Raw genomic sequence first — 54,729 nt, 5'->3', positions numbered from 1 at the left:
GACGTCCTCGATCACGCGCTGGACATCCTGGTCGCGCCTGATCGCAGTTGGTCGCTGAAGGACGAGGACGAGCTGGACGAGCGGATCGGTCATCCGGCGTACTGGACAGCAGCTGAGGCGGACGGCATCCGCGCGGCCGGCGAGCGCATCACCGGCGACATCGAGGCTGGCCGCTTCCCGTTCGACGGCGCGTACACGGATTTCCGTCCCGAACCGTCGTGGGGACCGGCTGACCTGCCCCCGTACTGGGACGCCGAGGTGGCGTTCCGCTGATCGTTGAGGGCTAGGTGCTGGTGTCTAGCAGTGCGGCTAGTGGGGATCTGATGTCGGCGGGGTAGAGGCCCAGGCTGTCGAACTCGGTGGGGTCGGCCCACAGGAGTTCGGAGATGTTGTTGGGGGTTTGGGACTCTGCTTCGTCGCCGGACAGGGCTGGGGTGCCGGCGACTTCGGTCATGAGGAAGTAGGAGGCGGGTCGGCCGTTGTGTTTACCGGTCCAGAGCAGGCGGTCGATCTTGGCGGTGAGGGTGGTTTCCTCGTTCAGTTCGCGTAGGGCTGCTGTTTCTGGGGTTTCGCCTTCCTCGACGTGGCCGCCGGGGAGTACGGCGTAGTGGTGGCCGGGGCAGTTTGGGCTGCTCCACTCGGCGGCCCCGCACATGACGCAGGTGCTGGCTGAGTCGTGGCGCAGGTAGCGCTTGATCACTAGGGCCCGAGGGCCCTCGACGACTACAGCGGCGGCTCTTGGGATCGGCATGGCGAGCAGACTGCCAGGGCGATCCGACAGAATCGCGATCGGCCGACGGACAGGACGTTTAGGTGTGCTGCACGCCGTCGTCAGGCTGAGCGGTGGCCTGCCGGGGGCCCGGTGGAGGTATACCTCCTGTCGTTCGGGGGATCCGGACCAGGAACGGTCGCGTGGAAAGTGCTTGGCTGGAGCGAGGGGAACGCGACTACCGTCGGGCGGGTGATCGTCCGGTCTGTTCGGGAGAGCGATGTCGAGAGCCTTCATGCTGGGCGGCTGTGTGGGGTGACGCTCGACGAGACTGCTGGGTTGGTGAGGTCGGCGGTCGAGGAGGAAGGCGGGGGTGAGTATCGCTTTCTGGTTGCGGTCGAGGAGGGCGGGGCCGTGGCGGGGATGACCACGGTGCGCCGGCTGGACCATCGGATGTGCCGGCACCGGGCGGAGCTGGGTGGGTTTGTGATTCTTCCTGCGGCCCGGGGGACGGGGCTTGCTCGGAGGATCGTGGGTGCGGCGGGCGATTGGGCTCGGCAGTGGGGGTGCTCCGTGCTTGAGGTGAGTTGCCGGGGTGGCACTCGGGCTGAGGCGGCGTACGTGGGGCTTGGGTTTCAGGTGTGGGGGCGGCTGCCTGGTGGGTTCCACGATCGCGGTGGTGTGGTTTTCGATGAGGTTCGGTTGTGGATGGCGCTTTCGGCGGAGGGTCTCTAGTGCTGGCTGGGTATGAGGGGTTGTTGGGAGAGCTGGTTGCTGAGGCTCAGCGGGATGACGAGGTTGTGGGGGTGTTGCTGACGGGGTCGCTGGCTCGGGGGGATGCGTTGCCGGGGACTGATGTTGATCTGCGGGTGATTCTTGGTGATGGGATGAGTCGGCCGGCATTGCATGAGGTGCGGGGTGGGGTGCCGGTTGAGTGGGGGTACGCCGACGAGCGGAGTGCTCGGGATGCGTTGAAGAAGGCGCCGATGCACGTCTATGCCTACTTGGACGGGCGGATTCTGCATGACCCGGAAGGGGTCCTCGCGCGGTTGCGGCAGCATGCGCAGGAGCGGTTTGAGGGGTACCGAGTCTCGGACGCGGAGCGGGCTGAGTTGGCGGCGAATCTTCGGTATCCGGCGGAGAAGATCCGGATCGCCATGGCGGGCGGCGATCTGTTGAAGGCCGCGTTTGTTACTGCGACTACCTCTTGGTACTTGATGGAAGGGCTCTGGGCGGCGAGCGATCGGCCGTTGCCGCCCAACAGTTCGGTGCGGCCACATCTTGGGGATCTGGCAGGGCCGCCGGAGGTGGAGAAGCTGTACGGCGAGTTGTTCGTGGCGGACGTGGAGCGGCGGGTTGAGGTCGCGCTCTCCTTATATGACTGGGTTCTTGGCGAGCTCGGGGAGGGACGGCCAGCGGGTGGAAGCCCAGGCTGACCAGGTGAGGTGGTCTGGTGGGGCGGGGTCTAGGTGGGTGCCTTCTAGTTCTGCTTGGTCCGGAGCTTCGAAGACGGTTCGCCACTCGGCCAGTTCGGCGTCGCTGATGGAGAAGGTCTGGTCGGGGGTGGTGGCGAAGCGGTGGGTGATTCGTCGATGTTGCTCTTCAGGGGTGATGGGCAGGTAGACAACTTTGCTGAGGGCGCCGACGGCGGTGGCGATCCAGCGGAGGGCTGAGCGTTCGGCCTTGCTCCAGAAGCCGAAGTCGAAGATGACGTTCGTACCGAGCTGCGCGGCCCGCATCCCGATCTCGATCAGCTTGCCTTCGACTAGGTCGCGCTTGTCATCCGGGTTCTCGTAGTCGAACAACACGATCTGCCACTCGTCCGGAGTCAGGCGGAGGGCCGGCGCCTCGAGCTCCAACTGCTTGGCGTGCGTGGTTTTACCCGCACCGGGCAGCCCGACGATCAGGTAGACAGTGGCGCGCATCGAAGCCTCCGGTTCACTCGTCGTCGAGTGGGTGCAGGTCGGTGGGGGTGAGAACCCAGTGGAAGCCGTACTTCGGGCTCGCGGAGCGGTCGATGCGGTCCGGCGCGAAGTACTCGGCGATCAGGTCCTGCAGACGCTGATTGAACTCGACCACCCGTGCATACGGCACCCGGCCGCCATGTTCGCCGGAGGCCTGGACAAAGGTGGCACCGAACATGCCGGCGCGTGAGTCCGCGAAGGCCTGCTGATAGTCGTACGTCGTACGTCCGGGGAGCACGGTGATGTCATCGGTCGCCGGCTGCGGCGTACCGAGGTAGTCGGCGCCCAGCGACGTCCGCACCCACAACTCGTCCGACTGCGCGACAAGACCGGCGTCCGCCAACTTCGTGAGGTACCAAAGCACCCGCGCATCTGTGACATGCAGTTCGTCGGCGAGCTCGCGCAATGACCGCGGCGACGAGAGTCGACGGACGAGATCCCGCGGGAGCGCAGAGTCCAGCGCACCGGCAGCAGGTAGCGGGAGCAGTTGCTTGCGGAGCAGGGTGATGGTGGTTTCGTAGCGCTCGGTGGTCCCGTCGGTGGTGGTGATGTCCCACGCGCCGAGTTCGCTGCCACTGACGGTGTAGCCGAGGCGTTCGTACAGGGCTTGCGGGCGAGGGCTGGCATCGTCGATGCCGAGCTCGGCGAAGGGGATGTCTCGGGCCCGGATGTGCTGCTCGAGCGCCCGGATGAGGATCGTGCCGATACCGCAGGACTGGAACGCTTCCAGCACCGTCAGTTGGTAGATCGTCGCTCCCCCGGGCGGCTTCGTGTAGTCGACGGCTCCGTAGCCCAGGGGCTGGCCCGAGGGTGCGCAGACGGCGAGATAGTCGACCTCGCCTTGCTGGGCGCGGGTCAGCTCTTCGACCATCGAGGTGAGCTTGGCGGGAGACTCTCCCAGGGTCGGCAGATCCTCGATGGTCAGGTCGCGAACGGTCACTGGAACGACAACTTCGGACATGCGCTGCACGCTATGGGTTGCCGCTCGTCCTTGCCACGCGATTTCCTGGGGCGATACTGGCCGGGTGACTTCAGGGATGCTGGTGCCGCGCCGACGGCGTGGCGGTCTTGGCGGTACGGCGGCCGTTCCGGGGTCGACGGCGACGACCGGAGTGCTCGACTGGGTATCGCCGCCAATCTCGGAGCTCGTCGCCGAGATTCCAGCAGCGAGTGAGCGGGAGTGGCTTCGCTCGGCGCATGGGGTGATCCGGAGCCGGATTCGGCCGGTCTACGCGTTGAACGATCTGCAGCCGGCCTCGACGTCGGTACGGCGGGGCCGTGGTTCGTGCAGTCAGCGGCTGGCCGTTCTGGAGGCGGTGGCTCGCGGCCGTGGAATTCGGACCCGGGTCGAGGGGCTCGCGGTCGACGGGCGGTTCTGGTACCCCCGGTTCGGGCGGCTGCGTCCCCTGGTGCCGGCGCGGGTGATCTTGGCTTGGCCGGAGTTTCGGGTGGAGGGCCGGTGGCTCGCGGTCGGTGAGCTGTTCGAGACGGCAGCGCCGGGTGCGTTCACCAATGCCGGCGCGGAGACGCTGTTCGACGCGATCGGGCGGACTGGGGTGGCTTGGGGTGGGGATTGTGCGGACGGGGTGTGTGACTTGTCCGGGTGGGTGGTCGAGCGGTTGGGGTACTTCGACCATCGGGACGAGTTGTTCGCGCAGCAAGGACAGACGTTGTGCTGGACGGCGCGGACGATCGGCGAGCCGGTGCTGAGCTACCGGTCGGCCTGAATCCAGCGGTGGTGGTCGGGCGGGTTCACGTTGCTGCCGCAGATGATGGTGACGACTCGGCGGCCTGCGAAGCGGGCGCGGTTCTCGAGGAGGGCAGCCAGGCCTAGGGCGGCGGAGGGTTCGGCGACGAGGCCGGCCTGCGTGTGGAGCAGCCGGACACCGGCGACGATCGACGATTCCTCGACGAGTACGGCGTCATCGGCCACCTGCAGGAGATCGGTCAGTACTTCGGGGATCGGGCGCCGGCCTGCGACGCCGTCCGCAATGGTGTCGGCGGACTCGGTGGTGACGACGCGCTGCTGTTGCCAGGACAGTGTCATCGCCGGTGCGCCCGCCGGCTGGACGCAGACGACCTCGACACCGGGTGCCAGGTCCTTCAATACGTGACCGATGCCGGTGGCCATCGCACCGCCGCCCAATGCGATGAGGACGGTGTCGAAAGGTGTGCCGACCAGTTCCAGCCCGATCGTGGCTGCGCCCTCACAGGTCTCGAGGTCGAGGCTGTCCTCGACGAGCCGGATGCCGGTGGAACGGGCGATCTCGGCGGCGCGGTCGCGGGCCAGTTCATGATCGCCGTCGACCAGTTCCAGGGTCGCGCCGAGGGCGCGGATGCGGTCGAGCTTGGCGGGGGTCGCGAACCGGGAGGCGACGACGGTGACGTCGAGACCACGCTTGCGACCGGACCAGGCGAGCGCCTGACCGAGGTTGCCGGCGCTGGCGCAGACCGCGGCGCTGCCGGTGAGTTGGCTGGCGACGAGTTCGGTACCGCGGCCCTTGAAGCTGCGCACCGGGTTCGCGGTCTCGAGTTTGATGCTGACCGAGCAGCCGAGCTCCGGCTCCAGCGCTTCGCATTCGTAGAGAGGGGTGTCGAGGAAGACCGGGTCGATGACCTCGCGGGCGGCACGGATCCGGGCGGTGTCCAAGCGGGTCGGCACCGGGTCAGAATCTCACGGGAAAGTCCCGGATGATTGCGGAAGTAAGTCCGCCGCAATTGTTCCTACCGTTGGGGACATGACGACAAACACGGAGATCCAGCCCTTCACCATCGAGGTTCCCCAGGCCGAGGTCGACGAGCTGCGGGCGCGGTTGCGCTCGGCGCGCTGGCCGGTGACGCCGGCGGTCGACGACTGGAGCCGCGGGGTTCCGGTCGGCTACCTGCGGGAGCTGGCGGCGTACTGGGCTGATGGCTATGACTGGCAGGCGGCCGAGGCCGGACTGAACGCGATCCCGCAGTTCGTGACCGAGATCGCCGGTCAGCGGATCCACTTCTTCCACCAGAAGTCGGCCGAGCCGAACGCGCTGCCGCTGATCCTGACCCACGGCTGGCCGGGGTCGCCGGTGGAGTTCCAGGCGATGATCGGGCGGCTGACCGACCCGGTCGCGTACGGCGGTGACCCGGGCGACGCGTTCGATGTCGTCGTACCGTCGCTGCCCGGGTACGGGTACTCGACCCCGCTCGGACCGGCCGGGTTCAACCTGTTCGCGGTCGCGCAGATGTGGGCCGAGCTGATGAGCCGGCTCGGCTACGACCGGTACGCCGCTCATGGCACCGATGCCGGCTCCGGAGTGACCGGGATGCTGACGATGATCGACGCCGCGCACGTGGTCGGGGCGCACCTGGCCGGCGTCACCGCGTCGGCGCCGTTCGCCGGCCCCGTGTCCACCGAGGGCCTGTCGGCCTCCGACACGGCTCGGGCGGAGACGTTCAACCGGTACCTCGAGGACGGCCTCGGCTACCTGACCCTGCAGTCGACCCGGCCGCAGACCCTGGCGTACGGGCTGAACGATTCGCCGATCGGACAGCTCGCCTGGATCGTGGAGAAGTTCGCCGGATGGACCGACCCAGCCCACAAGCTTCCGCACGAGGCGGTCGACCGCGACCAGCTACTCACCAACGTGAGCCTGTACTGGTTCACCGGCTCCGGCGCCTCCTCAGCCCACGCCGTGTACGACGGCATGCAGGCATGGAAGGCAATGCTCGCCCAACAGTCCAACGGCAGCGACTGGGGCTCCGACGACGCGGGCGCCGCCTGGGGGCCGGCGACTCCGCCCCCGACCGGAGTCGCGGTCTTCGGCGCCGAGACCGCGATCAAAAGCCTCGTCGACCCCGCCGGCGCCATGACCCACTGGACCGAATACGAACGCGGCGGCCACTTCGCCGCCATGGAAGTCCCCGACCTCCTCACCACCGACCTCCAAACCTTCTTCCGCCCACTACGCACAATCGCCGGATGACCTTCGTGCGCCACCAGAGCCAGGGCGGGGAGGCCGGTTGGGTGGGGAAGGTGGGGTGGATTGGATCTGGGCGGGGAGGGTTTGTGGGGGGAAGGTGGGGTGTCGGTCGAGGGTGGGAGTTCGGATGTATGTGCCTGCGCATTTTGCTGCTGGGGATGACGAGGTTGAGGAGTTGCTGTCTCGTCATGGCGCGGCTGATTTGGTGACGATGACGGAGGGTGGGTTGCTGGCGACGATGGTGCCGTTCGTTTACGACGCGGAGCGGAGGGTGCTTCGGGGGCATCTGGCTCGGAACAACGAGCAGTGGCAGCGGCCTGTGCTTGGTGAGGCGTTGGTGATCATGCATGGGGTGGACTCGTATGTGTCGCCCAGTTGGTACGCCGCCAAGCGGGAGCACGGGCGAGTCGTGCCGACCTGGAACTACGTGACCGCGCACGTGTACGGCGTACTGACCGTGCACGACGATCCGGTCTGGGTGGGAGAGCTGGTACGGCGGTTGACGGATCTGCACGAGGGGACGCGGGCTGAGCCGTGGTCGGTGGATGATGCACCGGAGAAGTTCGTGAACGGGCAGCTGCGGGCGATCGTCGGTGTCGAGCTCGCGATCACGCGGATCGAGGCGAAGGTGAAGTTGTCGCAGAACCGGTCGGCCGCGGATGTGGACGGGGTGATCGCGGGGCTGCGGGCGGATGGGGACGAGCAAGCGGCGTCCGCGGTCGAGGAGCATCGGACGTAACGTCGGGCGCCGCTCGGGCCAAGTACTTCCGACTGCGACGGAAGGACTGACGTGACTCAGATTGCCGAGATCGGGCGGGATCCGGACGCGTTCGAGGCGTTCTACACCGAGCACATCGAGCGGATCCAGCGGTTCGTGGCCCGGCGGGTGGACGATCCGTACCTGGCTGCGGATCTGACCGCGGATGTGTTCCTGGCCGCGATCGGCGCGGCGGCCGGGTACCGGGCGAATCTCGGGACGCCGATCGGGTGGCTCTACGGGATCGCCCGGAACGTGGTGTCCGCGGAGAAGCGCCGGCACGCTCGCGAGCTGCGGGCGAACCAGCGGATCTCGGGCCGGCGGCTGCTCACGGCGGACGACGTCACCCGGCTGGAGGAGCGGATCGACGCCGAGGCGTCGGCGCGGGCGTTGCTGCAGGCAATGGCCGAGCTGCCGGACGGCGAACGCGCCGCCCTGGAGCTGGTCGCGCTCGACGGCCTGTCCCCCACCGACGCCGCCCACGTGCTCGGCATCCGGCTCACCGCGTTCCGCGTGCGCTTGCACCGGGCCCGCGGGCGGCTCAGGTCGCAGTCACTCCACCTGGCACCGACTCCCACGGAGATGACCTCATGAACACCTTCGAAGACAAACTGCTCGCCGAACTCCGCACGGTCGTCGCCGAACGGCCGGTCGACATCCGGCGCAAAAGGCCGAAGCGGTTGCTGGTCGGAATCGCCGCCTGTCTGACACTGGCAGCCGGTACGGCGGTCGCCGTACCGATGCTCGGCGGTGAGCAGGCGACGTCGCCGGCCTACGCGGTGACGACGGAGGCGGACGGCAAGGTGCGGGTACGGATCTACAACTTCACCGATGCGGCTGGGCTCGAGAAGCGGATCCGAGCCGCTGGTGTCCGGGCGGAGGTGACGGTCCTACCACCGGGCAAGAAGTGTCGCAGGACTCCGGCACCCGTCATCCATGAGGTGCGAGGCGCGGTGCTGAACACGGCCGAGTTCATGACGTCCACGCGTGACAACCCCCGCCTGGGCCTGCTCCTCGATCCGGCGAAGTTTCGTGGGCACACGCTGCTGCTCGAGCTGATCGACGACGGCAAGTTCAGCGGTGCCGGCGGGCTGGACCGCGCGCAGACCGGAAGCTTCGGTCCGTGTGTGGTGGTCGACCGCTAGAGCAGGCCGCGGCGGAAGGCTTCGGCGACGGCGGAGGCTCGGTCGGGGACGCCTAGTTTGGCGTAGATGTTGATCAGGTGGGTCTTCACGGTGGCCTCGCTGATGAACAGGCGGCCGGCCGTATCGCGGTTGGTGTTGCCGGCGGCCACCAGGTGCAGGACCTCGACCTCGCGGGGCGTGAGGAGGTCGGGGGTGTGCTGGGCGAGGACGTCGGCGACGGCGGGGGCGAGGGTGGAGCGGCCGGCCGCGGCGGCGCGGACGGCGCGGAGAAGGTCGGCGCGGGGCGCGTCCTTGAGCAGGTAGCCGGTGGCGCCGGCTTCGAGGGCGGGTACGACGTGGGTGTCGGTGGCGTAGGTGGTGAGCACGAGCACGCGGGCCGCGCTCCCGCGGTCGGCGAGCTGCCGGATGGCGTCGAGTCCGCCGACGCCGGGCATCTGGAGGTCCATCAGGACCACGTCCGGCCGGAACACCTCGGCCAGCTGGATCGCCTCGGCACCATCGCCCGCCTCGCCGACCACCTCGAACTCCGGGTCGGCGGCGAACATGCCGCGCAGCCCGTCGCGGACGACCGGATGGTCATCGACGATCAGCAACCGGATCACGAGGCGGCTCCACGGGTCGGGACGATGACGGCGACGGTGGTCCCACGCCCCGGCTCGCTCTCGAGCGAGAGCTCGCCGTCAAGCGCCTCGACCCGTTGCCGCATCGCGATCAGCCCGAAGCCGCTGGTGGTGGGATCAGGAGTGAAGCCGGTGCCGTTGTCGTGCAGGTCGAGGGCTACGTGGGAATCCAGGTAGGAGAGCGTGACGCCGACCCGGGTTGCCTGAGCATGCTTGATCACGTTGGCGAGCCCCTCCTGGGCGGCTCGGAGCAGGGTGGACTCGACGGGCTCGGTCAGCGTGACAGGGTTGCCGGTCACGCTGAAGGCGGCCGGGGTCGCGTTGAGCGCGGACCAGCGGCGCGTGAGGTCGTCGAGGGCATCGGGCAGTGCGGCGGCTTGTAGTGCCTCGGGCCGGAGGGCGTTGACCGAGCGGCGGGCTTCGGTGAGGCTCTCGCGCGCCAGGTTCATCGCGGCGTCCAGATGGCGTTGGCGGTCGTCGGCATGTTCGGCCGCCTGGAGTTGGGTGATGATGCCGGTCAGGCCCTGGGCGAGGGTGTCGTGGATCTCGCGCGCCAGCCGCTCGCGCTCGTCGCGAACACCCAGCTGACGCTGCAGGGTGGCGCGCTGCCAGTCCAGCCACGCGGCCAGGCACATCGCCAGGACGTTCACCGCGACCACAGCGGCATACGTCAGCCATCCGTACCAGGAGTCCTTCGGTACGCCGTACGCCTGGGCGGTCGCCGCGACCACCCCGACCGCGGTGATCCCGGCCAGTCGCCACGGCCACGGCAGCAACCCGAACGCGTAGAAGTACCCGGCCGGCGTCAGGAATCCGAACCAGGGGTCGCGCAGCACCAGCCAGCCCATCAGTACGACGAACCCCGCCAGGAACACGCTCATCGCGGCCGGCCGCTCCCGCCACGCAGGACGCAGGGTGAACCCGAACAGCATCCACACCGCGATCGCCGTACAGAGAACGAGGTCGGTGCCGAACGGTCGTCCGTCGGATTGCCTGATCAGCACCGTGACGGCGGTCAGTACGGCGAGCAGGACGTACGGCACCACCGTCAGCCGGACCGGCCAGACCCGCTCGCTCATGTGCGCCTCCTCAGGCTCCAGTGAACACCGAGCGCAGGTGCTTGCCGTTGACGAGCAGCACGACACCGAGCAGCAGCAGGCCACAGATCGCCTGCTCGACCTTCATCCACAGCGGGAAGGTGCCGGGCAGTACGTCGATGACCACGATCGCGACGAGCATGATCGCGGTGACGAGCCGCAGCCGCAGGAAGGCTCGCGCCGAACCACGAGCGGCGCGGCGGACGAACGACAGCGTCAGTACGGCGCTCGCGACCACGACCGTGCCGCGGATCCAGACCGCGTCGTTCACCGCAGCGGTGTTGTTGCGCAAGGCGATGATGCCCGCCAGCGTCAGGACGCTGACGGCGAGATAAGCGGTGATCAGCAGCGTGACGCTACGCCAGGTACTGCTGGTCCGGGACGCAGTGGGATTGATCGACATGTCTCCACTCTCGGCGCGCGGCCGGTCCGCCGCCTCCACCGATCGGTTGATCCGCAACGCAAAAGATCGTTGCCCTCGGCACCTTCATGGCGTGACAGTTTGTGCTCGGATTGTCACGGGTTGTTTGCGGGTGCGTGCAGATGTCCGGACAAGGGTGGCGGGTGGTGCCTGCGACGGCAGATTGTCGAGGGGAGGAAGAGATCGAGACAGGCGGTCGACCACGGGAGGGTCCGGCGAGTGCTCGAGACTTATCGCGGCATCCCACATCTACTGGATACCTGGCTCGTGCTGAGCGGCATGGCACTGCCGGTCGCACTCTCGTCGCTGCGGCGGCCGGGGGCACTGCCCCCTCGCCTCGCAGCGTTCGGGATGCCGGCGGCGTTCGCGCTGGTGCTGGCGGCGACGCTCAGCCCGACGCCGCACCGGTTCAGCACGGTGGTCGGCCAGTGCGGTACCCACCTCGCCACGACCGGTGGACTGACCTCGGTCCAGGGTCTGCTCAACGTCCTGCTGTTCGTGCCGGCGGCCGGTGCGCTGGCGCTGGCGAGTGGCCGGCCGGGTGACGGGATCGCCGCCGGGATCGGGCTGTCGGCCTCGGTCGAGGCGATCCAGGCGCTGATCCCCCAGCTCGGACGGTCCTGTCAGCTGCACGATCTGATCGCGAACACGGCCGGTGCGTTCTGTGGGGTCGGGCTGGTGGCTGGAGTACAGTCCATCGCGCGACGACAGCAGCTGGTCACCGGCCCGTACGTCGTCGAGCACGCGGCCATGATCGTCGTACGGCCTCGTCCGCCGGCGCGGCATCGGCGGCGGGAGCACGGCACGCTCCGCCCGGTCCCGGTGGTCGCCAAACCGTCGAACGGGCTCCGGCCGATGGTCCGAACGCGCTGAGCGATCGCTGCCCGAGCAGAAAGTTATCCGGAAGGTTATCCACAGGTTGTGGGTAACCCGGGGGATGACGGCTCAGCTACGTAAAGTTATCCACAGGCTAGGGCCGGACATCCAGCCCGAGCGCGGTCGCCAGGACGATCGCCTGGGTTAAATCGATCCGCGCGTCCCGGAGCCCGACGGTGAGCGGGTCGAGGGTCGACAGGTCCGAACCGCGCAGGTCGGCCGCGGTGAAATCGGCCCGCTGCAGGGATGCACCCGACAGATCGACATCCCGTACGACGGCCTTCGCCGCCCGGACCCCGGTCAGATCGGCCTCGCGCAGCTTCACGCCGTTGAACTCCGCCCCGCGCAGGTCCGCACCCGGCAGCCCGGTGAACGACCAGTCGCCGCCGGAGACCTTGAGCAGGTTGTACGTGCAGTCGTCGAAGAAGCTGCCGACCAGCTTGCACCCGGTGAACGTGGCGTCGAACAGCGAGCACCGGACGAAGGTGCAGTTCACGAAGGCGGCATCGGTGTGGGTCGACGCGTTGAACCGCACCCCGCGGAACGTGCACTCCTCGAACACCCCGCCGCGGTTCTCCACCTCGGTCAGGTCGGTGTCGATGAACAGCACCCGCCGCTGCGTCTGCCCGGACAGCTCGGGATCGTCCCACTCCCGAACCGTCGACTCCGTCGGTATCGCCTGGTGCCTGGTTGCCATCCCCCCACCCTGCCACCCGCAACCGACAGACAGTTGTGATGCTTACGCGTCAGGTTGTGATGATGCCTTCAGCGGACCGACAACTACGGGCCGCACGATGGAGGGGTGAGCGGATCAGAGCGGGTGATGGTGTTCGGCGCGAGTGGATTCCTCGGTGGCCGGATCTGTGCGCTGCTCGCCGATCGGGGCGTCGAGTACCGCGGACTGAGCCGGAACCGGGGTGAACCACACCTGCGCTGCGACCTGGCATCGATGCATTCGTACGCACTGGAGACCCAGATCGGCCTGTACAAGCCGACGGTGGTGATCAATGCGGTCGGCGCGACCTCCGGTGATCCGGCTGACCTGGTCGCAGCGAACGTCACCGCGGTCGAGGCGCTGCTGGCCGCGACCCGTGACAGTGCCGGGCACGCCCGGTTCGTCCAGCTCGGAGCGGCGGCCGAGTACGGCGGTGGTCCGCACGGCGCGAGTCAGTCGGAGGGATCCGCGCTGCGGCCGGCCGGTCCGTACGGGCTGACCAAGCTGGCCGGCTCCGAGCTGACCGTCCGCGCCCAGCGCAACGGCGCCGATGCCGTCGTGCTGCGGATCTTCGATGTGGTCGGGCCCGGGGCTCCGGTGACGACGGTGACCGGCCGGGTGATCGCGGGCCTGCGCGACCGGCAGCAGATCGACGTCGGATCGCTCGATGTCTGGCGCGACTTCGTGGACGTCCGGGATGTCGCCGAGGCGGTGGTCGCGGTCGCTCTGACCGACACCAAGCTGCCCGCGGTACTGAACGTCGGCAGCGGCCGGGCGACGCTGGCCCGCGATGTGGCCGGTCAGTTGTTCGAGCTGAGCGGCCAGCCGGCCCGGATCGTCGACGACCCGGCGCAGGACGGCACGCTGGGTGATCCGTGGCAGCAGGCCGACATCGGACTGATCGGTGAGCGGATCGGCTGGTCGCCCAAGATCGCCCTGGAGCAGTCACTCGCCGACAGTTGGGCCGCTCCGCGGGCAGACTGACCAGGTGGAGATTCGCTCGAGCAGTCAGCCCGCACCGGATCGTCAACCGCCCGCAGTGAACGAAGACCTCGTGCTGACCGGCCCTGACTTCGCAGTGGTGCTCGACGGTGCCACTCCGTTCCAGGGCATCGACTCCGGCTGCCGCCACACAGTGGCCTGGCTGGTCGGTCGCATCGCCCGGTACGCCGCACCTCCCCTGCTGACCGCATCCACGGCGCCACTGGCCGACGTACTGGCTGAGGCGATCGCTGCGGTCTGTGCGGAGCACGCGGACAGCTGTGACCTCACCAATCGGGACAGTCCGTCGTCCACAGTCGCCATGGTGCGCGTCCGGCCGGACCACGTCGAGCATCTGGTGCTGGCTGACTCACCAGTCGTCTACCGCGCACCCGACCAAGCCGTGACTGTCCACAGCGACGATCGGCTCGAGCAGTTGCCCGAGCGAACAGTGGAGAGCGTCCGCCGCCTCCGCAACGCACCCGACGGCTTCTGGGTGGCGAGCACCGACCCGGCAGCGGCGTACCAGGCAGTCACCGGTACGACGGACCGCGCGCAGGTCGCGGCGATCGGCGTACTGAGTGATGGCGCCTCCCGGTACGCCGAGCACTACGGGCGGAGCTGGGACGACCTGATGACCGTGCTGACGAGCGAGGGACCCGCAGCGCTCATCCGGCGGGTCCGCGCGTACGACGACGCCGCGGCCACGATCCGGTGGAAACGGTACGACGACGCGACCGCCGTGGTGCTCTACGACAGCGGGCGGTAGGACGGGAAGCTGGGCGGCCGGTAGTCCTGCACGGGGGCGATCGGCGGTGCTGTGACTCGCTGCTGCTGCCACTGGTTGACCTGGAGCATGAGCAGCGTCATCGACACCGTGGCGACGATCAGCAGCAGTGCGGCGACCGAGAAGCCGATGTCCACCCAGAGAGCGACCCGGACCATGACGTCCTGGAATTCGTAGAACTGGGTGGTCCGGCCGGCGTTGTCGGCGGACTCGACCACCTGGATGAAGAAGGCGAAAAAGCCGATGGTCGCGGCGAGCAGACCGGCGACGATGATCACCCAGTAGCCGACCCACGTCGCCCACCAGCTGTAGAGCAGCGCGCGGATCTGCTGGCTCTTGGCCGCTCCCGGCTGCTCCAGGGGTTCGCTGGCGACGACGATGTCCCGGACGAGCTGCAGTGGGTACCAGAACTGGACGACCGGGCAGAACCACGCTCCGATCACCCAGCCCGCGCTCCGCCGGTGCAGCCCCTGGCCGGGCGGTAGGGGGTTCGCGGGTGGTCGCGGCGCCAAGGCGGAGTTCAGGAAGTCACTGTTCTCGCGGGCGTACCAGAGCCAGAGCAGGTAAGCGATGGCCGTCCCGAACAGCAGGTAGCCGAGGATGTTGACCAGCCAGCCGCTGCCGACGATGGCGTTCGTGGCGTTCTCGAACTCCTCCTCGGTGAGGTTCAGGAAGATGAAGTTCTTCACCTCGTCGTAGGAGCGCCACATCAGCACCGACTGGAGTGTGGTGATGAGAGCGGTCAGTCCCATCAGCACGATGGCGACCAGCGCAAACGTGCGCAGCGGCCGGTAGCGCGGCGGCAGCACCGCATACGGCCCGTGCCGCGGCACCGGATAGTACGGCTGAGTCATCGTGATCCTCCCCGCAACAACGGTATCTCGGAGAGGGAGCGCTCAGACCGCGGCGAACGCCTCCCGGACCGCAGGTAGTGCCAGCTCGCGGTCGGCGGCGGACAGGCCGATCCGGGTCCGCCGGTCGAGTACGTCGTCCTCGTCGAGCGCACCCTCGTGCCGGACTGCGAACAGCAGCTCCGCGTACGTCGTCTTGAGCCCGGCCGCGACCGGGTCGAGGGTGGCGCCGGCCGCCGAGATCACCTGGGGCGCCTCGACGCCGTACCGGTGGACGAACCGCGCCGGAGCGGCTACTGACGCCAACCGGACCCGGTCGGCCGCACCGACCAGTGGGATCCGGTGCGTCATGCAGGGGCGGCGGGTGCTGAGTGTGGACTGTGCGAGCGCGGTGTCGAGTGCGTCCTGCGCCATCCGCCGGTAGGTGGTCAGCTTGCCGCCGACGATGGTCACCAGCCCGTCCGGCCCGGTGATCACCGCGTGCCGCCGCGAGATGTCGGCTGTCTTGTTGCCATGGCCGGTGTCGAGTAGCGGGCGCAGTCCGGCGTACGTGCCGAGCAGGTCGGCCCGGGTGAGCGGCGTCTGCACCGCACGGTTGATGGTGTCGAGGAGGAAGTCGATCTCTCCGTCCGTCGCGCGCGGTACGTCGCTCACCGGACCAGGCGCGTCCTCATCGGTCAGTCCGACGTACACGCGATCGTCCGGCGCAGGGATCGCCATCACCACCCGGCGCAGCTCCCCCGGCACGCCCACGGTCAGCACCGCGGACAGTCCACCGAAGGCAGTCTGTGGGAAGACCAGATGAGTGCCGCGGCTGGGCCTGAGCTTGATGCCGTCGGTGATCTGGCCGGCCCAGATCCCGGCTGCGTTGATCACGACCGTCGCATCCACGGTGATCCGGTCCCCGGTCAGCTGGTCGACCAGTACGGCGCCATGGCCGGTCACCTCGGTGGCTGCGACGCGGGTCAGCACGCGAGCGCCGTACTGCGCGGCCGTGCGAGCGATCGCGATCACCAGCCGGGCGTCGTCGTACAGCTGGCCGTCCCAGGTCAGGAAGCCGCCGCGTAGACCCTCGGGTCGCAGGGTCGGTGCATAGCGCATGACCTCGGCCGAGCTGACCCGGCGGGAGTGCGGCAGATAGTCGTCGCTGGTCCGTGCGAACGTGCGCAGGATGTCGCCACCGAGGAACGCGCCGCGCAGCAGCGCCGCCTGTGAAGCCTTTGCCTGCGGCATCCATGGCGCGAGCTGCGGAACCGGATGGACGAGGTGCGGCGCGGTCGTTTTCATCAGGATCCCGCGCTCGACCGCGCTCTCATAGGCGATGCCCACGTGCCCGGAGGCCAGGTAGCGCAGACCGCCGTGCACGAGCTTCGAGCTCCAGCGGCTGGTCCCGAAGGCCAGATCGTGCTTCTCCACCAGGGCAACGGTCAGACCGCGAGCGGCCGCATCCAGTGCGACGCCGGCGCCGGTCACGCCACCGCCGATCACCAGTACGTCGACCTTGCCGGTCGTCGCCAGCCAGTCGAGCTCACGAGCCCGGCGAGCCGCGTTCAGACTGGCGTTGCCGATGGAGGCGATCATGGCGTCAGGTATTTGGTGAGCATGTCGCGGAGTTGCTCGTCGAGCTTCGGGTACTCCTCCTTCGAGGCCATCACCGGACCGGACACGGCCGAGGCGAGCGCGACCAGAATGATCTGCCGGGCCAGCCAGACCGGATCGCTGTCCTGGATCGAACCGTCCGCCTGCCCGGCCTTGATGCCCTCCTCCACCAGCGCAAGGTGTGCGACCGTGCTGCTGCCGCGGCGCTCGAGCAGGTACGGCGTGAGGAACTCGGGATCGAGCTCGATGATCTTGCGCATCAGCGGGTGCACGCGGGTGTGCGCGACGACCTCGACCACGCCCTCGACCAGGCGCGTGCGGCCGTCGGCGGCGTCCGGCTGGAAGGCCGACATGAGCGCGGTCGTCCACTCCCGGGTCATCAGGGCGGCGACCACAGCCTGCACATTCGGCCAGCGGCGGTAGAGGGTGGCGCGGGAGACCTCGGCGTGCCGGGCGATATCGGCCATCGTCATCCGGCGCATCCCGATCGCCAGTAACAGCTCGTACGCCGCGTCCAGGATCCGCTCCTCGCCGATTGCGTTGGCGGGAGTGGGACGACTGCTGGTCTCGGACCCTGATTCGCTGCTACGCTGAGACATCACACGTCAGAGTGTATCAGCGACTCCGACGTCCGGGAACCGTCGTGGGCAGGTGTGATCAGGGGTTTCATCTGCCCACGACGCTACCCCGGCGAAGCAGTGATGGGGAGCTCGAAATGACCGAATCCGACTTGCCGGTGGTGCAACTCACGCCGGGCCGCTGGGGTGATCCGGAGGTCTCGGTCGAGGTGCCGGCTCCGGCACTCGCCGCGCTGCACCACCTCGGCGTACGGCGTCCTGAGTCCGGCCCGGTCGATCCGGCGGACCGCCCGGGGCTCTCGCCTGAGCAGGTGGCCGTCCTGGCCGAGGTGGTCGGAGCGGAGCACGTGACGACCGATCTGACCGCGCGCTGGGCGCACACCCGCGGGTACTCGACACCTGACCTGCTGCGGCATCGTGCCGGTGACACCTCGGACATGCCCGACGCGGTCGTCTTCCCGGCCACCCATGACGAGGTCCTGGCGTTGCTGGCCGCCTGCGCCGAGCATGACCTGGCAGTGGTGCCCTACTCGGGCGGTACGTCGGTGGTCGGCGGGCTCGCGGCGTCCCGGCGGTTCGTGACCGTGGACCTGCGTCGGCTGGATCAACTGCTCGAGGTCGACGACATTTCGCGGACCGCGACGCTGCAGGCCGGCGTGCGTGGTCCGGCGGCCGAGGCGCTGCTCGCGAAACACGGCTACACGCTCGGGCACTTCCCGCAGTCCTACGAAGGCGCGAGCATCGGTGGGTACGCCGCCGCCCGGTCCAGCGGGCAGTCGTCCGCGGGGTACGGGCGGTTCGACCAGATGGTGGTCGGGCTGACGCTGGCGACTCCGCGCGGCACGGTCGAGCTCGGCCGCGCGCCGATGTCGGCAGCCGGTCCGGATCTGCGCCAGCTGGTGCTCGGATCCGAAGGTGCCTTCGGCATCATCACCTCGGTCGTCGTCCGGATCCGCCCGCGGCCGGAGGAGCGGCATTTCGAGGGGTGGCGGTTCGACACCTTCGAGGCCGGACTGACCGCCGTACGGCGATTGGCGCAGGACGGGCCGTTGCCGACTGTGCTGCGGTTGTCGGACGAGGCCGAGACCGCGGTCAACCATCCGGACGGGCCAGGCGGCGTACTGGCGATTGTCGGCTTCGACGGTCCGTACAAATCGGCGACTGGTGACGTGCTGACCGCAGCAGGTGGTCAGAACCTCGGTGCGGAGGCAGGTGAGGCTTGGCGGGTCGGGCGGTACAAGGCGCCGTACCTGCGGGATCCGTTGCTTGACGAAGGCGCACTGGTCGAAACACTCGAGACTGCAGGGTTCTGGTCGCGCATCCCCGCACTGAAGGCTGCTGTGACCGATGCGCTGGTCAAGGCGCTCAGTGATCAAGGCACTCCGCCGCTGGTGCTCTGTCATGTGTCACATGTGTACGAGACCGGCGCATCGCTCTACTTCACCGTCATCTGCGCGCAGACCACTGAGCCGATCGACCAGTGGCGACAGGCGAAACTCGCTGCGAACACTGCGATCGCTGAAGCGGGCGGGACGATCAGCCACCACCATGGCGTCGGGACGGATCACCGTGAGGCCTACGCCGCGGAGATCGGTCCGCTGGCCGCGGAGGCGTTGCGTGCGGTCAAGGGTGTGCTCGACCCGGAAGGCGTGCTCAATCCAGGGATCCTCTTGACCTCAAGTTAACTTGAAGTTGGACAGTCGTGGGCATGACTCCTGAACCCGCGAACCGTCCTGTCGCTCTCATCACCGGTGCTTCGGCCGGCCTCGGCCTCGCGCTGGCCCACGGGCTGGCCGATCGGGGCTGGGCGCTGGTGATCGATGCCCGCGGTGCCGACGCACTCAAGGATGCCGCCGATGCGCTGGCCGACCGTACCGACGTCGTACCGCTGGCCGGCGATGTGACCGATCCGCAGCACCGCGCCGATCTGGCCGATGTCATCGGTGAGCTCGGCCGTCTCGACCTGTTGATCAACAACGCGAGCTACCTCGGGCCCAGTCCGCTGCAGGCGTTGGGCTCTGCGGACCTCGACGAGCTCCGTCGCGTCTACGAGGTCAACGTGGTCGCACCACTCGCCCTGACGCAGGCTCTGCTCCCAGCACTCACGACGGCGACCGGTGTGATCGTCAACGTCAGCTCCGATGCCGCAGTCGAGCCCTACGAGACCTGGGGTGGCTACGGTTCGGCCAAGGCGGCACTCGACCACGCGTCTCGAGTGCTCGGGGCAGAGCACCCGTCGCTGGCGGTGTACGCCGTTGACCCAGGTGATCTGCGGACCGCGATGCACCAGGCTGCCTTCCCCGGTGAGGACATCTCGGATCGCCCGGAGCCCGCGACCGTCGTACCGGCGTTTCTGGCGTTGCTGGACCAGCGGCCGGCGAGTGGTCGCTACCGGGCTGCGGAGTTCGCGCCGGCGGTGACATCGTGACTGTCCATCCACACACGAGATTCGTTCTGCCGGACTCGCTCAACGCCACTGAACCGCCAGAGGCCAGAGGGCTGTCGCGGGATCAGGTGAAGCTGCTGGTCGCGGAGGGGTCGGCCGTCACGCACACCCGCTTCGATCGGATCGGTGATCACCTCCGGCCCGGCGATCTCCTGCTGGTGAACACGTCCGGGACGCTGCCGGCCGCAGTCGACGGCACCTGGATCACAGGTGCGGGAGTGGCCCCAGTGGTCGTGCACTTCTCCACTGCGCTCGACGACGGCAACTGGGTGGTCGAGTTGCGCAACGGCGGCGCACCGATGTTCGGCGGTACGGCGGGTGACCAGGTGGAGCTGCCACGCGGGATCCTGACCCTGCTGGCTCCACACCAGCGGGACTCGAACCGCCTGTGGCGGGCCAAGCCGCCGGTGACGGACATGATCAGTTACTTGCATCGGCACGGGCGTCCCATCACCTATAGCTACGTGAACAAGCGGTGGCCGATCGCGTCGTACCAGACTGTGTTCGCCCGGGACCCGGGTAGCGCGGAGATGCCGAGTGCGGCCCGGCCGTTCAGCTTCGAGCTGGTGAGCCGGCTGGCCGCGCAGGGGGTGCTGATCGCGCCGATCACGCTGCACTGCGGCGTCTCCTCACTGGAGAGCCACGAACCGCCGTTGCCCGAGCGGTACGACGTACCCGAGCACACCGCACGGTTGGTGAACTGGGTGAAGGGCAACGGCGGTCGCATCGTGGCAGTGGGAACCACTGCGGTCCGGGCGATCGAGTCGGCGGTCGCGGCCGACGGATCAGTCGTCGCTGCGCACGGGTGGACCGACCTCGTCCTCGGTCCCGACCACCCCGCTGCCGTCGTCGACGGCCTCGTCACCGGAATGCACGCCCCCGAGGCCTCGCACCTGCTCCTCCTTGAGGCTGTTGCGGGAGGTGGCACCGTGCAACAGGCCTACGACGCGGCTCTGCATGAGCGATACCTCTGGCACGAGTTCGGGGACAGCTGCCTGATCCTCCGCTGACCCGGAGCCCGGCTCGTTACCGGGCCGGGCGCGTTTGTCCACTGCTCGTGGGCTCATCGAACCGTCCTAACCGCCTGGGTCCCCCGTCGGGACGTGCCTCGATTAGACGCGCCCCAGCCGGAAGGTGTCACGGCTCTTTATCCAACCGAGCGTCAATTGTGGCCTAGCCCGTATACCGGCTTCGTGGTAAGCAGTGACCGGATACTCACCGTGGAGGTTGTATGTCCAGTCGCCGCCTGGCCTCGTCGTTCCAGCACGCCGGCGTGGCCGCGGCGTACGCGCACCGCCCGCCGTACCCCGCCGAGCTGTTCGACATGCTGGAAAAGCTGATCGTCGACGAACCCCGGGCGGTGCTCGACATCGGGGCCGGCGACGGCGCGCTGGCTCGGCCGCTGGCCGAGCGGGTCGACCGGGTCGACGCGGTGGAAATCTCCGCGGCGATGGTGGCTGCCGGACGTCGCCGCCCCGGCGGGCAACGGAGCAACCTGGTGTGGCTCGTGGAGCCGGCCGAGCAGATGACCGTGCGAGGGCCATACGGTCTGGTCACCGCCGGCGCCAGCCTGCACTGGATGGACCCGACCACCACTCTGGCCCGGATCGAACGGCTCCTCGCGCCGAACGCCGTGCTGGCCATCGTTGACCAGCGATATCACCAACTTCCGTGGCAGGACGCGCTGGTCGAGGTGATCGTCGCGCACACCCGCAACTCGGCGTACGACCCGGGTTTCTCACTGCCGGACGCGCTGGCCGAGCAAGGCCTGTTCGACATCCATGGTCGGCGGGAGACCGGCGCCGTGGTCTTCACCCAACCGACGCGCGACTACATCGAACAGTTTCATTCGACCGCATCCCTGGCCCGGGAGTTGATGCCGGCCGACGAGGCCGCCCGCTTCGACGACAAGGTGGCCGCGGTGGTCCGAGAGTACGAGCGGGACGGCTGGCTCAGCCTCCCGATCACCGCGTCGGTGGTCTGGGGACGGCCTCACTGAACCTCAGTTGGTGTTTCGGCGGCCGTCGATCCGGTCGGGGTCGAGCATGGCTTCGGTGATGAAGTCCTGCGGGAAGCCGACGGCGAAGTCGGTGGCGGCCTCTAGTCGCTGTACGGCGTCGTGCGGCAGATCGAGGTCGAGCGCGCCGAGGTTGTCGGTGAGCTGGTCGGGTGAGCTCGCGCCGACGAGTGGATGGACCGCGCGCGAATGGGTCCTGGTCCAGGCGAGGGCGACTTGGGCGGGGGTGGCATTGAGCTCGGCCGCGACCTTGTGGACGGTGCTGACCACGGAGTCGTCGGCCGCGGGTTTCGTGAGTCGGCCGTGCGCCAGCGGGGCCCAGGCAGCGACCGTCATGCCGAACGCCTCTGCCATCGGCAGCAGTTCGCGCTCGATGTCACGCTGCAGCAGGCTGTACGGAACCTGCAGACCCGCGAACGGCGACCAGTCCCGCCACTCGGCCAAGGTGTTGCCGCGGGCGACGAGCCAGGCCGGTGCGTCCGAGATCCCGGCGTACAGGATCTTCCCGGCGCGGACGGCGTCGTCGAGGGCACGCAGGGTCTCCTCGATCGGGGTGTGCCGCTCCCAGTAGTGCACCCAGTAGATGTCGAGGTAGTCGGTGCCGAGCCGGCGCAGGCTGGAGTCGAGCGCGAGCCGGAGGTTCTTCCGATGGTTGCCGGTGGCATTGACATCGTGCGGGTCCCGCGGCAGCGAGTACTTCGAGGCGAGCACGAACTGGTCCCGGCGTCCGGTGAGGACCTCGCCGACGATGTCTTCGCTCGGACCGTAGGCGTCGGCGGTGTCGATCACGTTGCCACCGGAGTCGGCGTACAGGTCGATGATCGGGCGGGCCTGCTCGGCCGAGGTGAAGCGCATAGCGCCCAGGAAGAGCTCGGAGACGCGGAGTCCAGTGCGACCGAACAAGCGGTAGCGCATCAGCCGGCGTACCCATAGAGGAAGGCGTGCACCCCGGTGGTGACGGTGTCGGCAAGATCGGGCATGGGTCCTCCACGGTAGGACGGGTTGGAGCCGGAGATGAGTTGCGAGAAGTGCAGCGCCGCACGCAGTGGGTCGTCGATCCGGAGCAGACCGTCGGCGGCGAAGGCCGCGAACCGGTCGGCGATTGCCCGCCGTACGGCGAGTGGTCCGGCCTCCTGCCAGGCGTTGATGGCGTCCTCGGGGATGTGACCGGCCTCGGCGTTGATCTGCCGGACCAGAGCCGAGTGCTCGGCGAAGTCCGGGACCGGCGTCCGCCAGGCGATGCCGAACGCGACCAGGTCGGACTCCAGGTCGGTGATCTCGGTCAGGTGACTCTCGACGATGGCCAGCTGCGCAGCGGCTACCCGAGTCGCGCTCTCCTGGATGACCGCCTGGAACAGCCCGGCCTTGTCGCCGAAGTGGTTGTAGAGCGTCCGTGTCGAGACGCCGGCCTCGGCCGCGATCACGTCGATACTCGCCCGCGCGTAACCGTCCCGCGCGAACACGGTCAACGCACCGCCCAGCACATCCTGCCGCTTGCTACTTCGGACCACCGGATCCCCCTGGCATCAGTACAACGCGCGTTGTACTTTGAGTGTATGGCATTCACCGAGGAAGAACTCAACTACCTGAAGACCCAGCCGCTCGCCCGGCTGGCAACGGTCGGCGCGGACGGACAGCCGGACGTCGTGCCGGTGGGGTTCGAGTACGACGGGACGTACTTCTACATCGGCGGGGCGATGGAGCCGGCCCGGACCCGCAAACTGCGGAATGTCGCGGCGGGGCAGGAGCAGGTGGCGTTCGTGATCGACGACCTGGTCTCGGTCGATCCGTGGTCACCGCGGTTCCTGCGGGTGTACGGGACGGCCGAGGTGGTGACGCGCGCGGGGCGGTTCGGTGCCGGGCCGTACCTGCGGATCACGCCGACGACGAGCTGGAGCTGGCACCTTGACGGGCAGGCGCTCGACCACGACGACCTGTTCGGGCCGCGTCGTACGGAACACGCCGTGGGCTAAAGGCGGGCTTTGCTGCGGCGGCGTTTGGTGTCCTGGAGGAAGAGCCAGGCGACTGCGGCGCCGGTGACGAAGCCGCCGAGGTGGCCTTCCCAGGAGATGTTCGGGATCACGAAGGACAGTACGGCGGTGATGGCGACGTAGCCGAGGATCCAGGTGACGTCGAGGTTGCGGGCGCGGCTGACCACCAGCAGGGCGCCGACCAGGCCGAGGACGGCACCGGACGCACCGAGTGTTGCGGAGGTGGGTGCGCTGATCAGCCAGACCGCGATGCCGCCGCCGAGTGCGGACAGCAGGTACAGGATGGTGAAGCGCAGCCGGCCGAGCATCTGCTCCAGGGGCGGCCCGATCTGCCAGAGCATGAACAGGTTCGAGAAGATGTGGAAGATCTGCACGTGGGTGAAGGCCGACGTGAGCAGCCGCCACGGCTCGGTCTCCACCAGCGCCGGGAACAGGACCAGATCGTTCAGGACCTGCGGGCTGCCGACGCGGACCCCGATGAACACCAGCACGTTCAGTGCGAGCACGGTCATCGTGATGACCTGGGGGTTGCCGCGCTGGATGCCGCCGAGCGACGTCCGGGTCTTCGGGATCGACTTCACACCCTCGTTGAAACAGCTGGGGCATTGGAAGCCGACCGCCGCACTGTTCATACAGTCCGGGCAGATCGGGCGGTCACAGCGCTGACAGCGGACACCGGCGGGCCGGTCCGGGTGCCGGTAGCAGACGGAAGCGGTCGTCACGGCGGTCCTCCGGGGGGAAGGCGACGGGACCGGTCCGGTGACCGGTCCCGCGGGGGTGGATCAGGCGTTCTTGCGCTCGATGACCACGTGGTTGATGACGACCGGGTCGATCGGCCGGTCGGCGGCGGCGGTCGGGACCACCGCGATCTCGTCGATCACCTTGCGCGACGCGTCGTCGGCGACCTCGCCGAAGATCGTGTGCTTGCGGTTCAGGTGCGGGGTCGGGGTCACGGTCACGAAGAACTGCGAGCCGTTGGTGCCCTTGCCGAACTGGATGCCGGCGTTCGCCATCGCGAGCAGGTACGGACGGTCGAACTGGAGCTCCGGGTGGATCTCGTCGTCGAACGAGTAGCCCGGCGTCCCGGTGCCGGTGCCCAGCGGGCAGCCGCCCTGGATCATGAAGCCCTTGATGACGCGGTGGAAGCCCAGGCCGTCGTAGAACTTCTCGTGGCTCGGCTGCCCGGTCTGGGCGTCCGTCCACTCCTTGGTGCCCTCGGCCAGGCCGACGAAGTTCTCCACGGTCTTCGGTGCGTGGTTGGGGAACAACCGGATGACGACGTCACCCATCGTCGTCTGCAGGGTTGCGTACAGCTCTTCGGCCACGGGAGTCACTCCTCGGTAGTTACATCTGACGCCATCGATCCTGTCACGTCCGGGCAAGAATCCGTGGTACCGGGGGTTTGACAGGTGGGTACGCGTACGATGCAGATGAGACCGGATTTGTCCAGAGCGGTATCAGTGCGTCCATGGAGGGAACTGTGGGTTTGAGGAAGTCCAAGGGCCGGATCGACATCGCGAAGGACCGCGTCCGGCCGTTCGCCGAAACGGCATCGGAGAAGCTCGGCCCGGCCGTGGGCACCGCGCGGGAGAAGGTGTCGCCGTACGCCGAGAAGGCGGTCGAGCGGGGCGCGCACCTGGCTCACGTCGCGGTCGAGAAGGCCGGACCGCGGATCGACGATGCCCTGTCCAAGGTCGGACCGGCCACCGAGCACGCTGCCGAGAAGGCGCGCGAGCGGTTCAACGACGACGTGCTGCCGAAGGTGTCGGCCGCGCTGGCGTCGCTGGCGGCCGCCGCCGAGCCGGTGGTCGAGGAGACCTCGCGCCGGGGCAAGGCCACGAAGGCCGCGCTGCGCGGTGAGATCGACGTACCGAAGAAGAGCCACAAGCTCCGTACGGCGGTGCTGCTGCTCGGCCTCGGTGCGCTCGCTGCCGCGGCCGTGAAGAAGCTGCTCACCCCGCCGGAGCCGGCCTGGCAGTCGACGCCGACCAGCGGCCGTGACTACAGCTCGGCCGCAGCTCCGCGCTCGGAGAGTGCCAACGGCCACACGACGGCCAAGACCGAGACCCCTAAGCCGGAGGCTCCGAAGGCCGAGACCCCGAAGGCTGGGGCTCCGAAGGCTGACGAGGTCAAGGCCGAAGACGCCAAGCCCGAGGTGAAGGCCTCGTCCAACGGCGCCGCCAAGAAGACCACCACCCCCAGGAAGTCGACGGACACCAAGCCCTCGGATTCCTGAACCGAAGTACCGCAACGGCGAAGGCCGCGATCCCCGTGGGGGTCGCGGCCTTCGTGTTGTGCGCTGGAGCCTTGGTCAGATCGGCTGCGGCCCGGAGTCGGGCTCCCCGTGGGTGGCGGCCATCGTGTAGCGGCCGGCGGAGAGGAGCTGGGTGGCGTAGCGATGGGTGATACACGGATAGGTGCCGCCGCAGTGGGTGCAGAGCGCGTGGTTGCGATGCATCCAGGGGACGATGCCGAAGCGTTTGGTGCGGGTGAGCGGCTCGCGGTCCGGCGCGTGCATCTGGAGCGCCGCGCGGGCGGCGTCCTGGATCTCGGGCGCGGACCAGTCTTCGGCGCTCTTGTCCATCAGGGCGCCGAGATCGGGGTGGGGGTGGGCGATCGAGCGAGTCTTCGTCATGTGGGCGTCTTCCGAGGCAGGTGGGAGGGCGGCCGGCTCGATCGCTTGCTGAATCGTTTGATTCTTCGGTGATCGATCGATCGCTGATAGCAACGGTAGTCCTGCCAAGTCCAACGAGGCGCGCCGCAAAGGGCTATGTCGGTGTCAGATCTTCGTCAGGTTTCGCTGTGTGCCCGGTCAGGACCACAGGGTCTCGAAACTGACCCGTGCCTCGAGCTCCAGCAGATGCCGTTTGGTCGGGATGCCACCACCGAAACCGACCATCTTCCCGCCGGCCCCGACGACCCGGTGACAGGGAACGACGATCGGCAGCGGATTGCGGTTGCACGCCGTCCCGACCGCCCGGGATGCACCGACATCACCCGCCACGATCTTGGCGACGTCGCCGTACGTCTGCATCTCGCCGTACGGGATCCGGGAGAGCTGGGTCCACACCGCGCGCTCGAAGTCCGTCCCGCTGCGCACCGACAGCGGCAGGTCGAACTCCTGCAGCTCACCGGCGAAGTACGCCGCGAGCTGCTCCGCGGTCCTGGTCAACAGCGGATCGGTCTCGGCCGGACGGTCGAGCCGCTGGAACGTGACCCGGCACAAACCGGTCTCGTCCACAGCGAGCGACAGCTCACCGATCGGCGAATCGACCACACACCAGCGCATGCCACCATCCTCTACCGCCGCACCGACACTTTCGACGGCCGACGACGTGATGTTCTCGCTCGGTCACGCGGTGTTGTGCTACATCTGATCCATGCCGAGCCGGCCGCCGCAACCGCCGCTGGACCGATGGTTCAGTTCCGAGCGGACGATGGGCCTGGCCTCCTCGGTGCTGATCGGCGTCGTGACGATCACCACCTGGGCGACCACCTGGTCGGACTGGTACTCGTACCGGACCCTCCAGCAGTACGGCGACGATCCGGACCGGCTGGCCGAGGCGGACCTGTTCTCCGGCTCACTCGGAATCGTCTCGGGGATCGCGCTGTTCGCGGCGGCCGCGGTGTTCATCGTCTGGCTGTGGCGGGTCCGGTGGAACGCGGAGATGTTCTGCCGGGGTGAGCACCGGTTCACGCGGGGGTGGGTGCTGGGGAGCTGGATCTGCCCGGTGGTCAACCTCTGGTACCCCAAGCAGGTGGTCGACGACATCGTCGCGGCCAGCGACCCGCGCACGCCACCGCAGACCGAGTCGCTGCGCGACCTGCCCGGCACCAGGCTGGTCTGGGCCTGGTGGCTGACCTGGGTGGTCGGTCTGGTCTCCGGCAACATCGTGCAGCGCGGCGTCCTCGGTGGCGCGAACACGGTCGGGGATCTGCGGACCAACGTGATCCTGTCGACCGTCTCGGCCCTGTCCACCTCGGTGGCCGCGGTGTTCGCCGTACAGCTGATCGCGCGCATCGACGACCTGCAGACGAACCGGCCCTGGGTGCCGTGGTGGGCGGTCGGTCAGCCGTCCACCCGCTTCGAACCTCCTGCGCGGTAAACCAAACCGTTACACACTGTCGGATTGGTCGTTACAAGTGGTGATGGCCGTACGAAAAGAACACGTTAAGTCGATACCCTCCGTGCTGGGACCGGCTCCCTTGGCGTACCTACTTCGTGGTATCAATATGGCTCGGTCATGCGGGGGCAGGTTCTGGCCGAACCGACTAACAGACGGAGTTCCGGCAACGCGAGGGACGCACGACGTGAGCCACCCGCAACCAGCAATGCTGTCTGCTGTTCAGCAGCCCGAAGATGAGTGGCAGCCGCACTCGACTGAAGAGTTCCAGCAGGTAGGTACGGTCGGCAAGATCGCGATCGGACTGCTGGGCGCGTCGACTGTCACGCACCTGCTCTCCACCTGGTCCGACTGGAACACGTACTCCGTGGTCCACCGCTACCTGGGTGGGATGCCGAACGTCGACGACGCGGATCTCAATCGTGCCGACGCGATCGCGAAGTTCACCGCGATCCCGAACGTCATCATCTCCGTCGCCGCGGCCGTGGTCTTCGTGATCTGGCTGTGGCGCGCGCGGGTCAACTCCGAGGTGTTCTGCCAGGCCGACCACCGCCGCAGCCACGGCTGGGTGCTGGCCAGCTGGTTCGTCCCCGGCCCCAACCTCTGGTATCCGAAGCAGATCGTCGACGACGTCTGGCTCGCGAGTGATTCGAAGACCCCTGTCTATGCCGACGACCTGCGCCGATTCAGGACGCCGACCCTCACCTCCGTGTGGTGGGTCGCCTGGATCGGCGCTCTCGCGTTCGACGTGGTGGTCCGCCGCTTCCTGATGTGGATGCCGGCGAACGTCGGCTCCCTGCGCGGTATCGCCTTCGCCGGTACGGCGTCGCTGCTGCTGACCGGGGTGTCCGCGGTCGCCGCGACCCTGGTGATCCGCAAGATCACCGCGATGCAGACCGAGCGCGAGTGGACCCCGTGGTGGGACCAGCGCGAGCCGAAGCTGACCGCGGTCCCGACGTACGCGAACGACGACACCGACGAGCAGCCCGCCATCGCGGAGCCGATCGCGGCCTCGGCCCAGGCCGGGCTCGCTTCGTCGCCGACGCGCCGGCTCGAGCGGCAGCCGGAGCTGCAGCTCGCCGGTGGCGGTGGGGCAGCAGCCGGCAGCCCGTTCGCCGCGGCAGCCGGGTCCGGCTTCCCAGCGGCTGCTGAGGCAGGTCCGGTGGCCGGTAGCCCGTTCGCGGCGGCCGCGAGTGCGTTCCCCGGAGACGGTGCGGCCGCGGGGTCCTTCCCCGGTGGCAGCCCGTTCGGTGCGGACGAGCCGGCCGAGGAGGCGCCCAAGTGGAGCCCGTTCGCTCCGGTGGCGGAGAACTGGCAGAGCGAGCAGTCGGTCGACGCCGGTCCTTCCACCGAGCAGTTCGACGCGGTGTCGACCTGGCAGGACGACACCAGCAGCCCCACCGAGCAGACGGCGTACCAGCCGCTCAAGCCGTCCTGGAGCGAGTTCCTGGGCTCGTCGACGCCCGAGGAGGACCCGCTGGCCGCGGCCAAGAGCCGGTGGCTGAGCGACGAGCCGTCCCGCACCACGGTCCAGCCGGACCCGTACGCGTACCAGCCGGAGCAGCAGATCGACCCAGAGCCGTCGTGGGCGAGCAGCTACTCCGAGCCCTACACGTCGTACGAGACCACCTCGGACTACCTGACCTCGACGGCCGCCCCGTCGTACGAGCCCGCACCCGAGCCTGAGCCCGCGCCCGTTGCGCGCGCTGGTCGCAGGGCCGCTCGGGTCGCGGTGGACAGCCCGTCGGTGATCCCGGCGGAGTCGCACAGCGTCTACCCGCCGTCGCACGAGCCGGCCTCGACCGGGTACTACGAGCCCGCGCCGGTGCTGGCCCCGCAGGACGACTTCCTGACGCCGTCGAAGCCGCTCCCCTCGGTCCCCGAGTACGGTCCGGAGCCGTCGTACACCCCGGAGACCCCCTCGTACGGTTCGGACTACAGCTCGTCGTACGAGCCCTCCAGCTACCAGTCCTACGAGACGCCGGCGACGGACTACACGTCGTCGTACACCTCGGAGTACACGAGCACCAGCAGCTACGACTCGACGCAGTACGGGTACAACTCGGACTACACGAGCAGCGCCTACGAGCCGTCGGCCCCGTCGACTCCGGCGTACGACGCGTACACCCCGACCTCGTACAGCGGCTCGGAGTACTCGAGCACCACTGAGCCGCCGGCGCCGTCGTACGACAGCTACAGCTACGGCACCGAGTCGTCGTACGGGCAGTATCAGCCGGCGGAGGAGTACAAGCCCGAGGAGCCGAGCCAGCCCGAGCCGCCGACCGGTCCGCGGACCCACCCGCGCCGTCGCTGGACCTGATCGTGCCCTTCGCCTTCTCCACCTTGGGGTGCCACGGCGCACCCCTGGACGAGGTCCTGAAGCTTGCCCTGAGCAACAAAGTGACCGGGCTCGAACTGCGGACCGCGCCCGACGAGTTCACCCACACCGGGCTGACGCCGGCCGAGCGTCGCGAGCTGCGCAGCCGGATCGAGGACGCCGGCCTGGAGATTCTCGCGGTCAGCAGCTACGTCAACCTGTGCGCGGTCGAGGAGCAGCCGCTCGAGGCACACCTCGAGCTCGCGGCCGACCTCGGTGCCCGCGGTGTCCGCGTGTTCCCCGGTGACGAAGCCGGTACGACGGACTCCCCGACCCCGGGCGAGATCCGGGCCCTGGACCGGGTGGCGACCGCGCCCAAGGAGTCGCGGATCCTGCTGGAGACTCACGACTCGCACTCCGCCGGCCGCAAGATGGCAGCCCTGCTGAGCCTGATCGACTCGAACGTCGCCGGCCACAACGTGCAGGTGATCTGGGACAGCGCGCACACCTGGTCGCACGGCGAGACACCGGCCGAGGCGTTCGCCGTACTGCGGCCGTGGCTGGAGTTCGTCCAGATCAAGCAGAGCGACTCGACGCAGAACTACCGGCCGGTGGCGATCGAGGACGGCGACTTCCCGATCCAGGACCTGCTGCAGGCGCTCGAAGGCACCGACTACCCGCTCTCCCTCGAGTGGGAGACGAAGTGGCACCCGCACCTGCCGTCCCTCGAGGAGACGCTTCCCGCGGTCGCCCGCTGGCTCACTCCGCGCTGAGCGGCGCCATCAGGTAGCGCGTGACGGTCGGCGCGAGGTAGGCGACCGCCTGATCCTCCGTCAGTGCGGTCACCGGCGGGAACCGCAGAATGTAGCGACAGAGGGCGAAGCCCATGGCCTGGGTGGCGACCAGCCCGGCTCTCACAGTCGGCTGATCGACAGCGAGCCGCCCCAGCACCGGGGCGAGCTGCGTGGCGAAGACATGCCGCATCCGCTCGGCCGCGCTCTCGTTGGTCGCCGCGGTCCGCAACAGCACCCGGAAGGTGTCGTCCTCCTCCCAGCGTGCGAACAGATGCCGAATCAGCACCGCGCCCACCTCCGCGGCCGGTACGTCGCTCAGGTCGGGGACCCGGACGTCGAACTCGGCCGCCTCCGCGAACAGCTTCTCCTTGCTGCCGAAATACCGCATCACCATCGCCGGATCGATCGCCGCGTCCGCCGCGATCGCCCGGATCGTGGCCCGCTCGTACCCGTCGGCACCGAACCGCTCCCGGGCGGCGGTGAGGATCGCCGCGCGGGTCCGGTCCGACTTCCGCTGCACCATCAGGCCAGCATATGCCAACGGTCGTTGACTTCTATCGAGCCACTACTTACAGTGAAAGTCAACAGATGTTGACAAGTGCTCGTGGAGGTAGCGATGAACGTCGAGGTCGTAGTAGTGGGCGCCGGACCCGTCGGTCTCGCGACGGCGGTCGCGCTCCGGCAACGCGGGCACGAGGTAGCGGTGGTCGACAAGCTCGCTGCCGGAGCGAACACCTCGCGGGCGGCGGTGATTCACGCCGGGACGATGGATGCGCTGGAGTCGCTCGGTGTCACCAAGACCCTGCTCGCGAGCGGGCTCGCGCTGCCGCAGTTCGCGATTCGCGACGGTGACAAGCTGCTCGCGGCGTTCGCCTTCCGGGACCTGCAGACCAGTCACCCCTACACGCTGACCATCCCGCAGACGGTGACCGAGGCGGTCCTGCTGGAGCGACTGGAGGAGCTGGGTGGCTCGGTGCTACGGCCACGGTCGGCGGTCGGCCTGACCCAGGACGCCGACCGGGCCCAGGTGACACTCGACACCGGTGAGGTGATCAACGCGCAGTACGTCGTTGCTGCCGACGGCGTCCGCAGCACGATCCGGGACCTTGCCGGGATCGCCATGCCGATCGGAACCCCGATGCTCTCGGCCAGTCTGATCGACGTCCGTATCGATGGCGGACTCCGGACGGACGAGGTGACTCTGTACTTCGCCCACCAGGGTGTGCTTGTGGTCGCCCCCTTCGCGGACGGCTCGTTCCGGCTGGTCGCCGCGACGCCGGACGCGCCCGAGCACCCGGACGTCGCGTACGCGCAGCAGTTGGTGGCCGTGCGCGGGCCGCAGTCCGTGCGGCCGACCGTGACCGACATCGTGTGGGGTTCGCGGTTCCGGGTCTACGAACGCGTCGCGGATCGCTACCGGGAGGGCCGCGTCCTGCTGGCCGGCGATGCTGCGCACACGCACAGCCCGGTCGGCGGGCAAGGAATGAACCTCGGCCTGCGTGATGCCGTCGGACTGGGCCGCGCGCTGTCCACCGCGATCACCAGTGGCGACGAATCCGAGCTGGACGCGTACGTCGTACAGGGCCGGGCGGAGGCGGTCGAGGTGGTGGCGCTGGCACACCGGTTGACGCGCGTGGCGAACGCGCCCCGCGCGCTGCGGCCCCTGCGGAACCTGATCCTCGGTCGGGTCGGACGGTCGGCGTCGGCGAAGCAGCGGGTGGCTCACCGGATCGCGGGCCTCGCAGGGCGCTGAACTCCCGCGTGATTCTCCGGGGCGGCGAAGGTTAGCCCTCGCCGCGCGGGGAACTGCTTCCCCGGGACCGGTGCTACCTCTACCCTCCAGTTACCGCATGCAATGCCTCAACTACTGGAGGTCATCGTGTTCCGTCCCGCCCGATGGACTCGACTCGTTCCCCTCGCACTGGCGGCCGTCCTCGCCGTCGGTGCCGGGAGCCAACTGCCTGCCGCTGTGCAGGCCTCGGCGCCACCGGACCGCAAGGCCGTGGCAGAGCAGAACGACGAGCTGATTCAACTGCTCCGGGTGAACACCCCGACGCAGTCCGACCGTAAGCGCCTGACCAGCCTGGATCTCGACCTGGCCGAGTCAGCCGGACCGGCGTACACCGATGTTGTTGCCTATGGCAAGAGTGACCTCCGGCTGCTGACGCTGGCCGGATTCACCTGGTCGGTCCTGGAGGACGACCTCGAAGGCGCCGATCGGGAACGCGAGAAGGCCGATGCCGAGTACGCGAAAGCCGTGCGGAACAAGGCGGTTCTGGCCACCTTGCCGAGCGGCCGGACGGCGTACCGGCAGTTGGCCGACTTCAACAACAACCTGGCGAGTCTGGCGCAGCAGTACCCGACCAAGGCCAAGCTGATCAGTCTCAAGGAGAAGTCGCTCGAAGGCCGGACCGTGCAGGGCCTGGAGATCTCGCACGACGTCGCGACCAGCAGTGGCAAGCCGGTGTTCCTGATGATGGGTCTGCACCACGCGCGCGAGTGGCCGTCGGGTGAGCTGACGATCGAGTTCGCCTACGACCTGCTGAAGAACGACGGCGCCGACACCCGGATCACGAACATCCTGGCGAAGTCCAAGGTGATCATCGTGCCGGTGGTGAACCCGGACGGCTTCAACCTGAGCCGGACCCTCGGGTACGAGATGAAGCGGAAGAACTGCCGGATCACCAACGGCCAGCTCCCGACGGCCGGTCAGTGCGCGCAGTCGACGAACCAGTCCCGCGGTGTCGACCCGAACCGCAACTACTCCGGCTTCTGGGGTGGCCCGGGCGCATCGACCAGCACGACCTCGGAGACCTACCGCGGTCCGAGCGCCTTCAGTGAGCCGGAGACCCGCAACATCCAGTCGCTGGTGTCCGCGCACCAGGTGACCACGCTGATCACCAACCACACGTACTCCAACCTCGTCCTGCGGCCGCCCGGCTACGCCAGCGCGCAGAACACGCCGGACGAGACGGTCTACAAGTCGCTCGCTGACCAGATGGCCGCGCAGAACGCCTACACCAGCCAGAAGTCGTACCAGCTGTACGACACCACCGGCACGACCGAGGACTGGTCGTACTACGCGACGGGTGGGCTCGGATTCACGTTCGAGCACGGGGGCAGCTTCCACCCGGCCTTCTCGAACGTAGTGAACTACTACTTCGGATCCGGCAGTACGGCGGGCAAGGGGAACCGTGAGGCGTACCTGATCGCGGCCGAGTCCACCATCAACCCGGCCCGGCACTCCGTCGTCACCGGGACCGGCCCGGCCGGCGCCGTACTGCGGCTGAAGAAGTCCTTCACCACCAAGACGTGGAACGGCACCCTGCTGCCCGACGTCCTCGAGACCACGATGACGGTGCCCGCGGGCGGCTCCTACACGTGGCACACCAACCCGTCCACGCGCCCGATCACCATCCAGAACGGTGGCGGTACGGAGTCGTGGACACTGACCTGCGAACGCCCGACCGGTCAGGTCCTCGAGACCCGCTCGGTCACCGTCGCCCGCGGCGGCAGTGTCACCGCCAACCTGACGGCCTGCTCAGCGGCCTTCTGAACCAGCGGTGGATTCGCGGATCTCCAACGTGTAAGGGACGGTGAGGTTGCGACGCGCAGCCTCACCGCTCCCGGCGATCCGCTCGAGCAGCAGCGCGACCGTCTGATCGGCCAGCCACTCCTTGTCCGGCGAGATCGTGGTCAGTGACGGCGAGTGGTAGCGGCCGTCCTCGATGTCGTCGAAGCCGACGATGGCCACATCGTCCGGCACCGACAGCCCCGCGTCGGCGAGCGTGCGCAGGGCGCCGAGGGCCAGCAGGTCGTTGAAGCAGAACACCGCGTCCGGAGGCTCGGGCAGGTCCAGCAGCGCGCGCATCGAGGCGGCGCCGTCCAGCCGGTGATAACCCGTCCCGGCCAGCTCCAGCTCCGGATCGTGCGGTAACCCGGCCGCCTTCAACGCCTTCCGATACCCACGACGCCGTACGGCGCCCGTCCCCGACGCACCGCCGCCGCCGACACCGATGGCCGCGATCCGCCGCCGGCCGAGCGAGATCAGGTGTGTGGTCGCGTCGTACGCCGCCTGGACGGAATCCACCGCGACATGGTCGAAGGTACCGCCGGTCGTCCGCTCGCCGAGCAGGACGATCGGCTTCCCGCTGCCCACGGCCGCGCCGATCTTGGCCGGTGAACTGGTGATCGGGGAGAAGACGATGCCGTCGATCAGCTGGCCGCGCATCCCGTCCAGAATCATCTGCTCGGCGGCCGGCTCCCCTTCGGTCTGCTCGATCAGCACGGTGATCCCACGGCGCTTGGCGGCCCGGGAGAACGCGGCCCCGAGCTCGGCGAAGTACGGCGAGGCCATCTCCGGGATCGCCAGCGCGATGAAGTCGGAGCGGCCTTTGCGCAGCGAGCGGGCACTCACGTTCGGCCGGTAGTCCAGGTCGGCGATCGCGGCCTCGACCTTGGCCCGGGTGTGCGCGGTGATGTGCGGATAGTCGTTGATCACGTTCGACACGGTCTTCACCGACACACCGGCCCGCGCCGCCACATCACTCAGCCTGGTCGCCATCCGAACCTCCTGTCACCGACCTGTCGACCGAGTGTGCCACGCTCGCGAGGGGTGAACCCTTTACCGCGGATGTCAATCGTTGTAAGAATCCACGGTAAACGTTGTAATGCTCGCCTACTGGAGGTTTCATGCCGCGGCTCGTAGTGGATCCGGCGTTCGTCGTCGGAGCGGTGGACCGGCGGTTGTTCGGGTCGTTCGTCGAACACATGGGCCGCTGCGTCTACACCGGCATCTACGAGCCCGGACATCAGGCCGCCGATCCGGATGGGTTCCGTGAGGACGTGCTCGACCTGGTGCGCGAGCTCGGGGTGACCGCGGTCCGCTATCCCGGCGGCAACTTCGTCTCGAACTACGACTGGGAGGACGGCGTCGGGCCGAAGGACCAGCGGCCGCGCAAGCTGGACCTGGCCTGGCGGGCGATCGAGCCGAACCAGTTCGGCACCGACGAGTTCATGGCCTGGGCCGGTAAGGCCGGGGTCGAGCCGGTCTGGGCGGTCAACCTCGGTACCCGCGGGATCAAGGAGGCCGTCGAGTTGCTGTCGTACACCAACCTGCCGGCCGGGACCGAGCTCCCCGATCGCCGCGTCGCCAACGGCCACGAGGCGCCGTACGGAATCAAGGTCTGGTGCCTGGGCAACGAGATGGACGGGCCCTGGCAGATCGGCCACAAGACCGCGGAGGAGTACGCGCGGCTGGCCGAGGAGGCTGCGAGCGCGATGCGCCGGGTCGACCCCGATCTGGAGTTTGTCGCCTGTGGATCGAGTAACTCGGGGATGCCGACGTTCGGCGAATGGGAGCGGGTCGTCCTCGAGCGCACCTACGATCTGGTCGACCACATCAGCCTGCACGCGTACTACGAACCCCGCGACGACTCGGCGAGTTTCCTGGCCGCGGCCGAGGACATGGACCGGATGATCTCGTCGGTGATCGCTACCGCCGACCACGTCAAGGCGTTGAAGCGCAGCTCGAAAGAGATCACCCTCTCCTTCGACGAATGGAACGTCTGGCGCCAGTCGGACTTCCCTGGTGAGCTCGGCCTCGGCATCCGCGAGGTGGGTCCGCTGATCGAGGACACCTACACGGTCGACGACGCGGTCGTGGTCGGCAGCCTGCTGATCACCTTGCTGCGGCACGCGGACCGGGTGAAGATCGCTTGCCTCGCGCAACTGGTCAACGTGATCGGCCCGATCAGGACCGAGCCCGGCGGCCGCGCTTGGCGGCAGACCATCTTCCATCCGTTCGCGCTGACCGCGAAGTACGCCGGCCCGACCGTGCTGCAGACCGCGATCAGCGACGGGCCGGAGATCGACACGACCTCGTTCGGCCGCGTCCCCGCGCTCTGGAGCACGGCGACGTACGACGAGCAGACCGGTGAGATCGCGATCTTCGTGGTGAACCGGAGTGTGACCGACAAGATCGATCTGGAGATTCCGGTCGGGAGCCTGCGGATCGCGCGGCATCTGGCCTTGTACGACGACGACCGTGCTGCCGTGAACACGGCCGACGATCCGGACCGGGTGGTACCCCGGGTGATCGAGGGGACCGAGATCGTCGACGGCGTCTGCACCGCCACGCTGCCGCCGGCTTCGTGGCATCTGATTCAGCTCACCGTGTGATCCGAGAGGGGACCCCTGCCCGTGCCTCCCAAACGATTCCTGGCTGCAGCGCTCGCTGTGGCCGCCGTGGCTGCCGGTACGTCGGCCGCTACCGCCGCGCCTGCGCCGACCACCACCAACGCGATCTCGTCGAGCTTCGCGGACACCTTCGCCGACCCGTCGATCATCCAGGGCCGGGACGGCTACTGGTACGCCTACGCCACCTCGGACCCCCTCGTCGCCAACGGTCCGTTCGGACTGATGCACATGGCGCGGACCAAGGACTTCAGCTCCTGGGAGTACCTGGGCACGGTCTTCAACGAGCAGACCAAGCCGGCCTGGGCGGCGCCGGGTTCGTTCTTCTGGGCACCGGACATCCGGTACTTCGACGGCAAGTACGTCATGTACTTCACCGTCACCGACACGTTGGCCAACCCCGGTAGCGACTTCGCGATCGGTGCCGCGACCGCACCGACGCCGACCGGTCCGTGGACCGTCAGCGACGGACCGGTCGTGACACCGAAGTCCGATGGGAACGGTGGCTGGTACAACACCATCGACCCCGCGCTGCTCACCGCGGCCGACGGCAAGCGATACATGTACTACGGCGGTTTCTACGGCGGCATCTCGGTCACCGAGCTGACCCCGGACGGCCTGCACGCGGTCGGCGAACCGACCCAGGTGACGATCGGCGACCGGTACGAAGGCTCGTACGTCGTCTACCGCGACGGCTACTACTACCTGATGGCGTCGTCGATGAACTGCTGTGCCGGCCCGACCACCGGCTACTCGGTCTTCGCCGGCCGATCCCGCTCTCCCAAGGGTCCGTTCCTGGACGCCGATGGCGTCGCGATGACGGCGTCCCGGGTCGGCGGTACGACGGTCATCACGCAGAACGGCAACAAGTGGATCGGGCCGGGGCACCACGCGTTCATGACGGACGCGGCCGGTCAGGATCACATCGTCTACCACGCGATCGACCGCAACGCGGCCTGGCTGACCGACCCGTTCGGGATCAACCGCCGGCCGATGCTGATCGACCGGATCGACTGGATCGACGGCTGGCCGCGGACCCGCGCCGGTGCCGGTCCGTCCGAGGCGCCGGTGCCCGCCCCTGTCACGGGTTCCGGTCTGGGCATCGATGCGACTGACCCGGCTGGCGGTATTGCCGGTGCCTCCAGGCGTCCTGGTGATGCGCTGGGTGGACCGACTGCCGCGATCTCGGGTGCCGCGCAGACTCGCAGGTCTGCTGGACCTGGTTCGCTCCGGGTGGAGGCGGACGTTCGGCTGGGGTCGTCGTTCAGCACGGTGCTTGGTGGTCATCAGGTCGTCGCGACGGTGGCTCGGGGCAAGGTGACGGTCGCGGCAGGACGTCGTACGGCGTCTGCTTCGTTGCCGGCGGACTTCGATCCGGCGCAGTGGAACAAGCTGATCGTCCAGGTGTCGGGTTCCACGGTGAGTGCGCGGATCAACGACGCCGGGCTGGGTGACGTGTACGCCGAGGCGAAGCTCGACGTACCGGGGTTGAAGCTGGCTGCAGCGCCGGTGCGGTGGCTCGGGTCGGCCGAGGTGGACAACCTGACCGTGCGGCCGGTGGCAACGCCGGTACGACGGTTGGCCGCCGTACCGAAGCCGGGGAAGCTGCTCGCTGGTGACGACTTCGCTGGTGAGCTCGGTGCGGACTGGTCCTGGGTGCGTCCGGACGCGAAGGCAGTAGTTGCCGACGGCAAATTGTCGTGGCCGTTGCAGAACGCGGACCTGGTCGGTGGCGGGAACAACGCGGGATTGCTGTTCCACGACACGCCTGCCGGGGACAGCTGGATCGCGGAGACCAAGTTGCACCTCGACACCGGGTCGGGCGATATCCGCAACTACCAGCAGGCCGGGATGATCGCGTACCTGAACGACAGCGACTTCGCGCGGCTCGGGAATGTGGCGATCTGGAAGACGCGGCAGAACGAGTACGGGCGGGAGCTGGTGGCGCGACCGTCGGACGGCGCGACGAGCTACGGTGCGGCCGCGATCGGTCGCTCGGCGCCGACGGAGTGGATGCGGCTGGCGTACCACAAGAACGCGGCCGGCGAACACGTCTACCAGGCCGGGACCAGCGTGGACGGCAAGAACTGGGTCTGGGGTGCGTCGTGGGTGCTGTCGGCCCCGGCGAAGCTCGGTCTCTTCGCTCACGGCGAGTTCACCGGCGCGAACCCCGCACCGGTCGCGACCTTCGACTACCTGTGGTTCTACGAGAGCAAGTGACATGGAGGTCTACGCCGGCAACTTCGCCGACCCGTTCGTCCTGGCCGTAGCCGACGAGTTCTACGCCTTCGCGACGAACGGCCCACTCGGCAACGTGCAAACGCTCAGGTCCACCGACCTGACGACCTGGGAGCCCGTCGGCGACGCGCTCCCCACGTTGCCGGCGTGGACCACTCCAGGCCGTGTCTGGGCCCCCGAGGTCGTTGCCCACGGCCCCGATCGCTACGTCATGTACTACACGTCCGCCGACCCGGCCACCGGTCACCAGGCGGTCGGCGTCGCGGTCGCCACGCACCCGCTAGGTCCATATATCGACAAATCACCTTCGCCACTTCTGAGCCAGGCCGACGAGGGCGGCTCCATCGACGCCTCCCCCTTCCGCGACTGGCTCTACTGGAAGAACGACGGCAACGCGATCGGCGCCGACACCTGGATCTACGCCCAGCAACTCTCCCCCGACGGACTAACCCTCGTCGGCCCGTCACACCGCCTCATCAAACAAGACCTCGACTGGGAAGGTGCCCTGGTAGAAGCCCCGTACGTCGTCGAACGCAGCGGCCACTACCACCTCTTCTACTCAGCCAACGCCTTCGACAAGCCGCAGTACGCCGTAGGCCACGCAGTCGGACCGACCCCCACCGGCCCGTTCACCAAGTCCGGCGCCCCGATCCTCTCCGGACCCGGCGGCCCAGGCCACAACATGGTCCTGTCAGTCGGCGGCCGCGACCATTTCGTCTACCACGCCTGGGACCCAACCCAAGTAGGCACCGACCCCCGAGGCCGAACCATGCACATGAGCGAACTCACCTGGTCCGGCGACCAGCCGATCGTGCGCACGTAAAGCCCCGGGCGGATCTGCACCACCGTCCAACCTCCCGCACCTGCACAGCGTTAGACGGAGCTGGCGGTCCGCCCGTAGGTCTGTCAGCTGCAGTTCCACCGGACGGGTTGGTTGGTGAAGCCGTCGGTGCCGTAGAGCTGGCGGGTGTTGGTGATGGTGGCGGGGGCGATGCCGGAGGCGCCGCCGGGGTCTTTCTGCTCCAGGGGGCGGAGGCCTTGGGTGGTGATGGCGGCGTTCGTGCCGATGAGGACGTCGCCGCGGTCGTTCAGGGCGGTGGCTTTGCCCGGGGCGATCGGGGTGGCAGGGGTGCCGGCGGTGAGATCCCAGCGGACGGCTTGGCCGGCGTCGGTGCCTACCGCGATGCCGTTGCGGATGGCAGCTGCTTCCGGGTAGGACCCTGACTTCGGGAGGAGGCCGACGGTGCCGTCGGGGCGCCAGAAGACCGCCTCCTGGGCGCGGACGACGGCGTTCTCCCAGTCCCAGTCCTGGATGATGCCGACCACGGTGCCGTCGTCGTCGATGTCGTTCGCGATCGCGTGGTTGAAGCCGGCCGGGACCGAGAGGACCCGCGGTTCGTTGGTCGCGCTCCAGACCACGCCGTGACCGTTCCGACCGTCCGCGTCCGTCGCGTAGCCGACGGCCAGACCATGTGCGTTGTCGATCGCGCTCAGCCGCGCGCCGGCGTACCCGGCGGGTGTTGGGAGCTGTTCGGCCGCCCCGTCGCGGTAGCGCAGATTCGCCGCGTCGGTGGTGATGAGGATCTGTCCGTCGTCGCTGGCGTCGACCGCCCGAGCCCAACCGCCGGTCACGCCGAGCTGCTTCGGTACGCCGTCGTGCCAGCGGACGACGCTCTGCAGGCCGTCACTGCGCTCACCGGATCCCACCACGAACCGTCCGGCGGGCGCGGCCCCGGACGCGTCCACCCCCGTGAGGCCGGACACGGTGGTCAGCGGGTGCTGCAGGCACTTCTCGGCCGGTGCGGCGTGGGCGATCTGAGGTGCGAGAAGCGGGAGGGCGAGTGCGAGGAATGCCAGACCGGCTCGTTGGTTCATAGCCTGAGAGTGGCAGGTGGCCAGGCCAGAACTTCAGCCTTTCGAACCTGCTCGAATCAGGACTTCGGTCAGGACCGTGAGGGCCCGATAGAGGTCCTCGGTGGTGGGGGTGGCGTAGCCGATGACGAGGCCGGGTGGGCCTGGGATGGAACGGCGGTGGTCGGAAAGCGCGCCTACCGCGACGCCGGCGGCACGGGCCTGGGCGGAGATCGTGCGGTCGTCGAGGTGGTCGGGCAGGAGGAGCGTGATGTGGAGGCCGGCGTCCTGACCAATCACCCGGCCGTAGGGCGCGAGGACGGAGCACGTGTGGGTACGGCGTTCGGCGTACCGGCGGCGGTGTTTGCGGATGACCTGATCGAGGTAGCCGTCGCGGAGCATGGCGAGGAGGGCGGCCTGCATGGGCCAGCCGGGCCAGTCGCCGGAGTTGGCGCGGAAGCCGGCGAGACGGTCGACAGTGGTGTCCGAGGCGACCAGCCAGCCGAGGCGCAGTGCCGGGCTGAGGGTCTTGGACAGAGTGCCGAGGTGGACGACTCGGTCCAGGTCCAGCTGGGCGAGGGCCGGCAGCGGCGCTACGTCGAAACGGAACTCGCTGTCGTAGTCGTCCTCGATCAGCATCGCCCCGGTACGGCGGGCCCACCGGATCAGCTCGTTGCGCCGGGCAACGGGGAGCCGGCCGCCGAGCGGGTACTGGTGGGACGGCGTCACGTAGACCGCAGGTAGATCGTCGGTGAGCGCTGACACCTGCAGCCCGTCGCGATCGACCGGTACGTCGACGATCGCGAGGCCGTGGTCGTGCGCAGCGACCACTGCATTCAGGTACCCGGGATCCTCGATCGCGATCCGCTCCCCCGGCCGCCGCGTCACCGCGAGCAGCAGCCGCAGGCCGTGCACGGTCCCGTTGGTGACCAGGATGTTCTCCGGTCCACACGCAATCCCGCGCACCCGCCCGACATGCTCGGCCAGCGCAGCGCGCAGCGCGGGCAGACCCGCAGCATCGTCGTACCCGCGTGGTGGTGACTGTGCGGACACCTCCCGCCAGGCGCGCCGCCAGCCGGGATCCGGCGTCGGGTCGATGAACGGGATCCCGGGCCGGAGCATCAGGAGCTGGTCGTCAGGAGCCGGATGGGACTTCGTACGGCGCCGCTCAGCCGGCCGCAGTGGCGCCACATCGGTGACGAACGTGCCCGCGCCGGTCCGTCCCTCGATCCACCCCTCGGCATGCAGTTGGTCGTACGCAGCCTGCGCCACCGCCCGCGATACCCCGAGCTCCCGCGCCAGCTCCCGAGTAGACGGCAACCGATGCCCGGCCAGCAGCCGCCCGTCCACCACCGCCGCCCGAAACTGCTCGGCCACCTGCAGATGCAGCGGCACACCACCGGAACGATTCACCACCAGCGGCAGAGAACTGTCCATCGGCATACGACCGATCGTAAGCGGAATGGACTGCCCGATTCATCAGCAAATGGACCGTGTCAGCAGGCCACTAGTCGCCGACGCTGGACGTATGACGATCACGCCGCTGCAACCGACTGCCCGGACCTCACTGCGCCGGGAGAAGCATCGCGCCGCGACTGAGCGGACCGCCCTGTACGACGTACTGGCGGAGGGGATGTTCTGTCATCTCGGGGTGGTGGTCGACGGGGTGCCGTTGGTGCTGCCGACGGCTTATGGGGTGGATCTGGATCGCGGGGCGGACGGAACCTTGTACCTGCACGGGTCGGTGGCGGCGCGGAGTGTGGTGGCGGCGCCGGAGCAGACGGTGTGTGTGACGGTCACCCATGCCGATGGGCTGGTGCTGGCGCGGTCGGCGTTTCATCACTCGGTCAACTACCGGTCGGCGGTGATCTTCGGCGTACCGCGGCTGGTGACCGATCCGGAGGAGAAGCTGCCCGCGCTGAACCGGATCGTGGATCACCTGGTTCCGGGGCGGTCGTCCGGGACCCGGGCGCCGAATCGCAAGGAGCTGGCCAAGACATCGGTGCTCGCGCTCGCGCTCACCGAGGCGTCCGTGAAGACCCGCACCGGTGAGGCGAACGACGAACCCGACGACCTGGACCTTCCGCACTGGACCGGCGTGGTTCCGCTCCGGGTGGTCGCCGACGAGCCGATCACGAACTCGGACTGCGACCTGCTGGTACCGGCCCACGTTCGCACCCGGGCCAACCAGCTCGGGGCGCCCTCCTAGGCCGCGGTGCCCTTGTTGTAGCTCTTCTGCGCCCAGAAGTAGCCGACGACGGTGATCGCGATACACCAGGCGATGGCCAACCAGCCGGAGCCGGACTCCATCGGCGTACCGAGGAGCAGGTGCCGTAGTGAGTCGATGATCGGGGTGAACGGCTGGTACTCGGCGAACCAGCGGATGCCACTCGGCATCGCCTCCAGCGGCAGGAAGGTGTTGCTGAGGAAGGGCAGCACGAAGCTGATCGGCAGCACGATGTTGCTCGCGCCCTCGGCCGTCTTGCTGATCAGGCCGAGCGCGATCGCGAACCAGGTGAGCGCGATGGTGACGAGGATCAGCAGCCCGGCCGCGAGCAGCCAGTCCACGATCGACGCGTTCGGGCGGAACCCGATCAGGACGGCGAAGCCGACCACGAGGGCCAGGCTGACGATCGTCAGGATCACGTTGCCCAGCACGTGCCCGGTCAGCACGGACGGCCGGTAGATCGCCATCGTCCGGAAGCGGGCGACGATGCCCTCGGTCATGTCCATCGCCGCGCCGATCGCGGGTGACATCGTCCCGGAAGCGATCGACATCAGCAGCAGACCCGGTGTGAGGAAGTCCAGGTAGTCGAAACCGCCGCCGTTGATCCCGGCCGAGAACGTGTCCCCGAAGAGGACACCGAACAGCAGCAGCATGATGATCGGCATGCCGATCGCGCCCGCCGCGAGGGACGGATAGCGCAGCGAGTGCCGCAGGTTGCGGCGCAACATGGTGGCGGTGTCGGCCACGGCGTACGACGTGGTGCTCATCAGCTGGCAACTTTCTGGTCGGAGTGATCGGTGACGGCGAAGAAGACGTCGTCGAGGTCGGGGGTGTGGACGGTGAGTTCGCTGACCTCGAGCGAGGCGTCCTCGATCCGGGCCAGCAGGTCGCGGAGCGCATGCACGCTGCCGTCGTTCGGCACCTGCAGGGTCAGGGCTTCGGTGTTCGGCAGAGCAGTCGGCAGGACCTGACCGGCGAGTGTGAACTCCTCCGGTGAGTTGAACCGCAGCTGCACATGTCCGCCGGGTACGAGCCGCTTGAGCTCCTCCGGCGTCCCCTGCGCGACCAGCCGGCCGTGGTCCAGTACGGCGATCCGGTCGGCCAGTTGGTCGGCCTCTTCCAGGTACTGCGTGGTGAGCAGCACCGTGACTCCGCCGGCCACGAGCTCCCGGATCATCGACCACATGCTGTGCCGGCTGCGCGGGTCGAGACCCGTGGTCGGCTCGTCGAGGAAGATGATCTGTGGGCTGCCGACCAGCGTCATCGCCAGATCCAGCCGGCGCTTCATTCCGCCGGAGTACGTCATCGCGAGCTTTCCGCCCGCCTCGACCAGGTCGAACTGTTCCAGCAACCGGTCCGCCCGTTCACGTCCGGCCCGGCGGCCGAGGTGGTACAGGTCGGCCATCATGATCAGGTTCTCCCGGCCGGTGAGCAGGCCGTCGACGGCCGAGAACTGCCCGGTGACACCGATCGCCGCTCGGACCGCGTCCGGATCGGCGTACAGGTCATGACCGGCGACGCGGATCTGACCGGCGTCCGCGGTGATGAGGGTGGACAGGATCTGTACGGCGGTGGTCTTGCCGGCCCCGTTCGGCCCGAGCAGGGCGAAGATGGTGCCTTGGGCAACGGTCAGGTCGATACCGTCGAGGACGAGTTTGTCGCCGTAGGACTTGTGCAGTCCGAGAGCTTCGATCGCAGACATGAGTCTTCCTGTTTCCGGGCAGGCTTGCGCCGCCCTGGGGTGTGGTGTGGTGAATGAGGGTGTGCGGAACCGACCGGCCGACCTGGTAGGTGCCGGGGACGTTCGGTGTGGGGACGAGCTAGATGTCGAGGTCCTCCACCGCGGGCTGGTCGGCGGCCATCTCGACCAGGGCGTAGAGGTCTTCCGGGATCAGGTCACGCAGTTCCTCGACGGTGTCGACGACCTCGAGGGTGGCTTCGCCCTGCGCCATGCTCCAGGACTGGTCGGAACTCCAGTTGCCGACCCAGGAGCGCCAGCCGGTCAGGTACTTCTCGTCGTCGGCGCCGGTTGTGAACTGTGCGCTGCGATCGGCGTGCAGCACGAACTTCCCGCTCCGGCTGCGGTACACCTTGAAGGCTTCGTAGCCGGAACTGCTGGACCGGCCGCCCTCGGCGAGCAGCACCCCGGAGAAGCGCTGTTTACGTCCGGAGCCGCGTCCGACCCGGACGGTGATCTCGTCGTACCCCTCGAACTTGCCTTCCTCCAGCTCGACGTACCGGCGGAGGGCGATCGAGATCGCCGAGGACAGGTTGCCGGCCAGCTCCTGGGCGCGCTTGTAGAGCGGCAGGTCGTCGTCCGACACGTAGATCGTCTTGTTCGGCATAAGTACAACTATACGCATAGCTGTACGTAGAGCGCCAGCCTGAGATGAACGGTGTGGAAACAGTGGTCGACAAAACCTGATTTATCCACAGATTTGGGCCAGTTTGCGGTGGAAACGGTGGAAAACCTGGGGTCAACCTGGGGATAAGTCGGCCGAAACGGTGTGCACAGCTGGGGATACGGGTGTGGATAACTCTGAGCCAGAGCCGTGATCTAAGGTAAGGCTTGCCTTATCAAATCCGGTGAAGGAGTGCTCCGTGATGCTGTCTCGACGAAGTCTGCTGCTCGGAGCGGGAGCCACGCTGGTGCTCTCCGCCTGCTCGAACTCGAAGGACCCGGAGCTCGGCGGCGCCGCGACCGGCCCCTGGGAGTTCACCGACGACCGCGGGGTGAAGATCACCCGGCCGTCCCGGCCCACCACGCTGGTCGCGCAGATCCAGTCCGCCGCCGCGGTGTGGGATCTCGGGCTGCGACCGGTCGGCACCTTCGGCAAGGCCAAGAAGGCGGACGGTACGGCGGACATCCTGGCCGGCAACGTGGACCTGACCAAGGTCACCTCGTTCTCGGAGACCTGGGGTGAGTTCTCCGTCGAGAAGTTCGCCGCGCTGAAGCCGGACCTGCTGATCGCGCCGATCCACGTCCCGCAGGAACTCTGGTACGTCCCGAAGGAGTCCGTCACCGCGATCGAGGCGATCTCACCGACCCTCGGGGTGGACTACCGGGAGCGCTCGGTGGACGCGGTCATCGACCGGTACGCCGAGATCGCGGCCGCCCTGGGTGCCGACCTGAAGGCCGAGCCGGTGGTCAAGGCCAAGGCGGAGTTCGCCGCTGCCTCGAAGGAGCTCGGCGACCTGGTCGGCAAGCAGAAGGGCCTCAAGGTCCTCTTCGTCTCCGGCGGCAAGGACGGCCTGTACTTCGGCAACCCCGCGGCCTTCTCCGACCTCTCCCTGCTGAAGAAGCTCGGGGTCGGTTTCGTCACGCCGAACTTCGACCCGAAGCAGCCGCACTGGGAGAACGTTTCCTGGGAGCTCGCCGACAAGTACCCGGCCGACGTCATCCTGTACGACGCGCGCAACGCCGAAGCGTTCACCGTGGACAAGGCGAAGTACCCGACGTTCGCCCGGCTGCCCGCCGTACGGGCGAACCAGCTCTTCGCCTGGAACCCGGAAACACCAACCAGCTGGGCCCAGTTCGCCCCCGCACTCCGTCAGCTGACCGCAGACCTCGGCAAGGTCCGCCCGCTCTCGGCGTAAGCAGCTTGTTCCTGTGACTGCGGGGAATCCGTAGGATACTTTCTGTGCCCCGTTTCGGTGCGGTGCTGCGGACCCTTCGGCGGACCGCCGGAGTCACCCAACGGGAGCTCGCTGATCGGGCCGGCCTCAGTGCGGGGGCGGTCCGCGACTTGGAGCAGGGCCGAACCAGAAGCCCGAGGCAGGACTCGATCGAGGCCATCATTGCGGCCCTGGCGCTGAGTGGACACGATGCCGGGATTCTCCGGTCCGCCGCCGGGTCGCGCCGATCTGTCGTCGGTACCAGCGCCGGAGCGTTGCGCATCGGAGTCCTCGGCCCGGTCGAGGTCTGGCACGGCGATGTCTCCGTGCCGATCAACTCCGGTCCGCAGCGGAGATTGCTGGCCCGGCTCGCCCTTGCTGCGGGTGCGATGGTCGGTCAGGACGAGCTCATCGATCTCCTCTGGCCGCGCGACGTACCCAGTAACGCGGTGAATCTGCTGCACACCCGGGCCGCCAGGCTGCGACGGCTGCTGGCGGTCGGCGGGCCGATCAACCGGGTCGTCGTTGGTGGCACCGGCTACCGGTTGGCGCTGAACACGGACGAACTCGACCTTCTGACCTTCCGCGACCTCCTGGCCCAGGCAGAGCGTGCCGCCCCAGAGGTCGCCTTGGCCAAGCTGGCGGATGCCGTGGCACTGTGGCGCGGCGACAGCGATCTGGAGACGCTGACGTCCGACCCGCTCTACCTGGCAATCGTCAACGAGTACACGGCCGCCGTACTGGCCTTCGCGACACTGTCCCGTGAGCTCGGCGAGCCGGAACAAGCACTGAAGCCACTGCGGGAGCTGACCACTCGGCACGAATTCGACGAGCCGCTGCACGTCGAGCTGATCCAGACACTGGCCGCGGCCGACCGGCAGGTCGAGGCACTCGCGGCGTACGACCGAATCCGCTCTGGTCTCGCCGGCCAGCTCGGGATCGACCCCGGCGAGCGGCTGCGCGCGGTGCATCTCGAGGTGCTCCGCCGGCAGCACGGGTCATCTGTGCAGCGAATGGTCATCCAGCAAGCGCCGTCCGCGCCGCCGGACTTCATCGGCCGCGCGGACGAGCTGGCAACGATCTGTACGGCGCTCGGCCGGCCCGGCGCGCTGTCGTCCCAGGTCGTGCTGATCAGCGGAATCGCGGGGGTCGGCAAGACCGCCTTGTCCCTGACTGCCGCCCACCGTCTCCGCGCGGAGTATCCGGATGGACAGCTGTACGCCGACCTCCGCGGCAGCGATGCGACGACACCCGCACCGATCCAGGTACTCGGCCGCTTCCTCCGCGCGCTGGGTGTACCTGGCCGGCGGATCGGCACCGACGAGGCCGAAGCCGCCGCACTGTTCCGCAGCGAGCTCGCCGACCGGCGGATGCTGGTGTTGCTCGACAACGCACAGGACGCGACCCAGGTGCGACGGCTGCTGCCGGGGGCCGGGCGCAGCGACGTCATCGTGACGAGCCGGCGGCGACTACCGGACCTGGCCGCCGCCTGCGTCGTCAACCTCAAGCCTCTCACCCAGGACGACGCGATCCGGCTGATCGCCTCCACCGCGAGAACGGATCGGCTGGATGCCGACCATGACGGTGTGAGCGCGCTCGCGGAGGCGTGCGCGCGGCTTCCGCTCGCGCTCCGCATCGCCGGCGCGCGGCTCGCCACCCGGCCGGAGTGGACGGTGGCGGACCTCGCCCGCCGCCTGGACGACGGCAACCGGCGACTCACCGAGCTCAGCCTCGGCGAGTCCAGCGTGCTCAACAGCTTCCAGCTCAGCTACGCCGACCTGAGCTCCGATGCCCAGCGCGCCTTCCGGCTGTGCAGCCTGCACCCTGGCGACGACTTCAGCGCCGACAGCACGGGGATTCTGCTCGGGCTGCCGACCGTCGAGGCCGAGCGAGTCCTGGAAGACCTCCTTGAGGCGAACATGCTCCTGCAGCACACGAAGAACCGCTACCGGTTCCACGATCTGCTCGGCCTCTACTCCCGTCGGCTGGTCGCCGAGGACAGCGAAGCAGGCACCGCCCGGACCCGGCTGTATTCCTGGTACGTCGACGCTGTGACGGCCGCGATCGATGTGGTGTATCCGCAACTCGTGCGACTGGGTGGGCACCCCGAACCGGCCGGCTACTTCGACTCCGAAGCCGGAGCGCTCGGCTGGCTCGACGACGAGCTACCCACCTTGCTGGCCGTCGTGACGGAGACGGCGGACTCCGGCGAGAAGTCGCTGTCCTGGCGAATCGCCGACCAGCTCCGCGGCTACTTCCTGATTCGTCGGCATGCCGACGGCAGGCTGCCGGCGGCACGGGCGGCCGCAGCAGCTGCGTTGACGGACGGCGACGACCGTGCGCAGGTCGCGATGCTGATCAACCGCAGCCAGGCGTTGGACGACGCCGGCCGGAGCGAGGATGCACTGTCGGACTGTCTGGCCGGTCACTCCCTCGCGATCGCCGTCGGCTGGACCACCGCCGCTGCCTACCTGGCCCATCAGATCGGGTGGCTCCAGCTGGAGCGGGGCACGGTCGGCGACGCCGACCTGTGGATGCGGCGCGCCCTGGAGCTGACCGAAGACGAGCAGCACGGCCATGTCCGGGCCATCGCGCTCAACGGCCTCGGGAAGACCTGCATGTACCGAGGCGAACTGCGAGAGGCGGCCGACCTCTTCGGTTCCGCCCTGCAGATCAACGAGATCGGCCGCGCGACCTCCGCGCTCGCCATCCGCGGGAACCTGGCGAGTGCCTTGCGGCACCTGGGCGAGGTCGACCGTGCGGCCGGCCTGCTCGCCGACGTACTGGAGGCCTACCAGCGCCGCACGCATCTGCGCGGCGAGTTGTCCACGCTGGACGAACTGGCCCGGTTGTACTGCCGGCGCGGCGACGGAGTGGGCGCCCTCGAGGTGGCCCTGCGCGCCTACGACCTCGCGCTTGTCATCCGCGACCGAAAGGCCCAGGCTCAAACCGCGTCGACCGTGGCGCAGGCTCACCTCACGCTCGGCGATTCCGCCGCGGCCATCAAGTGGAGTACTGACTGCGTCGCCGTCGCGCGGAACGACTACCGGTACATCGAGGCCGAGGCACTGTTCACCCTGGCCGCGGCCCAACGCCGTACCGGCGACTCGGCGGCCGCCGCCGACGCCACCGCGCAGGCTACGGCGATTGCCGTAGCCTGCGGATTCCGCCTGCTCGAGACCCAGGCGTGAGTTGTCAGTCGGTGGAGACGCCGAGGATGCGGTAGATCCCGACGACGCCGCTCCACATGGGGTGCGTGGCAAGGCCGAGGTCTTCGTTGAGGGCGCCGTAGGCTTCGTTGTTTCCGGCGTAGAAGTCGACGTGGTCGATCAGCGAGTCGCCGTCGAGGTTGTAGAAGAACAGGTCACCGACCTTCGCGTCCGCCCGGTCGACCCGCTTGGCGTAGACCTTCGCGGGCGAGGTGTGCGTCGTCGCCCATCGGTAGATCGAGTCGGAGGTGCGGACGCTGCCGAAACCGGGGAAGAGCGGGATCTTGTCGTACGACGTCAGCGTCAGCCCGGAGCAGTCGTAGTAGTTCGGGCCCAGGCCGTAGTCCGGGGCCTGGTCCCCGAACCGGTACTGCTTGTCCCGCTCGATGTAGGCATTGTTGTAGGCGATCCGGGTCCAGTTGAAGATGTTCCGGGACTTGGTGCAGCCGTCGTCGCCGGGATCCTGGGCGGTGGTCCCGTTCTGGACCTTCACCTTCAGGTGATTCAGGTCGGCGATGTTCTCGGGGTTCCAGTCACCTTCGAGGCCGACCTCACTGGTGCCGTTGCCGGATCGGAGCACGTAGTACGTGTTCCCGCCGGGGAAGATCATGGGGGTGTCGACGTTGTTGCTGCCGATGGCGTTGATCCGCAGGACCGGAGAGAAGCCGGCCGCCGTGCCGGTGTCTTCGAGGGACCACCGCACCGTCACCCGGTTCGGGCCCAGCCAGTCGACCTGGATGAAGGCCGAGGCGCCAGGGCACTCGACAGTGAGTGTCGCGCTCGGGTTGGCCAGACCGGCGGCGTGCGCCGGTGCCGGCCCGACGAGAAGCGTTCCGGAGACTGCGGTGACCAGCGTCATGGCCAACGCTGCGAAACTTCGGCGCAGACGGTTGGGTTGCATGATGAGACTCCTTCAACCTTCGGGCGGTGCGCCCCCGCGGTGCGGACGCGCTTTGTGCCGAGGTTAGGAATCGCTGCTGCCGCCGAACTGCCCGTACTGCCCGTACCGGCGGCGCTCCCGTACCGCCTAGGTCAGACCCACTGGGTCGAGACGACGAAGCCCAGGGCGATCAGGCCCATGCCGACCAGCAGGTTCCAGTTGCCGAGGTCCTTCATCAGCGGGATGTCCTGGCCGGCGACGTAGAAGACGACCAGCCACGCGAGCCCGAGCAGCCAGGACGCCAGCATCAGCGGGGCGACCCAGACACGGCTGGTCGTGCGCGGCTGCTTCGGCGTCTTCTCGGCCTTGACCTTCTCGGTCTTCTTCTTGTTACGACTGCTCGACTCGGGCACGGCTGAACTCCTTGTAAGGACGCATAAGCTGACCTCTTGAGGGCCAGGAGGCTCGGACCTGTCGGTCCGGTCCCGGGTTAGCGTAGTGCAGAGAGCGATCTGGAGGTGACTGGTGCGTAGGTTGAAGCGGATTTCACTGTGGCGCGCGGGCGTGCCGCTGGCGCTGCTGTGCGCCGGTCTGCTGTTCGCGACCAGCGCCACCAGTGCCCGTGGGACCGACCTGCGGCCCAGCCGGAACACGACGCTGGCCGGGCTGGTGGAGGAGCAGAGCCGCCGTAGCGCCGCCCTGGTCCGCCAGCACGCCACGCTCACCCAGGATATCGAGCGGTTGCAGGCACAGCAGGGGTCGATCGACCCGAAGATCGCCAAGCGGCTCAAGAGCCTGTCCGACGCGGTCGGGATCACGCCGGTGACCGGTCCCGGACTCACCGTGACGCTGAAGGACGCGCCGAAGGAAGTGGTCCGGGACAACCCGGATGTCGACGCCGACTGGCTGGTGATCCACCAGCAGGACATCCAGGCCGTGGTGAACGCGCTCTGGGCCGGTGGCGCGGAGGCGCTCTCGATCCAGAACCACCGGGTCATCTCCACCACCGGGATCAAGTGCGTCGGCAACTCGGTCGTCCTGCACGGCGTTCCGTACCTCCCGCCGTACAAGATCACCGCGATCGGCGACCGGCGGAAGCTGCAGAAGGCGCTGGACGACTCGAAGTACATCGAGAACCTGCAGGACTACGTGGTGAAGTTCCAGCTCGGGTACGACGTGAAGACCGAGTCCTCGATCGCCATGCCGGCCTACGAGGGCACGCTGGACCTGCAGAGCGCCACCGTGCCCGGGTTCGACCGCACCCCCACCGCCAGCCCGACCGCCACCGGCGGGCGTTGAGACCTGTCAGAATGGGCCGCATGCCGCGCATCCTCGTCGTCGACAACTACGACTCGTTCGTCTACAACCTGGTGCAGTACCTGCAGCAGTTGCAGGCCGAGACGACAGTTCTGCGCAACGACGAGGTCACCCCTGACCAGGTCGCGGCGTACGACGGTGTCCTGCTCTCCCCCGGTCCCGGGACCCCGGAAGAGGCCGGTGCCTGCGTCGACATCGTCAAGGAGGCGGGTGGCGAGGTGCCGATCTTCGGCGTCTGCCTCGGTCTGCAAGCGATCGGCGTCGCGTACGGCGGCGTGGTCGGTCGCGCCGACGAGCTCCTGCACGGCAAGACCAGTCAGGTGTTCCACGAGGGTGCCGGTGTGCTGAGCGGCCTGCCGTCGCCGTTCACCGCGACCCGCTACCACTCGCTGGCCATCGAGCAGGACACGGTCCCCGACGAGCTGCAGGTGACCGCCCGGACCGAGGCCGGCGTGATCATGGCGGCCCGACACCGCGACCTGGCGGTCGAGGGGGTCCAGTTCCACCCCGAGTCGGTCCTCACCGAGGGCGGCCATCGCATGCTCGCCAACTGGCTGGAGATGTGCGGCGACCCCGGCGCCGTCGAGCGCTCCGCCGGAATGGCCCCCCTGGTCAGCTGACCGCCGGACAAACGAAAGCCCCCGCCGAGGCGGGGGCTTTGTCGTTTCTCGGTTGTGGTCAGCCGCCGATGATCGGCGTGGTGGTCGGGTTGCTCGGGTCACCGGACGGGTCCCCCGAGGGGTCGCCGGTCGGGTCACCCTCGGGCAGGCGGTTGATGGTCAGCGTGATCGTGCTGCCCTTCTGGGCCTTCTTGCCGCCCTCGACGCTCTGCGCGAGCACGGTGCCGTCGACCGCGTTCGGGTCCTCGCCGTACTTCTGGCCGACCACGAAGCCACGGGCCTTCAGCTGGGCGATGGCGTCGTCGGCGGGCACCGTGAGCAGCTGCGGCACCTCGACCATCACCTTGCCGCTGGACACCGTCAGCGTGAACGTCGTCCCGGAGCCGTACTTCCCGGTCGGGTCCGGGCTGACCGCCAGCACCTCACCGGCCGGCTTGTCGGAGTCCTGCTCGACGTTCTTGTCCGCGACCTTGAACGCGCCGGGCGCGTTCTCGATCTTGCTGCGGGCCTGGTCCTCGGGCAGCCCGATCACCTTCGGCACCGAGAAGGACTGCTGGCCGGAGGAGAACGTCACCGTGACGGTCGAGCCCTCTTCGGCCTCGGTACCGGCGGCCGGCGTCGACGAGATCGCCTTGCCCCGGTCGACGGTCTGGCTCGGCACCGAGTCGCCCTGGGCGAAGACCAGCTTCACCTCGGCCAGCTTCGCGGTCGCCTGTGAGGTGGTCAGTCCGCTGACATCCGGTACGGCGACCTTGTTCACCACCGGCGTCGTCTGGCCACCGCCGGCGTTGTTGTTGTCCTTGCCCATGCTGTTGATCAGCGCGTAGCCACCGATCGCCACCGCGACGATGGCCAGCCCGAGCAGGAAGTAGGCCAGGCCGCGGTTCCGGCGGGCGCGCGCGTCCTCGATGTCGTCGTCGCCACCGCCGGGCGGGAGCAGGTCGTCGTTGGTCTGCCGGAACGTCTGGGTGGCGGCCGGTGCGACCCGCGTCGGCGCCATCGCCCGGGTCTCGGCGACCGCGTGCATCGGCGCGGTCACCTGCTGCCCGGCGAGCACGCGGTGCAGGTCCTGACGCATCTCGGTCGCGCTCTGGTAGCGCTCGTCACGGTTCTTCACCAGTGCCTTGAGGACGACGGCGTCGACCTCCGGCGGGATGTCCGGGTCGAACGACGACGGCGGCAGCGGCTGCTCGCGGACGTGCTGGTAGGCGACCGACACCGGCGACTCACCGACGAACGGCGGCCGGCCGACGAGCAGTTCGTACAGCAGGCAGCCGGTCGAGTAGAGGTCGGAGCGGGCGTCCACGGTCTCGCCGCGGGCCTGCTCGGGCGACAGGTACTGCGCCGTACCGATGACGGCTGCGGTCTGGGTCATGTCCGAGGTGGTGTCGGCGACCGCGCGAGCGATCCCGAAGTCCATCACCTTGACCTGGCCCTGCGGGGTCAGCATCACGTTCCCGGGCTTGATGTCGCGGTGGACGATCCCGGCCCGGTGGCTGTAGTCGAGTGCCTCGAGCACACCGGAGGTGATCTCCAGGGCGCGCTCGGGCATGATCTTGCGACCCTCGCGGATCAGGTCCCGCAGGGTCTTGCCGGTCACCAGCTCCATCACGATGTACGGGATGGTGATACCGGAGCCGTTCGGGTCCGGCTCTTCGCCGGTGTCGTAGACCGACACGATGGTCGGGTGGTTCAGCGAGGCCGCCGACTGGGCCTCCCGCCGGAACCTCGCCTGGAAGGTCGAGTCACTGGCCAGGTCGACCCGCAGCCGCTTGATCGCGACCGCCCGGCCGAGCCGGTTGTCGATCCCCCGGCGCACTTCGGCCATG

General features: G+C 68.4%; 57 protein-coding genes (2 of these 57 only partly in view). 30 read left to right on the top strand and 27 right to left on the bottom strand.

Annotated features, from left to right (window positions below; genetic code table 11):
* Nucleotides 1-273 carry the end of a DUF402 domain-containing protein gene (locus tag ACFCV3_RS24750; protein ID WP_376033550.1) on the top strand. It extends 366 nt beyond the left edge of the window, so only the last 273 of its 639 coding nucleotides appear in the window; its start codon lies beyond the left edge, outside the window; its stop codon occupies nt 271-273.
* Between the two features lie 10 nt (nt 274-283).
* Here the strand turns inward: ACFCV3_RS24750 and ACFCV3_RS24745 are convergent, their stop codons facing one another.
* Nucleotides 284-751: an NUDIX hydrolase gene (locus ACFCV3_RS24745; protein ID WP_376033548.1), complete on the bottom strand. Its 468-nt coding sequence runs from the start codon at nt 749-751 to the stop codon at nt 284-286.
* 111 nt (nt 752-862) lie between these two features.
* Here ACFCV3_RS24745 and ACFCV3_RS24740 point away from each other — a divergent pair, with 111 nt between their 5' ends.
* Both ACFCV3_RS24740 and ACFCV3_RS24735 read left to right on the top strand, forming a co-directional pair.
* Entirely contained in the window at nt 863-1,444 is a 582-nt protein-coding gene (locus tag ACFCV3_RS24740) for a GNAT family N-acetyltransferase (protein ID WP_376033546.1), read from the top strand.
* Entirely contained in the window at nt 1,414-2,145 is a 732-nt protein-coding gene (locus tag ACFCV3_RS24735; protein WP_376033544.1) for a nucleotidyltransferase domain-containing protein, read from the top strand. The genes ACFCV3_RS24740 and ACFCV3_RS24735 overlap by 31 nt, the downstream gene beginning before the upstream one ends.
* Here the strand turns inward: ACFCV3_RS24735 and ACFCV3_RS24730 are convergent.
* Nucleotides 2,083-2,634: an AAA family ATPase gene (locus tag ACFCV3_RS24730; RefSeq protein WP_376033542.1), complete on the bottom strand. Its 552-nt coding sequence runs from the start codon at nt 2,632-2,634 to the stop codon at nt 2,083-2,085. The genes ACFCV3_RS24735 and ACFCV3_RS24730 overlap by 63 nt on opposite strands.
* A gap of 13 nt (nt 2,635-2,647) precedes the next feature.
* A complete protein-coding gene (locus ACFCV3_RS24725; RefSeq protein ID WP_376033540.1) occupies nt 2,648-3,634 on the bottom strand; it encodes a GNAT family N-acetyltransferase in 987 nt (328 codons plus the stop codon).
* 64 nt (nt 3,635-3,698) lie between these two features.
* Between ACFCV3_RS24725 and ACFCV3_RS24720 the strand changes: the two genes are divergently transcribed.
* On the top strand, nt 3,699-4,400 hold the full coding sequence (locus tag ACFCV3_RS24720; protein WP_376033538.1) for a hypothetical protein: 702 nt from the start codon (nt 3,699-3,701) through the stop codon (nt 4,398-4,400).
* Here the strand turns inward: ACFCV3_RS24720 and ACFCV3_RS24715 are convergent.
* Nucleotides 4,385-5,335, bottom strand: a complete 951-nt coding sequence (locus ACFCV3_RS24715; RefSeq protein WP_376033536.1) for a threonine/serine dehydratase — start codon at nt 5,333-5,335, stop codon at nt 4,385-4,387. The two genes, ACFCV3_RS24720 and ACFCV3_RS24715, sit on opposite strands and share 16 nt — an antisense overlap.
* A gap of 76 nt (nt 5,336-5,411) precedes the next feature.
* Between ACFCV3_RS24715 and ACFCV3_RS24710 the strand changes: the two genes are divergently transcribed.
* The 4 genes from ACFCV3_RS24710 (at nt 5,412) to ACFCV3_RS24695 (ending at nt 8,534) form a co-directional block, all read left to right on the top strand.
* Nucleotides 5,412-6,635, top strand: coding sequence for an epoxide hydrolase family protein (locus tag ACFCV3_RS24710; protein ID WP_376033534.1), 1,224 nt, complete (start codon nt 5,412-5,414; stop codon nt 6,633-6,635).
* A 124-nt stretch (nt 6,636-6,759) separates the two neighbouring features.
* Nucleotides 6,760-7,371, top strand: coding sequence for an FMN-binding negative transcriptional regulator (locus tag ACFCV3_RS24705; protein ID WP_376033532.1), 612 nt, complete (start codon nt 6,760-6,762; stop codon nt 7,369-7,371).
* A gap of 51 nt (nt 7,372-7,422) precedes the next feature.
* Nucleotides 7,423-7,983: an RNA polymerase sigma factor gene (locus ACFCV3_RS24700; RefSeq protein WP_376033530.1), complete on the top strand. Its 561-nt coding sequence runs from the start codon at nt 7,423-7,425 to the stop codon at nt 7,981-7,983.
* Nucleotides 7,980-8,534: a hypothetical protein gene (locus tag ACFCV3_RS24695; RefSeq protein ID WP_376033528.1), complete on the top strand. Its 555-nt coding sequence runs from the start codon at nt 7,980-7,982 to the stop codon at nt 8,532-8,534. The genes ACFCV3_RS24700 and ACFCV3_RS24695 overlap by 4 nt, the downstream gene beginning before the upstream one ends.
* Here ACFCV3_RS24695 and ACFCV3_RS24690 read toward each other — a convergent pair.
* Genes ACFCV3_RS24690 through ACFCV3_RS24680 form a run of 3 tightly spaced genes read right to left on the bottom strand, consistent with a single transcriptional unit; the run spans nt 8,531 to nt 10,654 of the window.
* Nucleotides 8,531-9,136 carry a response regulator gene (locus ACFCV3_RS24690; protein ID WP_376033526.1) on the bottom strand — a complete coding sequence of 202 codons (606 nt, stop codon included), beginning with the start codon at nt 9,134-9,136 and terminating at the stop codon, nt 8,531-8,533. The two genes, ACFCV3_RS24695 and ACFCV3_RS24690, sit on opposite strands and share 4 nt — an antisense overlap.
* Nucleotides 9,133-10,233, bottom strand: a complete 1,101-nt coding sequence (locus ACFCV3_RS24685; RefSeq protein ID WP_376033524.1) for a sensor histidine kinase — start codon at nt 10,231-10,233, stop codon at nt 9,133-9,135. Before ACFCV3_RS24685 ends, ACFCV3_RS24690 begins: the two co-directional genes overlap by 4 nt.
* A gap of 10 nt (nt 10,234-10,243) precedes the next feature.
* Nucleotides 10,244-10,654, bottom strand: coding sequence for a hypothetical protein (locus ACFCV3_RS24680; protein WP_376033522.1), 411 nt, complete (start codon nt 10,652-10,654; stop codon nt 10,244-10,246).
* 237 nt (nt 10,655-10,891) lie between these two features.
* On the opposite strand from ACFCV3_RS24680, the gene ACFCV3_RS24675 reads away from it, so the two are divergent.
* Nucleotides 10,892-11,545: a VanZ family protein gene (locus ACFCV3_RS24675; RefSeq protein WP_376033520.1), complete on the top strand. Its 654-nt coding sequence runs from the start codon at nt 10,892-10,894 to the stop codon at nt 11,543-11,545.
* 97 nt (nt 11,546-11,642) lie between these two features.
* Here the strand turns inward: ACFCV3_RS24675 and ACFCV3_RS24670 are convergent, their stop codons facing one another.
* Nucleotides 11,643-12,245, bottom strand: coding sequence for a pentapeptide repeat-containing protein (locus tag ACFCV3_RS24670; protein ID WP_376033518.1), 603 nt, complete (start codon nt 12,243-12,245; stop codon nt 11,643-11,645).
* 105 nt (nt 12,246-12,350) lie between these two features.
* Here ACFCV3_RS24670 and ACFCV3_RS24665 point away from each other — a divergent pair, with 105 nt between their 5' ends.
* Nucleotides 12,351-13,247, top strand: coding sequence for an NAD-dependent epimerase/dehydratase family protein (locus ACFCV3_RS24665; RefSeq protein ID WP_376033516.1), 897 nt, complete (start codon nt 12,351-12,353; stop codon nt 13,245-13,247).
* A 4-nt stretch (nt 13,248-13,251) separates the two neighbouring features.
* Nucleotides 13,252-14,013, top strand: coding sequence for a protein phosphatase 2C domain-containing protein (locus ACFCV3_RS24660; protein WP_376033514.1), 762 nt, complete (start codon nt 13,252-13,254; stop codon nt 14,011-14,013).
* On the opposite strand, the gene ACFCV3_RS24655 is transcribed toward ACFCV3_RS24660, so the two are convergent.
* From ACFCV3_RS24655 to ACFCV3_RS24645, 3 genes are read right to left on the bottom strand one after another with little or no spacing between them, the layout of a single operon-like run.
* The gene (locus tag ACFCV3_RS24655) at nt 13,995-14,885 is read right to left on the bottom strand and encodes a DUF4328 domain-containing protein (protein ID WP_376033512.1); all 891 of its coding nucleotides are present in this window, start codon (nt 14,883-14,885) and stop codon (nt 13,995-13,997) included. The genes ACFCV3_RS24660 and ACFCV3_RS24655 overlap by 19 nt on opposite strands.
* 42 nt (nt 14,886-14,927) lie before the next feature.
* A complete protein-coding gene (locus tag ACFCV3_RS24650) occupies nt 14,928-16,463 on the bottom strand; it encodes a glycerol-3-phosphate dehydrogenase/oxidase (RefSeq protein ID WP_376033510.1) in 1,536 nt (511 codons plus the stop codon).
* Entirely contained in the window at nt 16,460-17,080 is a 621-nt protein-coding gene (locus tag ACFCV3_RS24645) for a TetR/AcrR family transcriptional regulator (RefSeq protein WP_376033508.1), read from the bottom strand. The genes ACFCV3_RS24650 and ACFCV3_RS24645 overlap by 4 nt, the downstream gene beginning before the upstream one ends.
* Before the next feature lie 116 nt (nt 17,081-17,196).
* On the opposite strand from ACFCV3_RS24645, the gene ACFCV3_RS24640 reads away from it, so the two are divergent.
* The 4 genes from ACFCV3_RS24640 (at nt 17,197) to ACFCV3_RS24625 (ending at nt 21,504) form a co-directional block, all read left to right on the top strand.
* Nucleotides 17,197-18,744: an FAD-binding oxidoreductase gene (locus tag ACFCV3_RS24640; protein ID WP_376033506.1), complete on the top strand. Its 1,548-nt coding sequence runs from the start codon at nt 17,197-17,199 to the stop codon at nt 18,742-18,744.
* A 23-nt stretch (nt 18,745-18,767) separates the two neighbouring features.
* The gene (locus ACFCV3_RS24635; protein WP_376033504.1) at nt 18,768-19,487 is read left to right on the top strand and encodes an SDR family NAD(P)-dependent oxidoreductase; all 720 of its coding nucleotides are present in this window, start codon (nt 18,768-18,770) and stop codon (nt 19,485-19,487) included.
* Nucleotides 19,484-20,515: an S-adenosylmethionine:tRNA ribosyltransferase-isomerase gene (locus tag ACFCV3_RS24630; protein ID WP_376033502.1), complete on the top strand. Its 1,032-nt coding sequence runs from the start codon at nt 19,484-19,486 to the stop codon at nt 20,513-20,515. The genes ACFCV3_RS24635 and ACFCV3_RS24630 overlap by 4 nt, the downstream gene beginning before the upstream one ends.
* A gap of 221 nt (nt 20,516-20,736) precedes the next feature.
* Nucleotides 20,737-21,504: a class I SAM-dependent methyltransferase gene (locus ACFCV3_RS24625; protein WP_376033500.1), complete on the top strand. Its 768-nt coding sequence runs from the start codon at nt 20,737-20,739 to the stop codon at nt 21,502-21,504.
* Nucleotides 21,505-21,507: 3 nt separating this feature from the next.
* Here ACFCV3_RS24625 and ACFCV3_RS24620 read toward each other — a convergent pair whose 3' ends face one another.
* The gene (locus ACFCV3_RS24620) at nt 21,508-22,437 is read right to left on the bottom strand and encodes an aldo/keto reductase (protein WP_376033498.1); all 930 of its coding nucleotides are present in this window, start codon (nt 22,435-22,437) and stop codon (nt 21,508-21,510) included.
* The gene (locus ACFCV3_RS24615) at nt 22,437-23,033 is read right to left on the bottom strand and encodes a TetR/AcrR family transcriptional regulator (protein WP_376033496.1); all 597 of its coding nucleotides are present in this window, start codon (nt 23,031-23,033) and stop codon (nt 22,437-22,439) included. The genes ACFCV3_RS24620 and ACFCV3_RS24615 overlap by 1 nt, the downstream gene beginning before the upstream one ends.
* Nucleotides 23,034-23,078: 45 nt before the next feature.
* On the opposite strand from ACFCV3_RS24615, the gene ACFCV3_RS24610 reads away from it, so the two are divergent.
* Nucleotides 23,079-23,495 (top strand): PPOX class F420-dependent oxidoreductase, encoded by a 417-nt coding sequence (locus ACFCV3_RS24610; RefSeq protein WP_376033494.1) that lies wholly within the window; start codon nt 23,079-23,081, stop codon nt 23,493-23,495.
* Here ACFCV3_RS24610 and ACFCV3_RS24605 read toward each other — a convergent pair.
* A complete protein-coding gene (locus tag ACFCV3_RS24605; protein ID WP_376033492.1) occupies nt 23,492-24,235 on the bottom strand; it encodes a rhomboid family intramembrane serine protease in 744 nt (247 codons plus the stop codon). The genes ACFCV3_RS24610 and ACFCV3_RS24605 overlap by 4 nt on opposite strands.
* Before the next feature lie 60 nt (nt 24,236-24,295).
* Complete coding sequence (locus ACFCV3_RS24600; RefSeq protein ID WP_132407134.1) at nt 24,296-24,838, bottom strand: peptidylprolyl isomerase; 543 nt, start codon at nt 24,836-24,838, stop codon at nt 24,296-24,298.
* 155 nt (nt 24,839-24,993) lie between these two features.
* Between ACFCV3_RS24600 and ACFCV3_RS24595 the strand changes: the two genes are divergently transcribed.
* Nucleotides 24,994-25,749, top strand: a complete 756-nt coding sequence (locus tag ACFCV3_RS24595) for a DUF5324 family protein (protein WP_376033490.1) — start codon at nt 24,994-24,996, stop codon at nt 25,747-25,749.
* 75 nt (nt 25,750-25,824) lie between these two features.
* On the opposite strand, the gene ACFCV3_RS24590 is transcribed toward ACFCV3_RS24595, so the two are convergent.
* Entirely contained in the window at nt 25,825-26,148 is a 324-nt protein-coding gene (locus tag ACFCV3_RS24590) for a hypothetical protein (RefSeq protein WP_376033488.1), read from the bottom strand.
* A gap of 177 nt (nt 26,149-26,325) precedes the next feature.
* Nucleotides 26,326-26,802, bottom strand: coding sequence for a methylated-DNA--[protein]-cysteine S-methyltransferase (locus ACFCV3_RS24585; RefSeq protein WP_376033486.1), 477 nt, complete (start codon nt 26,800-26,802; stop codon nt 26,326-26,328).
* A 91-nt stretch (nt 26,803-26,893) separates the two neighbouring features.
* On the opposite strand from ACFCV3_RS24585, the gene ACFCV3_RS24580 reads away from it, so the two are divergent.
* From ACFCV3_RS24580 to ACFCV3_RS24570, 3 genes are all read left to right on the top strand, one after another.
* Complete coding sequence (locus ACFCV3_RS24580; RefSeq protein WP_376033484.1) at nt 26,894-27,619, top strand: DUF4328 domain-containing protein; 726 nt, start codon at nt 26,894-26,896, stop codon at nt 27,617-27,619.
* 205 nt (nt 27,620-27,824) lie between these two features.
* Complete coding sequence (locus tag ACFCV3_RS24575; protein ID WP_376033482.1) at nt 27,825-29,957, top strand: DUF4328 domain-containing protein; 2,133 nt, start codon at nt 27,825-27,827, stop codon at nt 29,955-29,957.
* Between the two features lie 2 nt (nt 29,958-29,959).
* The gene (locus tag ACFCV3_RS24570) at nt 29,960-30,727 is read left to right on the top strand and encodes a sugar phosphate isomerase/epimerase family protein (RefSeq protein WP_376033480.1); all 768 of its coding nucleotides are present in this window, start codon (nt 29,960-29,962) and stop codon (nt 30,725-30,727) included.
* On the opposite strand, the gene ACFCV3_RS24565 is transcribed toward ACFCV3_RS24570, so the two are convergent.
* Nucleotides 30,714-31,271, bottom strand: coding sequence for a TetR family transcriptional regulator (locus ACFCV3_RS24565; protein ID WP_376033478.1), 558 nt, complete (start codon nt 31,269-31,271; stop codon nt 30,714-30,716). The two genes, ACFCV3_RS24570 and ACFCV3_RS24565, sit on opposite strands and share 14 nt — an antisense overlap.
* Nucleotides 31,272-31,364: 93 nt before the next feature.
* Between ACFCV3_RS24565 and ACFCV3_RS24560 the strand changes: the two genes are divergently transcribed.
* Together ACFCV3_RS24560 and ACFCV3_RS24555 are read left to right on the top strand one after the other, a co-directional pair.
* Nucleotides 31,365-32,501 carry an FAD-dependent oxidoreductase gene (locus ACFCV3_RS24560; protein ID WP_376033475.1) on the top strand — a complete coding sequence of 379 codons (1,137 nt, stop codon included), beginning with the start codon at nt 31,365-31,367 and terminating at the stop codon, nt 32,499-32,501.
* A 126-nt stretch (nt 32,502-32,627) separates the two neighbouring features.
* The gene (locus ACFCV3_RS24555) at nt 32,628-34,304 is read left to right on the top strand and encodes a M14 family metallopeptidase (RefSeq protein ID WP_376033473.1); all 1,677 of its coding nucleotides are present in this window, start codon (nt 32,628-32,630) and stop codon (nt 34,302-34,304) included.
* Here the strand turns inward: ACFCV3_RS24555 and ACFCV3_RS24550 are convergent.
* The gene (locus ACFCV3_RS24550) at nt 34,290-35,312 is read right to left on the bottom strand and encodes a LacI family DNA-binding transcriptional regulator (RefSeq protein ID WP_376033471.1); all 1,023 of its coding nucleotides are present in this window, start codon (nt 35,310-35,312) and stop codon (nt 34,290-34,292) included. The genes ACFCV3_RS24555 and ACFCV3_RS24550 overlap by 15 nt on opposite strands.
* 128 nt (nt 35,313-35,440) lie before the next feature.
* On the opposite strand from ACFCV3_RS24550, the gene ACFCV3_RS24545 reads away from it, so the two are divergent.
* From ACFCV3_RS24545 to ACFCV3_RS24535, 3 genes are read left to right on the top strand one after another with little or no spacing between them, the layout of a single operon-like run.
* Nucleotides 35,441-36,928 (top strand): alpha-N-arabinofuranosidase, encoded by a 1,488-nt coding sequence (locus ACFCV3_RS24545; RefSeq protein WP_376033469.1) that lies wholly within the window; start codon nt 35,441-35,443, stop codon nt 36,926-36,928.
* Nucleotides 36,929-36,949: 21 nt separating this feature from the next.
* The gene (locus ACFCV3_RS24540) at nt 36,950-39,163 is read left to right on the top strand and encodes a family 43 glycosylhydrolase (RefSeq protein ID WP_376033467.1); all 2,214 of its coding nucleotides are present in this window, start codon (nt 36,950-36,952) and stop codon (nt 39,161-39,163) included.
* Nucleotide 39,164: 1 nt separating this feature from the next.
* Entirely contained in the window at nt 39,165-40,004 is an 840-nt protein-coding gene (locus ACFCV3_RS24535) for a glycoside hydrolase family 43 protein (protein WP_376033465.1), read from the top strand.
* Between the two features lie 83 nt (nt 40,005-40,087).
* On the opposite strand, the gene ACFCV3_RS24530 is transcribed toward ACFCV3_RS24535, so the two are convergent.
* Both ACFCV3_RS24530 and ACFCV3_RS24525 read right to left on the bottom strand, forming a co-directional pair.
* The gene (locus tag ACFCV3_RS24530) at nt 40,088-41,056 is read right to left on the bottom strand and encodes a hypothetical protein (RefSeq protein WP_376033463.1); all 969 of its coding nucleotides are present in this window, start codon (nt 41,054-41,056) and stop codon (nt 40,088-40,090) included.
* A 33-nt stretch (nt 41,057-41,089) separates the two neighbouring features.
* Nucleotides 41,090-42,475, bottom strand: coding sequence for a PLP-dependent aminotransferase family protein (locus ACFCV3_RS24525; protein WP_376033462.1), 1,386 nt, complete (start codon nt 42,473-42,475; stop codon nt 41,090-41,092).
* Nucleotides 42,476-42,560: 85 nt separating this feature from the next.
* Between ACFCV3_RS24525 and ACFCV3_RS24520 the strand changes: the two genes are divergently transcribed.
* Nucleotides 42,561-43,241, top strand: coding sequence for a pyridoxamine 5'-phosphate oxidase family protein (locus tag ACFCV3_RS24520; protein WP_376033460.1), 681 nt, complete (start codon nt 42,561-42,563; stop codon nt 43,239-43,241).
* Here ACFCV3_RS24520 and ACFCV3_RS24515 read toward each other — a convergent pair.
* The 3 genes from ACFCV3_RS24515 to ACFCV3_RS24505 form a co-directional block, all read right to left on the bottom strand.
* Entirely contained in the window at nt 43,238-44,026 is a 789-nt protein-coding gene (locus ACFCV3_RS24515) for an ABC transporter permease (protein WP_376033458.1), read from the bottom strand. The genes ACFCV3_RS24520 and ACFCV3_RS24515 overlap by 4 nt on opposite strands.
* Nucleotides 44,026-44,961: an ATP-binding cassette domain-containing protein gene (locus tag ACFCV3_RS24510; protein WP_376033456.1), complete on the bottom strand. Its 936-nt coding sequence runs from the start codon at nt 44,959-44,961 to the stop codon at nt 44,026-44,028. The genes ACFCV3_RS24515 and ACFCV3_RS24510 overlap by 1 nt, the downstream gene beginning before the upstream one ends.
* Nucleotides 44,962-45,079: 118 nt before the next feature.
* Entirely contained in the window at nt 45,080-45,604 is a 525-nt protein-coding gene (locus ACFCV3_RS24505; protein ID WP_376033454.1) for an EXLDI protein, read from the bottom strand.
* A 259-nt stretch (nt 45,605-45,863) separates the two neighbouring features.
* Here ACFCV3_RS24505 and ACFCV3_RS24500 point away from each other — a divergent pair, with 259 nt between their 5' ends.
* Both ACFCV3_RS24500 and ACFCV3_RS24495 read left to right on the top strand, forming a co-directional pair.
* Nucleotides 45,864-46,856, top strand: a complete 993-nt coding sequence (locus tag ACFCV3_RS24500; RefSeq protein WP_376033452.1) for an ABC transporter substrate-binding protein — start codon at nt 45,864-45,866, stop codon at nt 46,854-46,856.
* Between the two features lie 44 nt (nt 46,857-46,900).
* The gene (locus ACFCV3_RS24495; RefSeq protein WP_376033450.1) at nt 46,901-50,065 is read left to right on the top strand and encodes a BTAD domain-containing putative transcriptional regulator; all 3,165 of its coding nucleotides are present in this window, start codon (nt 46,901-46,903) and stop codon (nt 50,063-50,065) included.
* A gap of 4 nt (nt 50,066-50,069) precedes the next feature.
* Here ACFCV3_RS24495 and ACFCV3_RS24490 read toward each other — a convergent pair whose 3' ends face one another.
* On the bottom strand, nt 50,070-50,984 hold the full coding sequence (locus ACFCV3_RS24490) for an NlpC/P60 family protein (RefSeq protein WP_376033448.1): 915 nt from the start codon (nt 50,982-50,984) through the stop codon (nt 50,070-50,072).
* Nucleotides 50,985-51,115: 131 nt separating this feature from the next.
* Nucleotides 51,116-51,376, bottom strand: a complete 261-nt coding sequence (locus tag ACFCV3_RS24485) for a cell division protein CrgA (protein ID WP_376033446.1) — start codon at nt 51,374-51,376, stop codon at nt 51,116-51,118.
* 112 nt (nt 51,377-51,488) lie between these two features.
* On the opposite strand from ACFCV3_RS24485, the gene ACFCV3_RS24480 reads away from it, so the two are divergent.
* The gene (locus tag ACFCV3_RS24480; RefSeq protein WP_376033444.1) at nt 51,489-52,262 is read left to right on the top strand and encodes a DUF881 domain-containing protein; all 774 of its coding nucleotides are present in this window, start codon (nt 51,489-51,491) and stop codon (nt 52,260-52,262) included.
* Between the two features lie 20 nt (nt 52,263-52,282).
* A complete protein-coding gene (locus tag ACFCV3_RS24475; protein WP_376033442.1) occupies nt 52,283-52,900 on the top strand; it encodes an aminodeoxychorismate/anthranilate synthase component II in 618 nt (205 codons plus the stop codon).
* Between the two features lie 58 nt (nt 52,901-52,958).
* Here the strand turns inward: ACFCV3_RS24475 and pknB are convergent, their stop codons facing one another.
* Nucleotides 52,959-54,729 carry the 3' portion of a Stk1 family PASTA domain-containing Ser/Thr kinase gene (gene pknB / locus ACFCV3_RS24470; protein WP_376033440.1) on the bottom strand. The gene runs 65 nt beyond the window's last position, so the window shows 1,771 of its 1,836 coding nt (coding positions 66-1,836); its start codon lies off the right edge, out of view — the gene reads right to left on this strand; its stop codon occupies nt 52,959-52,961.

The organism is Kribbella sp. NPDC056345 (assembly GCF_042262745.1).
Lineage (GTDB): Bacteria > Actinomycetota > Actinomycetes > Propionibacteriales > Kribbellaceae > Kribbella.
The sequence above is the reverse complement of the archived record's forward strand: the minus strand, read 5'-3'. Positions and strand labels throughout refer to the sequence as shown.

What these genes read in the sequence shown, in the direction of transcription:
- ACFCV3_RS24535 (WP_376033465.1), top strand. Translation starts at nt 39,165, where the DNA reads ATGGAGGTCTACGCCGGCAACTTCGCCGACCCGTTCGTCCTGGCCGTA.
- ACFCV3_RS24505 (WP_376033454.1), bottom strand. Translation starts at nt 45,604, where the DNA reads ATGCCGAACAAGACGATCTACGTGTCGGACGACGACCTGCCGCTCTAC.
- ACFCV3_RS24530 (WP_376033463.1), bottom strand. Translation starts at nt 41,056, where the DNA reads ATGAACCAACGAGCCGGTCTGGCATTCCTCGCACTCGCCCTCCCGCTT.
- ACFCV3_RS24685 (WP_376033524.1), bottom strand. Translation starts at nt 10,233, where the DNA reads ATGAGCGAGCGGGTCTGGCCGGTCCGGCTGACGGTGGTGCCGTACGTC.
- ACFCV3_RS24725 (WP_376033540.1), bottom strand. Translation starts at nt 3,634, where the DNA reads ATGTCCGAAGTTGTCGTTCCAGTGACCGTTCGCGACCTGACCATCGAG.
- ACFCV3_RS24655 (WP_376033512.1), bottom strand. Translation starts at nt 14,885, where the DNA reads ATGACTCAGCCGTACTATCCGGTGCCGCGGCACGGGCCGTATGCGGTG.
- ACFCV3_RS24510 (WP_376033456.1), bottom strand. Translation starts at nt 44,961, where the DNA reads ATGTCTGCGATCGAAGCTCTCGGACTGCACAAGTCCTACGGCGACAAA.
- ACFCV3_RS24625 (WP_376033500.1), top strand. Translation starts at nt 20,737, where the DNA reads ATGTCCAGTCGCCGCCTGGCCTCGTCGTTCCAGCACGCCGGCGTGGCC.
- ACFCV3_RS24590 (WP_376033488.1), bottom strand. Translation starts at nt 26,148, where the DNA reads ATGACGAAGACTCGCTCGATCGCCCACCCCCACCCCGATCTCGGCGCC.
- ACFCV3_RS24620 (WP_376033498.1), bottom strand. Translation starts at nt 22,437, where the DNA reads ATGCGCTACCGCTTGTTCGGTCGCACTGGACTCCGCGTCTCCGAGCTC.
- ACFCV3_RS24515 (WP_376033458.1), bottom strand. Translation starts at nt 44,026, where the DNA reads ATGAGCACCACGTCGTACGCCGTGGCCGACACCGCCACCATGTTGCGC.
- ACFCV3_RS24710 (WP_376033534.1), top strand. Translation starts at nt 5,412, where the DNA reads ATGACGACAAACACGGAGATCCAGCCCTTCACCATCGAGGTTCCCCAG.
- ACFCV3_RS24610 (WP_376033494.1), top strand. Translation starts at nt 23,079, where the DNA reads ATGGCATTCACCGAGGAAGAACTCAACTACCTGAAGACCCAGCCGCTC.
- ACFCV3_RS24475 (WP_376033442.1), top strand. Translation starts at nt 52,283, where the DNA reads ATGCCGCGCATCCTCGTCGTCGACAACTACGACTCGTTCGTCTACAAC.
- ACFCV3_RS24545 (WP_376033469.1), top strand. Translation starts at nt 35,441, where the DNA reads ATGCCGCGGCTCGTAGTGGATCCGGCGTTCGTCGTCGGAGCGGTGGAC.
- ACFCV3_RS24730 (WP_376033542.1), bottom strand. Translation starts at nt 2,634, where the DNA reads ATGCGCGCCACTGTCTACCTGATCGTCGGGCTGCCCGGTGCGGGTAAA.
- ACFCV3_RS24550 (WP_376033471.1), bottom strand. Translation starts at nt 35,312, where the DNA reads ATGGCGACCAGGCTGAGTGATGTGGCGGCGCGGGCCGGTGTGTCGGTG.
- ACFCV3_RS24680 (WP_376033522.1), bottom strand. Translation starts at nt 10,654, where the DNA reads ATGTCGATCAATCCCACTGCGTCCCGGACCAGCAGTACCTGGCGTAGC.
- ACFCV3_RS24695 (WP_376033528.1), top strand. Translation starts at nt 7,980, where the DNA reads ATGAACACCTTCGAAGACAAACTGCTCGCCGAACTCCGCACGGTCGTC.
- ACFCV3_RS24670 (WP_376033518.1), bottom strand. Translation starts at nt 12,245, where the DNA reads ATGGCAACCAGGCACCAGGCGATACCGACGGAGTCGACGGTTCGGGAG.
- ACFCV3_RS24580 (WP_376033484.1), top strand. Translation starts at nt 26,894, where the DNA reads ATGCCGAGCCGGCCGCCGCAACCGCCGCTGGACCGATGGTTCAGTTCC.
- ACFCV3_RS24705 (WP_376033532.1), top strand. Translation starts at nt 6,760, where the DNA reads ATGTATGTGCCTGCGCATTTTGCTGCTGGGGATGACGAGGTTGAGGAG.
- ACFCV3_RS24520 (WP_376033460.1), top strand. Translation starts at nt 42,561, where the DNA reads ATGACGATCACGCCGCTGCAACCGACTGCCCGGACCTCACTGCGCCGG.
- ACFCV3_RS24490 (WP_376033448.1), bottom strand. Translation starts at nt 50,984, where the DNA reads ATGCAACCCAACCGTCTGCGCCGAAGTTTCGCAGCGTTGGCCATGACG.
- ACFCV3_RS24565 (WP_376033478.1), bottom strand. Translation starts at nt 31,271, where the DNA reads ATGGTGCAGCGGAAGTCGGACCGGACCCGCGCGGCGATCCTCACCGCC.
- ACFCV3_RS24645 (WP_376033508.1), bottom strand. Translation starts at nt 17,080, where the DNA reads ATGTCTCAGCGTAGCAGCGAATCAGGGTCCGAGACCAGCAGTCGTCCC.
- ACFCV3_RS24640 (WP_376033506.1), top strand. Translation starts at nt 17,197, where the DNA reads ATGACCGAATCCGACTTGCCGGTGGTGCAACTCACGCCGGGCCGCTGG.
- ACFCV3_RS24585 (WP_376033486.1), bottom strand. Translation starts at nt 26,802, where the DNA reads ATGCGCTGGTGTGTGGTCGATTCGCCGATCGGTGAGCTGTCGCTCGCT.
- ACFCV3_RS24650 (WP_376033510.1), bottom strand. Translation starts at nt 16,463, where the DNA reads ATGATCGCCTCCATCGGCAACGCCAGTCTGAACGCGGCTCGCCGGGCT.
- ACFCV3_RS24635 (WP_376033504.1), top strand. Translation starts at nt 18,768, where the DNA reads ATGACTCCTGAACCCGCGAACCGTCCTGTCGCTCTCATCACCGGTGCT.
- ACFCV3_RS24560 (WP_376033475.1), top strand. Translation starts at nt 31,365, where the DNA reads ATGAACGTCGAGGTCGTAGTAGTGGGCGCCGGACCCGTCGGTCTCGCG.
- ACFCV3_RS24745 (WP_376033548.1), bottom strand. Translation starts at nt 751, where the DNA reads ATGCCGATCCCAAGAGCCGCCGCTGTAGTCGTCGAGGGCCCTCGGGCC.
- ACFCV3_RS24525 (WP_376033462.1), bottom strand. Translation starts at nt 42,475, where the DNA reads ATGCCGATGGACAGTTCTCTGCCGCTGGTGGTGAATCGTTCCGGTGGT.
- ACFCV3_RS24500 (WP_376033452.1), top strand. Translation starts at nt 45,864, where the DNA reads ATGCTGTCTCGACGAAGTCTGCTGCTCGGAGCGGGAGCCACGCTGGTG.